This is a genomic window from Blautia sp. DFI.6.71 (genome assembly GCF_020593585.1).
GTDB classification, from domain to species: Bacteria; Bacillota; Clostridia; order Lachnospirales; family Lachnospiraceae; genus Blautia_A; species Blautia_A wexlerae.
On sequence record NZ_JAJDMJ010000025.1, the window covers coordinates 1 to 54,608 of the forward strand.

Consider the following 54,608-nt stretch of genomic DNA (forward strand, 5'->3'; position numbering starts at 1 on the left):
TATCAGCTTACCAAAGCTTACAGAATTTCTTCCGCTCGCTAGGGGAAATCAGCTACGCTGATTTCACAGCTCGCACCCATAATATTCTTATAACATAAAAAAGCCCTGACACACGAGACATACTTTCTTTTCCAGGCTGTCGATCTGAAACCGAAACACTACTTCTGTTTTTCGCAGACAACAGAATTCACCACAGATGAAAAATGTAACTAATTACATATTATAACCATTACATTCCATCTGCCTTGAATCTGCTCCAAATTCCGAAAAACAGCAGCAAATTTTTTGAGAGGAGTAGAGAGCATGAAAATCTACAAAAAAATCATGAACGCACTGGCTGCAGTAGAAAAGATCGTCCTTGTGATCTCCACACTGCTGATCCTGGTGCTGACTGTGGGAAACGTATTTTCCCGTAAAGTCATCCACCGTTCCTGGTCCTTCACAGAAGAACTTGTAGTAGCGGTATTCGTACTCATCACCCTGCTGGCAGCCGCACTGGCCTGCCGCGAAGGAGAACTGGTCAGCCTGACACTGGTCACAGACCGCCTTCCAAAGAAACTGAAGAAACCATCCGTAATTCTGATCACAGTCCTGAGCATCATCTTCAGCGTCATCCTTTTCAAATACGGAATGGACAAGGTAATCACTCAGCTTCAGAATGGAAAAAGAACCTTCGTATTAAACTGGCCTGAATGGATCTTCTGGTCCTTCGTACCCATCGGTGCAGGATGCATGATCCTTCACTTCATTGAATTCTGTCTGGACTTCTGCTGCAAAACCGACAGCGCCAAAAATACCGACAACAGCACAAAAAGTAACATGAACACAATCACAACAGACAAAAAGGAGGGCAAATAAATGATCAGTGCAATCTTATTTATCTCCTTCTTCATATTCCTGATCCTGGGTGTACCCATCGGAATCTGCCTCGGACTTTCCTCCGTATGCGCAATTCTCTACTCCGGTACATCCCTGACGATCGTAGCAACCAACATGTACTCAGGAATCAGCAAATTCCTGCTCCTGGCAATCCCATTCTTCGTACTGTCAGGAAACATCATGGCAAAAGCCGGCATCTCCAAACGACTGATCAAATTCGTTGATACCTGCGTAGGCCACAAAAAAGGCGGTATCGCCATCGTATGTGTTATCGTAGCCTGCTTCTTCGGCGCCATCTCCGGTTCCGGCCCTGCAACTGTTGCAGCTCTTGGCGCCGTACTGATCCCTGCAATGGTAGAACAGGGCGGTTTCTCCGCACCATTCTCCACAGCACTGATGGCAACCTCAAGCTCCATCGCCATTGTCATCCCGCCAAGTATCGCCTTCGTTGTATATGCCTCCATCACAGGCACATCCATCGCAGATATGTTCATGGCAGGTATCGTACCAGGTCTTCTTATGGGCGTGGCACTGGTAATCGTAGTAATGCTGGAAGCAAAGAAACACAACATCAAACCATCCAGAGAAAAAGCCTCAGGCAAAGAACGCTGGGACGCTTTTAAAGATGCTTTCTGGGGATTCCTGATGCCGGTCATCATTCTGGGCGGTATCTACGGCGGTATCTTCACACCAACAGAAGCAGCAGCCGTATCCGTTGTATACGGACTCTTCGTAGGTATGGTCATCTACCGCGAAGTTTCCTTCCGCGATATGTTTGACATTCTGGTAGACTCAGCAAAGACAACCGGCGGTATCATGCTCATCGTAGCAAGTGCCTCTCTGTTCTCCTTTGTATGTACCAAATTCGGTATTGCAGATGCCGCCTCCAATTTACTTGGAAGCATCGCACATAACCAGTTTACCTTCCTGCTGATTGTAAATATCATCTTCCTGATCGCAGGATGCTTCATCGATGCAAACTCCGCTATGTACATCTTCATCCCGATTATGCTTCCTGTATGTAAGGCTCTTGGATACGATATAGTAGCATTCGGTGTTATGGCAACTGTAAACCTTGCAATCGGACAGGTAACTCCTCCTGTAGGCGTAAACCTTTTCGTAGCAATCAGCATCAAGATCAAAAAAGGTCTGGAAGTTACTCTGCAGGAGATCTCAAGGGCAGTTGTGCCAATGATCGCAGCCTGCGTTGCAGTTCTTCTGATCGTTACATACATCCCGATCACCTCCACTTTCCTTCCAAAAGCTCTTGCAAAAGAAGGCTCCTACACAGGTGATCAGTCCTCCGCTTCCTCTGACACAGCTTCCAAGGAGGCAGGAGACGGCAATAACTCCTTTGACACAATCGCAGATTACAGCGACCTTGACTGGCCGGAAATGACCTGGAACTTCGCATGCTCCACTACTGAGACAAGTACATGGGCTGATGGCGGACGTAAGTTCGGTGAACTGATGGAAAAAGCCACAGGTGGCAAAGTCAAAGTCAACATTTACGCTGCTGACCAGCTTACAAACGGCAACCAGTCCGAAGGTATTCAGGCTCTGATGAATGGGGACCCGGTTCAGATCTCCATGCACTCCAACCTGATCTACTCTGCATTTGATCCACGTTTCAACGTTGTTTCTCTTCCGTTCGTCTATGATTCTTATGACGATGCAGATGCGAAATTCGATGGCGAAGCAGGTGCAAAGCTGAAAGAAATCCTCAGTGAGTACGGACTCCACTGCATGGGTATTGCAGAGAACGGTTTCCGCGAAATCACAAACAGCAAACATGAGATTAAATCTGTAGACGATATGAAGAACCTGAAGGTTCGTGTAGCAGGCTCCAACCTTCTGATGGAATGCTACAAGAGATGGGGCGCTGATGCCACAAACATGAACTGGTCTGAAACTTACACAGCACTTCAGCAGAACACAGTAGAAGGTCAGGAGAATCCGCTTCCCGCTATCGACGCTGCAAGTGTTCAGGAGGTTCAGCCTTACTGCTCTATGTGGGATGCAATTTATGACTGCCTGTTCTTCTGTATCAACGAAAACATCTACAACAGTCTCACACCACAACAGCAGGAAGTTGTTGACGAGGCAGGACAGAAAGCAGTTGAATATGAGCGTTACATCAACCGCTCCGGAGATGACGAGATCAAAGAACGCTGGGCAAGCCAGAACGGTGTAACAATCACAGAAAAAGAAGACATGGACATCGACTCCTTCAAAGAAGCAGTTGACGGTATCGATGACTGGTTTGTAAACGAACTGAAGAGCCAGGGCTATGACGATGCCCAGGATCTGGTTGATCTTTTCACAAAGGACTCCTTCAACACAGTGCAAGATTACAGTAATCTGGGCTGGCCGGAAACAACCTGGAACTTCGCATGCTCCACTACTGAGACAAGTACCTGGGCTGACGGCGGACGTAAGTTCGGTGAACTGATGGAAAAAGCTACAGGCGGAAAGGTTAAAGTCAATATTTATGCAGCTGACCAGCTTACAAACGGCAACCAGTCCGAAGGTATTCAGGCTCTGATGAATGGGGACCCGGTTCAGATCTCCATGCACTCCAACCTGATCTACTCTGCATTTGATCCACGTTTCAACGTTGTTTCTCTTCCATTCGTCTATGATTCTTACGACGATGCAGATGCGAAATTCGATGGCGAAGCTGGTGAAAAACTGAAAGAAATCCTTGGCGAATACGGACTCCACTGCATGGGTATCGCAGAAAACGGTTTCCGCGAGATCACAAACAGCAAACATGAAATCAAATCTGTAGATGATATGAAGAACCTGAAGGTCCGTGTAGCAGGTTCCAACCTTCTGATGGAATGCTACAAGAGATGGGGTGCTGATGCCACAAACATGAACTGGTCAGAAACTTACACAGCACTTCAGCAGAACACGGTTGAAGGTGAGGAAAATCCACTTCCTGCTATTGACGCAGCAAGCGTTCAGGAGGTTCAGCCTTACTGTTCCATGTGGGATGCAATTTATGACTGTCTGTTCTTCTGCATCAATCAGGATATCTACGACGGCCTCACACCACAACAGCAGGCAGTTGTTGATGAATGCGGTCAGAAGGCAGTTGAATACGAACGTTACATCAACCGTTCCAGCGACAATGAGATTAAAGAACGCTGGGAATCCAAAAACGGCGTAACCTTCACAGAGAAAGCTGATATGGATATCGATTCCTTCAAGAAAGCTGTAGACGGCGTAGACGACTGGTTCGTAAATGAGCTGAAGAGCCAGGGCTACGAAGACGGCCAGGATCTGGTTGATCTGTTTACCAAATAATCCTTACGGTTACAAAACTCCATAAAAATAAATGAACAGGGTATGAAGTTTCATCAGATTACGATGAACTTCATACCCTGTTTTGTTTTTAATAATATAGAACGTAAAGTACTTGATATCTTCTATTTTTCACGTTATACTGAACAAGTATAATTGAACAGACCCGGATGCGAAGTTTCGACCCCTGCCCTCCAGTTTCACGAAAGGAGGGTGATGCCCGATGAACACAATGGAAGTCCTTACTTTATTGTTAGTAATTTTTACGGCATTGACTTACATAGATCAACATAAAAAGAAATAAGCATCCCACCGCCCAAAGTTGGATGCTTAATTTCTTTACTCATTAATTATACCGAGGGCAACCGGAACACGCTTCCGGTCATCTTCTAAGTAGATTATACAATGGGGCACCTGATTTTTCAAGTGCCCTTTTTGTAAATTTAAATCTCAGATTTTCAGATAGGATTTAATTTTCTCCTCCTGCAGTTCTTCTCCAATCACGATCAGAACCTCCTGTCCTACATGAAGCGGTCGGATTGTAATTTCATTCTTCGTAGCATTTAATTCAATCCACTGCCGTCTATCGCACTCTGCCCATGCAGATAGTCCAGAACCATCTTCGCTGTCACTGTCTACTCTCATAAATCCCTTCATCCGGAACACACGCCCACATTCAGGATCAGACAGAATCTTCTCAGCCGCTTCCCGAAGCTCCTTCTCAGTCATCTTCACATTCATAAAGTACAAAGAAGTAAAGGCATCCTCTGCCTCAAACTCCGGTTTCCTGTAGCTTGCCATCACATATCCACAGGATGCGATTCTGTCAAAGTCCTCTTTCGACATCTCATCCCAGTTCTTGTGGATAATATTAACTGTATCCACATCATCCATTTCACAGCAAAATCTCCTGCTGCAATGAACCTTCTCCAACGCCTGATTCACATGCTCAATCGTACCCTGGATTTCCTCGGGTGATGCGTCCTGGCTCTTGCTCATCACAATGCATCCGGCATCTGCCACCTCAGAAGCCAGAATGAAATCCGCCTCCTCTGACAGATCACGCTCCAGCTTAGAATCCACAATTGCAATCACATTCCCAATCTGATACCAACGGTTTAACGGCTCCTCATGAAGAATATCAAAGAACTCATCCACATCAAAAATCCCAGACGGCTCCACGATCACACGGTCATAACCGCACATACCCATAGCAATCAGTTTCGTCTTAAATCTCCTCCTGTGGCAGTCCTTATCACACCCTCCTGAGATCATCTCCAGCTCACAGTTCTCTCCCATCAGATCCTGAAGCAACATCATATCCACATTCACAGCCCCGTAATCATTCTCCAGAATCCCAATATTATTACCAGCATCCATCAGATACTGCGCATACTTCCTGATAAACGTCGTCTTCCCTGAACCAAGAAAACCAGTGATCAGATCTATCTTTACCATCGTATATCTCTCCCTTGCTGCTGCATAATTTTTCTTTTTTATCCGTAAACCGGAACTTCATCATCTGTGATCCACATACCTGTACGATCATAGCATTATAACGCAGAAAACGCAACGCCCGCAAAGAAAGACCACAATTATTCATGTTCTGAAATAATTGCAGTCTTTCTGATAGTTCCTTATGACAATTCCAGCTTACCAGTATAAAGCTGATAATAAGTTCCTTTTAACTTAATGAGGTCTTCATGGTCGCCTCTTTCAATGATCTTTCCATGATCCAGTACGATGATGGCATCGCTGTTTCTGATGGTTGAAAGTCGATGGGCGATCACAAATACAGTACGGCCTTTCATCAGGTTATCCATACCTTTTTGTACAATACTCTCTGTACGGGTATCAATACTTGAGGTTGCTTCATCCAGGATCAGTACAGGCGGATTGGCTACTGCTGCTCTTGCAATGGAGAGAAGCTGGCGCTGTCCCTGGGACAGTTCCTCACCGTCTCCGCTTAACATGGTATCATATCCTTTTGGAAGCATTTTGATAAACTGGTCTGCATGAGCCAGTCTTGCTGCCTCGTATACTTCCTCATCTGTAGCATCCAGTTTACCGTAGCGGATGTTTTCTTTAATAGTTCCTGTAAACAGGTGAGTATCCTGAAGTACGATTCCCAGAGAACGTCTCAGGTCATCCTTCTTAATCTTGGTAATGTTGATTCCATCGTAACGGATTTTACCTTCCTGAATATCATAGAAACGGTTGATCAGATTTGTGATCGTTGTCTTTCCTGCACCTGTGGAACCTACGAAAGCAAGTTTCTGTCCCGGCTTGGCGAAGAGGCTGATGTCTTTCAGAATAACTTTGTCCGGGTTATATCCGAATGTAACATCTTCGAATCGGACATCTCCTGTCAGTTCTGTATAAGTAACGGAACCATCTGCAGAATGTGGATGTTTCCATGCCCACATGCCTGTTCTCTCTTTGCATTCTGTGATATTGCCGTTGGCATCCTTTCTTGCATTAACAAGTTCTACGTAACCTTCATCCTCTTCCGGCTTCTCGTCAATGAGCCTGAAGATACGTTCTGCACCTGCAAGTGCCATAACAATGGCATTAAACTGCTGTGCCACCTGCATGAATGGCTGGGTAAAGCTCTTGGTGAACTGTAAATAGGAAGCCATAACACCGAGGGTGATGCCGCCCACACCTGTTACAGAGAGAAGTCCCCCAAGTACTGCTGTCAGTACGAACTGCAGGTTACCGATGTTACCGATCACAGGTCCCATCATGTTTCCGTATTTATTGGCGTTTGCAGAACCCTCGAAGAGTGCTTCGTTGAGTTTGTCGAATTCTTCTTTTGATTTATCTTCGTGGTTGAAAACTTTTACCACACGCTGACCATTCATTCGTTCTTCCACGAAACCGGTCACATCTGCCAGAGATACCTGCTGACGGATGAAATATTTGCCACTGTTGGAACCAATCTTACTGGTAACCTTCAGCATAATAAAAATAATCACAACTGCCAGAATTGTAAGCAGCGGACTTAACAATAACATGGAAATAAAGGTAACCACGATCGTAAACAGCGCCATCAGCGCCTGCGGGATCGCCTGGCTGATCATCTGTCGCAGGGTATCTGTATCGTTGGTATAGAGGCTCATGACAGATCCGTTTGTATTCTGGTCGAAATAGCGGATCGGAAGAGTCTGCATATGCTCGAACATATCATCACGGACACTTTTAAGCACACCCTGACCGATATAAACCATCATTCGGGTATAAATAAATGTGGCAATCACACCAAGTGCAAAAATACAGCCAAGGACTGCAAGTGCCTTATAGAGTTCTGCAAAGTTCGGATCTGTCTGTCCGATCAGCGGGATGATAAAGTCATCCAGCAGAAATTTCAGGGACAGGGATACTGCAATACTTGCTGCGGAACTGATAAAGATGCAGATAAATACGATGATAAACTGTATCTTATGGGTTCCTGTCATATATTTCAGAAGTCTTTTGGCAGTTTGGATGGTGTTCTGATCTAATTTTTTCTTCTTATTCATCGTCTCCGCCTCCTTTGACCTGTGATTCATATACTTCTCTGTAAATATCATTTGTCTTCAGCAGTTCTTCTGAAGTACCCACACCTGCGATCTTACCGTCATCCAGTACGATGATCTGATCTGCATCTTCAATAGAAGAAACTCGCTGTGCGATAATAATCTTTGTTGTGTTCGGGATCTCCTCGCGGAAAGCCTTACGTATCAGGGCATCTGTTCTTGTATCTACTGCACTGGTAGAGTCATCCAGGATCAGGATCTTCGGTTTCTTGAGAAGAGCCCTTGCAATACACAGACGCTGCTTCTGACCGCCGGATACGTTGTTACCGCCCTGAACGATCATTGTATCGTAGCCATCCGGGAACTCACTGACGAATCCATCTGCCTGGGCCAGCTTACAGACCCTCCGAACTTCTTCCTCACTGGCATGTTCATCACCCCAGCGAATATTGTCATAGATGCTTCCTGAGAACAGCACATTTTTTTGAAGTACCATGGAAACCTGGTCACGAAGTACTTCCAGATTGTAGTTGCGTACATCCACGCCTCCCACCTGGACATTACCCTTTGTGACATCATAGAGTCTGGGGATCAGCTGCACCAGGGTAGACTTTGCACTTCCGGTTCCGCCGATGATACCTACTGTCTGACCGGATTTAATATGAAGATTTACATCCTTCAGGGAAAGATTTCCTCCCTCTCCTGCATAGCTGAAATCTACATGATTAAAGTCAATGGAACCATCTGCCACATTCTTTACTGCATCAGCTTTATCCTGCATCTCAGGAACTTCATCCAGAACCTCTACAATACGGTCTGTGGATGCTTCTGCTATCATGATCATAACAAACACGAAAGTTACCATGTTCAGGGACATGAGAATCTGAAGTGCGTAGACAATGATACTTGTCAGCTCACCGGTTTCCATGCCACCGAGAACAATACCTCTTCCACCAATTGCAACAATGATAATGATTACAGTATACATGACAAACATCATAACCGGTGAGTTCCATGCAACGATTTTCTCTGCTTTAGTAAACAGATTATAAACATATCTGGAAATTCCATGGAATTTCTCAATCTCATAGTCCTCTCTTACGAAAGCCTTAACTACACGTGAGGCATTTACATTCTCCTGAACGGAATTGTTCAGGTTGTCATATTCATCAAAGACCTTGATGAAATGCGGATGTGCCTTTTTCGCAATAAAGATCAGTGTACCGCCAAGGACAGGAACAACTATCAGGAAAAGCACTGCGATCGGTTTGTTGATCGTCAGTGTCATAATCCATGACAGGATGATCATAAACGGTGCCCTGGCAAGAAGGCGGATACTCATCATGTATGCCTGCTGTACATTTGTGATATCAGTGGTCAGTCGTGTGACCAGACCTGATGTTGAAAAGTGGTCGATATTTTTAAAGGAAAAATCCTGCACCTTATAAAAAATATCGTGTCGTAAATTCTTCGCATATCCTGCTGCTGCAACTGCCGCCATATTTCCGGCCTGTACGCCGAAGAACAGGGAAAGCATTGCCATTGCAACAAGGATGACTCCACGCTGGATGATATAGCTCATATCTCCGTTTGCAATACCTACGTCGATAATCTTCGCCATCTCCAGAGGAATCAGAACTTCCATCAGTACTTCCAGGATTACAAGGACCGGAGCCAGTACAGACTGCTTCTTGTATTCCCGGACTGAACGTAAAAGTTTCTTATTCATCTTCGTCAATGTCCTCCTTATGTCTCGTTATTTCTGTTAAAAATCATTCCTGCTATCGCAGGATTTTTTCCGGTTTTCATACATCTGCCAGAGAACCTGTTTGCACAGTTCCACATCCTCCTTCGGAATTCCCCGGAGCATTTTGGCTTCGCCTTCTTCAATACTCTTTAAGATTGCAGGACGGATCTTCTCTGCTTTCTCTGTGGGAATGATCTGTTTCAGGCGTGCATCCTGTTTCGCACTCTCTCTGTAAATGTAACCGTTCTTCTCCATCAGCTTCAGGATCCCTGTCACTGTAGGTTTCCTGATCTGGAATTCCTCTTCAATATCTTTCTGATAGAGATCTCTGTGCATGGTTTCCAGAAGGATAAATTTCAGCACATGCTTCTGCATGGTCGTCAGATCGTCATTCTCCATCACCTCTGCCGGATTATGCCGTTTCATTGTATGGGATAAAATATGTATCAGCCTGCCTACATGCATCTCATTCAGCTTCTGTTTCATTTCCTCGTCTATCTCGCCGCACCTCCTAAAATCAGTACCCATACTATTGCAAAGCCATATAAATAGTTAGGTTGCTATCCATTAGTTGCCTAACTATTATATGGCTTTGGTTTTTTTATGTCAATACTTATTTTATGTTTCTATTTTTGTTCTATATATGATATAGTATTAACGTTGTCCAACCAATACCCGGCAACGGGAGGAGGTGATATTCTTGTCAGAAATTATTCTTTCTTTTCTTATCTCCTGTGCAGCAGGTATAATCTGCCACTATATCTGCAAATGGCTAGACGGAGATAAATAGGACAACACTAGCCTAGTGGTTGCTTGTCCACTTTGTTAAAACAAGAAGAAAGCCCTGGGAGCTGCCACTCCCAGGGCTTTCATTCTTGTTATTCTTGTCAGATTAATTATTCTTTCTTCTGCCTATTGGCATTATATCATATGCATTTTAGGAAATCAATATTCTCCTTTTAAGCAACTCAAAAATTAAATTTGCAAGGACTCTCAGAATATGTTAGAATGATTTCACTAAATAAAGCATTAAAGGATTTTCAAAAATAAAGAGGTTTCACACAAAGGAGGATTTCTATTATGTATATTACATGTCTTGACGTAGAGGGCGTACTGGTACCTGAGATCTGGATCGCATTTGCTGAAGCAAGCGGAATCCCGGAGCTGAAGAAAACCACACGTGATGAGCCGGACTATGATAAGCTGATGAACTGGAGGCTTGGTATTCTGAAGGAACATGGTCTCGGACTGAAAGAAATTCAGGATGTGATCGCAAAGATCGATCCGCTTCCGGGTGCAAAGGAATTCCTGGATGAACTTCGTTCTTTCTCTCAGGTAATTCTGATCAGCGATACTTTCACACAGTTTGCAGCACCGCTCATGGAGAAGCTTGGCAGACCTACCTTATTCTGCAACACTCTTGAAGTTGCAGACAACGGTGAGATCACAGGCTTTAAGATGAGAGTGGAACAATCCAAGTTAACTACTGTAAAGGCTTTACAGTCTATCGGATTCGATACCATTGCAAGCGGTGATTCCTACAATGACCTGGGTATGATCCAGGCAAGCAAGGCTGGATTCCTGTTCCGCAGTACAGATAAGATCAAAGCAGATTATCCGGAGATCCCGGCATATGAAGAATATGATGAACTGCTGGCTGCTATTAAGAATGCAATGAAATAAATCAGCTTTATATCAAAATATTATTGCTATTTATATTTCACATCTGGAATGGGAAATTTCATTAATATAAATATCCACAAATAATAAAATCTGCAGATAAGATATCCATTATATGATATCTCCTGCAGATTTTTTGTAATTTAACCTCATAAAGCAGTTCCTGTCCAATATTCCAATTACCAAAAAACATATAAAAGAACAGCTGCTTTATTTTTTATTCCGTCACATACGCCTTCACAAGTTCATACGTATTCTTCACTCCATCCATATGAGATCTCTCATAATTATGTGAAGCATAAACCCCAGGTCCGATCAGGCCATGTCTGATGTCATATCCTGCGCGGAGAGTTGCCTCCACATCAGATCCATAATGCGGATAAACATCGATCGCGAAATCCAGACCATGTGCTTTCGCTGTATTGACCAGTGCAGTGATCAGATTATAATTGTACGGACCGCCGGAATCTTTGGCGCAGATGGATACCATACGCTCTGTACATCCAAGATCAGCACCCACACATCCCATATCTACAGAAATCATTTCCGCTGTATCTGCCGGTACATAGCTTCCGCCATGTCCAACTTCTTCATATACTGTGAAAAGCAATGATACCTTACGATGCAGTGTAATCCCTTCGTCTTTCACTGCCTTCGCCAGTCCCAGCAGGATTGCTGCAGAAAGCTTATCATCTAGAAAACGGCTCTTGATATATCCACTCTCTGTGATCACAGTCCGCGGATCCATAGCAATGATATCTCCTACCTGGATTCCCAGTGCATCAATATCCTCTTTGTTTTCTACATTCTCATCCAGCAGGATCTCCATATTCTCTTCTGTCTGTTCCACTTTCTCATCTGCCACGTGCGCAGATGGTTCTGTATTCAGCACAACCCCTGTATAAACCCTGCCGTCTCTCGTATGAACAGTACAGTTCTCACCATCAGCAGTTCTCCACTGATGTCCGCCCAGAGTTGTAGGACGGAGGCGTCCGTTATCTTTTATGGAGCGTACCATTGCACCAAGAGTATCAATATGAGATGCCAGGACCAGCGGATTTCCCTCTCCTCCGATCGTCACGAGCACATTTCCCTTATTGGAAAGCTCCGGCTCATATCCCATTTCTTTCAGTGTTTCCATCAGATACTCTGCCGCCTTTTCCGTATAGCTGGACGGGCTTGGGATTGCAGTTAATTTCTTTAACTGTTCCCCGATAAACTCAAGATTTTTTTCCATATTTTTTTCCTCTCATCATTTCATACTTGATTAAGCGGATAAAATCATCCGCTCCGCTATTTGCTCATAACCGAATAACTGCTTCGCAGTTTGATTTGATTATATCACGGCAGAAAGAAAGCGCCCTCAGTGTTCTTCACTTCCGGCGGCATTCCATCTTACATAATATGCTCCAGCAGTTTATGTTCATATTCATTACATTCTGCGATGTCTCCAGATATCCACTCTCTGTCAGTTCCAGGATAATACTGTCTGTAGAGAGATTATGCTTCTCAAGGATTGTATGAAAATCCTCTACCAGAGCACTCTTCAGAAGCCTACTGTTCCGCCAATCTCATTAACAAGGAGATATTCATCTCCTAGAATACGGTAAACCTGCTCCCCTGTTCTGAGACTTGCACGAATACACTCCGCTACTCCACGGATGATCTGATCTCCGTAAGCAGTTCCCATTCTCTCATTTCTGATCACATTCACATCACTTACTGCTGCGAAATCCTCTATCCATATCTACAATATGTGCATGCCTGTCTTTCTGAGAATTGCTGTTTTTGATATAATCCAGGGCTTCATCCATCGTCATATTCTGGCGTTCTATGTAATTTGCCCAGTTCTCTGCATATCCCTTCTCCATCTTCAGATAGTTTCCGGAAACCTGCTTCATTCCTTCCATAGTGGAACAAAACGCATCTATCTGCATCTGCGTTTTTTCATTCCTGATATGGTCGGAATAAACCAGAGAAGACAGAACCGCCGCCAGGATCAGAAGAATATTAATAATCACCAGGATTATTCTCCCGAACCTTTTCTGACTGTTCTTTATTATATTTTTCATTATCTTTCCTCTCAGGAATCACCTTCCGGATGCTGCATTTCTCTTTATATCATAAGCAGCATCCGAAAGGTTTTCCCACGGATCTCTGCATATATTTACATCTCAAATGCCTTTTTTATACTGTCATAATGCAGAAATTTTCCATCTGCTGCAAATTCTCTGATCTGGTCAGGACTGGCAAACATATATCCGTCTGTCTCTTCAGTCTGTAAATGTAAGTCATTCTCATCAATGTCCATGATAAAACGGTACACATCTACAAAATAGTTGTCTCCTTCACCCGGGTTCTCTCTCTTATACGTAAAAAGATAACCACCTTCTGCGTTTCGGGCATCCAGTCCTGTTTCCTCTTTCACCTCACGCAGAACAGCTTCATAAGATTCCTCTCCTGCCTGTGCAGCGCCGCCGGATACTTCCCACCATCCAGGTGCCCACGCTTTCGTCATGACACGTTTAGTGATTAGAAAAGTACCATCCGGTCTGGCTACTACGCCAAGCACAGTCAGATGATACTCTCCGTCCTTCAGACACCAGTCATTTCTCTTCATGGTACGTCCTGTAGGTTTCTTATTCTCATCATAAATATCCCAAAATTCCATTTCCAGTTATCTCCCTGTAAGATTGCTATTGTAACGTTTATTTATAATCATATCATCTTATAGATTTTTATGCAAACATATACTGTAAAATTTAGTTTTTTATTTTACCTTTTTATCATAAAAAAGTGGCAGCCTGAAAACTTTACCATCTCCTGTTCTAAAACAAAAACAGCCCCTGCGGAGAGTCTTAAACTCTTCCGCACAGAGCTGTTTTTACTTTCAAAATTATGCATTTTTATGCAGGAATGCGAAACTACTTTCTCTGTCCGTTTCCAGACTCATTCCTGTCTCAGATCTTATTCCTGGGTTGTGTATCCGAAGAAGAAGTATCCAAGTGGTGTGTAATACATACCTTTGATATTATCTTTCAGCATGTATGGCTGTGTATAGAAGTACAGAGGAGCCAGTACATTGTCTTCACCGATAAGGATATCTTCTGCTGCATGGAATGCTTTCATACGCTCTGCCTGATCAGAAGTAGCTTTTGCTGCATCGATCTGTGCATCGTAATCCGGGTTAGAATACTGAGCATCGTTGTTTCCGCCGCCTGTATACCACATATCAAGGAATGTACAAGGATCATTGTAGTCACCGATCCATCCGTTACGTGCGATCTGGAAGTCACCATTCTTTCTGTTCTGAAGGAATACGTTCCAGTCCTGGTTGTCCAGGTTAACAGTTACGCCAAGTTCTTTCTGCCACATGTTCTGGAGTGCTTCAGCGATCTTTTTGTGTTTGTCATCTGTGTTGTACAGATATTCAACTGTCGGGAAACCTTCGCCGTCTGGATATCCTGCATCTGCAAGGATCTGACGTGCTTCTTCACAGTTCTTCTCATAATCATCTTCAGAAACGCTGTAATATTCACCGCCTACTGTACGGAAGTCATCTCCGCTTGCTCCGTCTGCATCATAGATACCGGATGGAACATATCCTGTTGCAGGAACTTCACCGGACTGAGTTACGTTATCTACGATGTAGTTACGATCGATTACAAGTGAGAATGCTTTACGGATTGCAGGATCAGAGAATACTTCATTTTCTGTATTGAAGCATACATAGTATGTTCCGATATAGTCAGCGATGTTAAGTTCTCCGGATGCAAGGTAAGTAGCAACTTCGTCTACAGGAAGGTTCTCGATGAAATCAAGTTCTCCGTTGTTGTATCCTTTAAGGATCGCGTTGTTGTCGTCCAGAAGTGCAAATTTAATTGTGTCCGGTCCAAGGTTCTCATAATCATAGTAGTTCTCATTCTTTTCCATAAGAATGTAGGAGTTATGAGACCATTCTTTCATCTTGTAAGGTCCGTTGCTGATATAAGTTGCAGGATCAAATGTCCAGTTCTCGCTTCCCTCTACCATATCTTTACGAACAGGGAAGGTTGCCGGGAATGCCATGATCTCTTCGAAATACGGGCAGTCATAAGTTAAATCGATCTGCAGTGTTGTATCATCTGTAGCTTTGATTCCAAGTGTGTCAGGATCCGCACTTCCGTCAGCTACCTCTGCATATCCTTTTACCATGTCGATCATGTAACAGTAGTCTGCTGCTGTTTCCGGGTTTGCCAGACGTTTCCAGGAATATTCGAAATCTCCTGCTGTTACGGCCTGTCCGTCAGACCATTTGATACCATCACGAAGATGTACAGTATAAGTTACTGTTCCGTCATCGTTTGTCTCTTTATCCCAGGATTCAGCCTGTCCTGGAACTGTAACAGCATTTCCTTCACCGTCGTCTGCCCATTTGACCAGACCTTCGAACATATGGTGGCACATGACAGAACCATCCATTGCTGTATTCAGTGCAGGGTCGATACTCTGTGGTTCAGATGCGATACAGAGATTCAGATTAAATCCGTCTGTTGATTCGCTCTCTGCTGCCATTACAGGTGCTGTAGCTGCCATGCTTGTAACCATAGCTACTGACAGAGCCAGAGACATAATTGTTTTTGCCTTTCTCATTACTTGTCCTCCTTTATTATGGTTTTCGCTGTATGAGAAGTCAGCGATTTGTATTATAAATTCCATTATACAGGAACCCAATACCTATGTTAAGCTTTTTCTTTCGGATTTTTTACTATAATTGCAACAATAATTTTGTTAATTATTTCCTATTTTTATTCTTTCTATTTATTTCAGTATTACCCACCAGTTTACATTATATTTTTTCGTATTCTGTAAGTACTCTGATAAATAGTCAGGCGAATATCCGCTTGACTGTATTATTTATCCAGCAGATGACATGCTGCCCAGTGTCCAGGTTCATGCTCTTTGAACTGTGGCATCTCCTCACGGCACTTCTGTGTCGCATATGGACATCTGGTATGGAAACGGCATCCACTCGGCGGGTTCATCGGGCTTGGCACATCTCCCTCAAGGATGATACGCTTTCTGGTACGGCTCAGCTTAGGATCCGGTACCGGAACTGCAGAAAGAAGCGTCTGTGTATATGGATGGATCGGATGACGGTTCAGCTCATAGCTCTCACCAAGTTCTACCAGAGATCCCAGATACATAACACCGATCCTGTTTGAAATATGACGCACAACAGACAAGTCATGAGCGATAAACAGGTAAGTCAGTCCCATTTCTGCCTGCATATCCTCCAGCATGTTTACAACCTGTGACTGGATAGAAACGTCCAATGCGGAAATCGGCTCATCACATACGATAAATTCCGGTTTAACGGCAAGTGCACGGGCAATGCCGACACGCTGCTGCTGTCCGCCGGAGAACTCATGAGGATAACGGTTTGCATGCTCGGTATTTAATCCTACTCTTGCAAGTAGACCTTTGATCATATCCGCACGGTCTTTTTTATTTGCAGCCAGTTTATGAATGTCGATAGCCTCTCCGATAATCTCTCCGACTGTCATACGAGGATCAAGAGATGCGGATGGATCCTGGAAAATAATCTGCATTTTCTTACGGTAAGGAAGCATGTTTACAGATTTCGCTTTACCAAGTGGTTTGCCGTCTTTGTCCAACGGATTGTCAAAAATTGTCTGACCGTCATAGATAATCTTACCACCGGTCGGCTCATACAATCTGAGAATGGTTCTTCCCAGAGTTGTTTTACCGCATCCGGACTCTCCTACCAGTCCTAATGTCTCACCTTTCTTAATATAGAGGGAAACATCCTGAACTGCCTGAACACCTGGACCGTTTGTTCCCTTGATCGGGAAGTATTTACGTAAATTCTCTATCTCGACAAGTTTCTTTTCTTCATTTGCCATATCAGTTCTCCTCCTTGCCCATCAGTTCCTGAACACACAGCCAGCAGGCTGAACGGTGTTTCTCGCCTACTTCTACATAAGGAGGCATCTTCTTCAGACAGATCTTCATACAATGCTCACAGCGTGGTGCAAAAGGACAGCCTTCCGGCGGATTCAGCATATCGACCGGAGTACCCTCTATCGGGATCAGTCGTTCGTAACTCTCTGCATCTACACGAGGCATAGAACGCAGAAGTCCTTTTGTATACGGATGCGCAGGTTCATAGAAAATATCATCAACAGGGCCCTGTTCAACGATACGGCCTGCATACATAACGGAAACCTTATCGCAGATATCCGCAACAACACCAAGGTTATGAGTGATAAAAATGATTCCCATTTTTGTTTTCTTCTGCAGGTCTTTCATCAGGTCAAGGATCTGTGCCTGGATCGTAACATCCAGAGCTGTAGTCGGCTCATCCGCGATCAGAAGCTGCGGATGACAGATCAGACCCATGGCGATCATAACTCGCTGGCGCATACCACCGGAGAACTCATGAGGATACTGTTTCATACGCTTCTGTACATTGTTGATACCAACCATTTCCATCATTTCCATGGCACGCTTCTCAGCTTCTTCCTTGCTGATCTTTTTATCATGAGCGCGAAGTGCTTCTACTAACTGATTTCCAATGGTGTAAACCGGGTTTAAACAGGTCATCGGGTTCTGGAAGATCATCGCTACTTTACTGCCGCGGAATTCTGTCATCTGATCTTTGGTAAAAGACAGGACATCCTGTCCTTCAAAAGTAATGGAACCTCCGACAACCTTACCAGGAGACTGAAGAAGTCCCATAATAGAGTAGGCTTCCTGGCTCTTACCGGAACCGGACTCTCCTACTACTCCCATAACTTCGCCGTAGTCCAGGTCGTAGGAGATTCCTCCTACAGCCTTAACTTCACCGGCCGGTGTAAAGAAGGAGACTTTTAAGTCCTTAACTTCCAATAATTTATGTTTCTGTTCAGACATGATTCTCCTCCTCTCTTATTTCTTAAGTTTCGGGTCAAGTGCATCGCGCAGACCATCACCGAACAGGTTAAATGCAAGAATCATTACACTGAGGACTACAGACGGAACGATCAGTCTGTAAGTGTATGTATACATACCGCTTAATGCGTCTGTTGCCATAGATCCAAGGCTTGGAAGCGGTGCAGATACACCAACACCAAGATAGGAAAGGAATGACTCCAGGAAGATCGCAGACGGGATCTGCAGGCAGGTTGTTACAACGATCTGTCCGATACAGTTCGGAAGCAGATGACGACGGATGATACGTCCGCCTGAAGCACCGAGTGCTCTGGCTGCTGTTACATATTCCTGCTGTTTCAGCTGAAGTACCTGTCCACGGATGATACGGCTCATAGTTACCCAGTACAGAAGACCGAAGGCAATGAACATGGAGATAAGGTTCGGACCAAGTACATTGGCAAAGGACTTCAGCGGACCGCCGCCCGGGGAGTTGATATATTCTGTCAGGATTGGTTTCAGTGCAGTTGCGATCAGAAGTACGACCAGCATTTCAGGAACTGCATAGATCAGCTCTACGATACGCTGCATCACTGCATCGACCTTACCGCCACAGTAACCGGAGATCGCACCATATAAAGCACCAATGATCAGTACGAGAAGTGCGGCAAATACACCAACTGACATAGAAACTCGTGCACCATACATAACACGGACAAGAATATCACGTCCGTACATATCTGTTCCAAAGACATGTGGGAAAACTTTCTCGCCGGCTGCTTTACGCTCAAGTTCTTTCTTTGAATATCCGAAGATATGTTTCTTAATTCCCAGTTCCTTGCGGACTGTATCTGGGTCTGTGCTCTCTTCAGACTCACTCGCTGTATCATTCTTTGCTGCTGTTTTTGCTTTTGCGCGAAGGATTGCTTCATCTTTTTTTGTAAACTTCTCACCTTTGGCTTCCGCCTCTGCCTTAGCCTGCTCGATCATTGAATCAACATCAACAACCTCACTCTGAGTTCTGGATGCAATCTCTTCATCTACACGCTGCTGGTCTTCCAGTGTGTAATGATATGGAAACAGGTTCTCAGCGCCATCGTTAAATTCATCATATCCATATGGGATCAGAAGTGGTCCGACGAACGCAAACAGAAACAGGAATATAATAACTCCAAGTGCGACCATCGCCACAACATTCTTCTTTAATCTTCTCCAGGCATCTTTCCAGTAAGATACACTCTGGCGGTCCTGGATGAAATCTTCTTTCTCCTGACTGGAAGCCGAAGCAAAATCATCCGGTGTCAAGTCCTGAAGAAGGTTCTCAATATCCGGCTGAAGACTTACCGGACATTTCTTGATCTTCTTATTCTCTGCCATGATCAGTCTCCTCCCTTTGTCAGGCTGATTCTCGGGTCAGCTACCTTATAGAGGAGGTCTACGACCAGATTCATCAGAATAATAAATGTTGCAAGGAAAATAGTAGTTCCCATGATAACCGGATAGTCACGGTTCTGAATAGACTGTACGAAATAACGTCCCAGTCCCGGGATAGAGAATACACTCTCTACTACGAAACCACCGCATAAAGTAAAAGCAACCTGCGGTCCCAGGTAAGTAATAACCGGGATCAGGGCATTTCTTAATGCATGTTTGAAGATGATCTTCTTATTCTTAAGACCTTTTGCCCTGGCTGTCTTGATATATTCCTGGCTTAAGGAATCCAGCATAGCAGAACGGGTCTGACGTGCAGTATAGCACATCGGGTAAAATCCCAATGCAAAGCACGGAAGTATGTAGGCTCTGATCCCCTGTGACGCATCAAAAATGGACGGGAACAGATTCAGTGCTCCGTCACCTGTGAGTGTTACAAGAAGAACAGATGCAACTACGAAACTCGGCATGGAGATACCCAGAGTGCAGATAACTCTGAGGATACTGTCTGTGAGCTTACCTCTCTTAAATGCTGCGAGACATCCAAGTGGTACACCTACGATGATCGCCCATAACAGAGCGAGGGCACCTACTTTGGCAGATACCGGGAACATCTCAACGATGATATCCAGAACTGCGCGGTTTTTCTGCATCTTCAGGGACACGCCAAAGTCACCATGCAGAATATTTTTAAGATACATGAAAAGCTGAACATGAACAGGCTTATCCAGGCCATATTTTGCATTCAGCGCTGCCAGGGTTGCGGCAGATGGCGTTTTCTCGCTGAGCCACGGGCTTCCAGGCACAGCGTTCATCAGAAGAAATGTAAGGCATGCTACCAGAAAGATCGTAAGCAATGCCATTGCAAATCTCTTTAAGAAGTATTTAGCGTTAGCCATATGTTTTTCCTTTCTTCCTTATATATTGCTTTTCGCTTTGTGGAGATATTTTCGTTACTGTTCTCAGCAACATTGGAACAGTAACTGTTTTTCTGCTATTATTCGTATGTATTCTAGCTGTGCAGATATAAAGGAAATTATACCATACTTTCTCATACCATTTCAAGCTAATACTACTGGAAAATGCTTACGCTTTAATTTGTTAAATATTTATAAAAAATCTAAATTTTTCAGAAATAACATTCCGGTAAACTGGAAAATATATTTAAAATCCCTGCATCCTTGCATTGAAATTAAAACATTTATTCAGTATAATCAATATTAGCAACTGCAGCCATACAGCTACAGTCATTTAAAGGAGGAATATTATTATGGCAACATGGAAAAATCTGGACACTCTTGCTTCCTACAGTAAGCTTGCCGGTCTGAAGGGTCATGTAAATATCGCAGAGGCCATGACAGGCGAAAATGGTGCTGAACGTGTAAAGAAGTACAGCGCACCAATGGCAGCCGGCCTGGCTTATAACTATGCCGCAAAACAGGTTGACGAAACAGTCCTGAACGCACTTGCAGATCTGGCAGACGAAGCCCAGCTTATCGACAAATTTCAGGAATTATACAACGGCGCTGTGATCAATACAGGAGAGAAACGTATGGTTCTTCATCACCTTGCACGAACTCAGCTCGGTGACGCTGTAGTTGTAGACGGTGTTGACAAACGTGAATTCTACGTAGCACAGCAGAAGAAAGCCGCTGACTTCGCAAATAAAGTTCACACAGGTGAGATCACTAATGAAAACGGCGAGAAGTTCACAACAGTCGTACAGATTGGTATCGGCGGAAGTGACTTAGGTCCTCGTGCATTATATATCGCTCTTGAGAACTGGGCAAAAGCAAACAACACATTTAAAATGGAAGCAAAATTCATCAGCAACGTAGATCCTGATGATGCAGCTGCTGTCCTTGCTTCAGTAGACCTTGCTCATTCTCTGTTCATCGTTGTATCCAAATCCGGTACAACTCTTGAAACTCTGACAAACGAAGCATTCGTCAAGAACGCTCTGGTAAAAGCAGGATTAAATCCATCCAAACATATGCTTGCCGTAACAAGCGAGACATCACCTCTGGCAAAGAGCGAAGATTATCTTACAGCAATCTTTATGGATGACTATATCGGCGGACGTTACTCTTCCGTTTCCGGTGTAGGCGGTGCGATCCTTTCTCTTGCTTTCGGTCCTGAAGTATTTGCACAGATCCTCGATGGAGCTGCTGCCGAGGACAAGCTTGCTACAAATAAAAATATCCTTGAAAACCCGGATATGCTGGATGCACTGATCGGTGTTTATGAGAGAAACGTACAGGGATATCCTGCTACAGCAGTTCTCCCATACTCTCAGGCATTAAGCCGCTTCCCTGCACACTTACAGCAGTGTGATATGGAATCCAATGGTAAATCCGTAAACCGTTTCGGTGAACCTGTAGACTATGTAACAGGACCTGTTATCTTCGGTGAACCAGGTACAAACGGACAGCATTCCTTCTATCAGTTATTACATCAGGGAACTGACATCGTTCCGCTTCAGTTCATCGGCTTTAAGAAGAGCCAGCTTGGTGTAGACGTAGATATCGAGAACAGCACAAGCCAGCAGAAACTCTGTGCAAACGTTGCTGCTCAGATCGTAGCATTTGCATGCGGTAAAAAGGATGAGAACCTGAACAAGAACTTCAAGGGCGGACGTCCTTCCAGCATCATCACAGGTGAAGAACTTACACCTGCATCTCTGGGTGCATTACTTGCTCACTTCGAGAACAAGATCATGTTCCAGGGATTCGTATGGAACTTAAACAGCTTCGACCAGGAAGGTGTTCAGCTTGGTAAAGTCCTTGCAAAACGTGTTCTTGCACATGACACTGACGGAGCACTGAAAGTATACAGTGACCTGTTAAACATCTGATTTCATCAGAAAGCAAAAAATACACAAGCCAAGATCCAACCGCAAAAAGCGGTTTCAAACTATAGCACTCCTCTTCAATAATACATTCAGGAGGAGTGCTACAAGAAAGAATCCTGCCCGAAGGGCTTTGTTATGTTATAGGAACATTACGGAGTAATTTCCTATAACATAACAAAATCATCATACAGAACTCCGATAAATATTATCAGGAAGTTCCTTATGATGATTTTTCTGTTTTCTTTTCTAATTCTCTTCTGACTTCTTAACAAAATCTGCTTTCGGCAATGGTCTGGAATAATAGAATCCTTGAATATTGTCACATTCCATCTCCTTCAGAAGTTCAACCTGATCTGCAGTCTCCACACCTTCTGCAACCACCTTCATGCCAAGTCCATGTGCCAGGATGATTACCTGCTGCACGACCATTCTTCCCTTCTGCTGGTGAATACAGTCAACCAGACTCTTATCAATCTTCAGTGTATTAAACGGTAATTCACTCAATGTGATCAGTGAAGAATATCCTGAACCAAAATCATCCATGTGCAGTGCAAATCCTGCATTTACCAGTTTCTCTGTAAAATCTCTGATCATAACATTATTCAGAGTAGCTGTTTCCGTCAGTTCAACAGGCACACAGGAAAACGGGATCCCATTCTCCTCTACAATCTTCATATAACGTTCAACAATATCGGAATGATGGATGCTTGTACGCGACAGATTTACAGAAATCGGAATCAGCTCCTGCCCCTTCTTCATCAGTTCACGCTGAAATTCGCAGACATACCGGAATATGTATTCATCCAGCTTCACGATCAGTCCGTCCTTTTCATATAGCGGGATGAAATCTCCGGGCATTACCATGGAACCATCCGGGTTGATCCATCGCACCAGTGATTCCGCTCCTGTGATCCTCTCTGTTTTTACATCATATTTCGGCTGGAAATATGCCACAAATTCTTTATTTTTAATCGCAGATTCAAATCTGTTCTCCAACAAACGGTCCTGCATCTGCTTCTGTTTCATTTTCTCTGTATAATAAGCAATGTTACACTCATAGTTATCGCGGATACTTCTGATCGCCATAAATCCTCTGTCACAGATTACAGAAACAGGTAAAGATTTATCAATATCCTGATAAACTCCATATTTGACCATAAGATTGGGAACAGGTGCATGCTCTGCGATTTCTTCTTCTATCTTTGTCACTGTTTCCAAAGACAGATCACAGTCATCACACGTCATACATACGAACTGATCACTCCCATATCTGGATACCAGACCTGTCTTCAGCATCTTTGTATAAGCTCCTGCCAGATAGCAGAGGATTTCATCTCCTACTTTCTCCCCGTAACTGCTGTTGATCAATTTGAAATCCCTGATGTCAGCAATTACAAGATGAAATCTCTCCCCCGGTCTGGTTTTCAGAAAAGATTTTGCATGATAGAAAAACGCCTGTCTGGTATAAACTCCGGTGAGCTCATCATGTTCTACTGCAGTCAGTGCCATTACGGACTCCCTCAGCTTGATCACACTGTTGATCCTGCCCATTACAAGTTTAAAGTTATAGGGCTTCGGAATAAAATCAACTGCACCAAGATCCAGGCATTGAAGTTCTACATCTTTTGAATTACTTCCGGTCATAACGATAACCGGTATGGTTGACAGAAATTTATCTGTGTTTCTGCGTCTGAGGAATTCAAATCCATCACACACAGGCATACAGATATCCAACAGCACTACTGATAATTCTCTGTAATGCTCGGAAAGAAGTTCCAGTCCTTCTTCCCCGTTTTCTGCGAGAAAAACATCAAATTTCTCTTCCAGAAAAGAAGAGAGGATATCTCTGTTTAATTCATTATCTTCTACGACCAGGACTTTTCTTTTGGACGGTAATTCCCCCGGTTCCAACAGTTTTGCATTGTCAGAATCTTTTCTCATACTTTTTTTATACCCCTCACACACAATTTCCAAAGCAAAGCATCTCCGGATATCCGCACCGGAGATGCTCAAATTATTATAGTAACCGATCTGTTATCTGCAACCGTCCAGCCATTGTGGGAATATACTATACTTAAACGTTACAGGCATACATAATGTCTACATATCTTAACTCTTTGAGTTTACATTATTTTGCATAATCTTTCAAGCCTTATTCTGCAGTTGACATGATTTTGCCACGACTTTATTATGGAAATTTCATGCTATGATGGGCTGGATTAAGATGCATTATTTACGAGGATTGCTCTATACTTTTACAATGTACGGAAGTTTTATATGCTGATAGTATAAACAGAGGCAGAAATGTTTCCACAAATAATCCTGCTTCAAACATTTCTGCCTCTGTTATCCTGTCTGTAAATCTTTAAAAATAATATTCTTCTGAATAAATCCTCAGATCCTCTTTTGTCCATTCCCCACCTTCAATATGAAAGCTGTTCAATACCGGATAGTCCGCCATCAGTGACAGGATCAGATAACTTGCCTTTGAATCAAAAGCAAGACGGATATCCTCCACTGACGGACGGGATGGAGAAGACGGATGGGAATGCCAGTTTCCCAGCGGTTTCAATCCATTGGCACGCATATCCCTGATCGCATTTATCTGGTCTCTGGGATCCAGGGTAAAGTGATCTTCTGTATGATCTTTATTCTCCAGAAAATATACCTTTCGGATTTCCCTTCCCTCCCCGGTTTCCACTCCGGCCAAAAGCCCGCAGGCTTCCTCCGGAAGATGCTCTTTTGCATAATTAACGATCTCATCATAGAGATGATCTCTCATTCTTATTATAGCCATACTTTTCTCCTGTTTTGCATCAGGTTTTTCTTGTATTTACTGCTCATCTCTTGTGGCAAATCGGCCTGCTGTTTCCTCACAGACCTCCTGCTCGTAGTCGATCGGTTCCAGGATTGTCGGATGATCTCCGCATACTGCACAGTCATGAGTATCCTTCGGCAGTTTAACCTTATGGAATTCCATTGTCAGCGCATCAAAAGTCAGAAGATATCCTGTCAGAAGATCACCTACACCGATCAGATACTTGATTGCTTCCATTGCCTGTAAGGAACCGATGACACCCCCCATTGCTCCGATGACACCTGCCTGCTTACAGGTAGGAACTGCATCCTTGGGCGGCGGATTCTTGAATACGCAGCGGTAACATGGACCTTCCCCGGGTACATAGGTCATCAGCTGACCTTTAAAACGAATGATACCTGCATGGGAAAATGGTTTTTTCTCCAGTACACATGCATCATTGATCAGAAATTTTGCCGGGAAATTATCAGTTCCGTCAATAATAAAATCATATTCTCGAATCAGTTCGCGGATGTTGGATGCGTCTACGAACATCCGGTAAGTTTTTACTTCCACATCCGGATTCATGGCATTCATGGTTTCCTTTGCTGATTTTACCTTTGCTTTTCCGATATCTGCTGTGCTGTGGATGATCTGTCTCTGCAGATTGGAAAGATCTACCTCGTCCGCATCCACAATACCGATTGTTCCCACACCTGCTGCTGCCAGATACATTGCCGCAGGTGCACCAAGACCGCCTGCACCGATGATCAGTACTTTTCCTTTCAGGAGCTTCTTCTGTCCCTTTGCCCCCACTTCTTTTAAGATGATGTGACGGGAATAACGCTCGATCTGTTCATCTGTCATTGCCATTTAGCATCCACCTCCCATGAAATACAGAAATTCTACATTGTCTCCCTCTTTTAATACGGTAGACTCTTTATCCTCTGATGCAACAAATTCTTCATTAATAGAAACGGTTACATATTCCGGCATCTCTACATTTTCCTGTGCGATCAGTTCCGGAAGTGTCAGTCCGTCTTTTACTTCTTTTTTCTCTCCTGCTACTGTGATAAACATATTTTTCTCCTTTATGCCTGCTCTCTTTTTAGAGTAATCCTTCAATCCAGCTGTTTAACTCTGCCTGTTTCAATGCTCCTGTTTTCCGGTCTTTCGCCTGTCCGTCTTTAAAAAGGATCAACGTCGGATTTGCCTGCACTTCATACTGCTCTGCCAGCTCCACATCAAAATTCGTATTTACTTTATATACTTTAATCTTATCCTCATAATCGTCTTCCGCATTTCCGAGAACCGGTGCCAGCTTTTTACACGCCACGCAGGAATCTGAATAAAAATCCACCAGAACCGGAAGTTTTTCCTTCAGGACTTTCTCTTCAAAATCCGTCTTGCTTACCCGTACTGCCATCAGTCTTCCACCTTTCTTACATACATGGTGTAAGTACCATCTTCATTATCGGTTAATTTCAGTACTTTATGCCCTTCTTCTTTCATGCTGCGCGGAACATTCTGCACTGGTTCGCCATCGTTCATGCGGACAGCCAGAATCTCTCCATCCTCCAGTTCTTCGATTGCTACTTTTGCCTTCACGAATGTCAGGGGGCATACTTTATCGGTAATATCAACCTCATCGGTTACTTCAAAATCTAATTCAGCCATTATGTTCTCCTTTCACTGTCCTTCATACGCATCTTTCAGCTGACTGCGGAAATCTTCTTCTCCCACACGCTGCAATGTTTTGCGGAAACGTTCACTTGGATTTGCATTTTTTTCAAAGAAATTAATTGCCGCATCTGTCACACGAAACAGTGTTTCTTTATCCGGGATCAGAGGAAGCAGTTCTTCTCCTTTATAGATATTATTTCCGAAGGTTCCTCCAAAAGATACGATATATCCCGGAGTTCCTTTCCATGCATCCACCGGACAGCTCTTTACACAGCGGCCACAATGATTACATTTCTGCGCATCCAGTTCTATTTTGCCGTCCACCATCTTCAGTGCATCCTGTCTGCAGGCTTTCACACACACACCACAGGAAATACAGTCGTCTTCCTTATATTCGATGTTCATGCCGCCTTTGATTCCAACATCGTTTTCTTCTGCTTTCAGGCAGTTATTCTGGCATCCTGTAACACCAAATTTGAATTTATGCGGGAGTTCCCGTCCGAAATATCTCTCATCAAGCTCTTTTGCCAGTGTGTAGGTGTCGATACATCCGCTTGGACAGACCTCTGAACCCTGACAGGCTGTAACTGTACGTACACGTGGTCCGCACACACCGGTTCCCACACCGCCTTTTGACAGTGCTTCTTTTACCTCTGCCAGTTCTTCCACTTTAATAAAGGGAATCTCAATGCCCTGACGGGAAGTCATATGTACATATCCGCGGCCGTATTTTTCTGCTACTTCTGCTACTGTCTTAATATTCTCTGCAGTCAGGTTTCCACCGACCACTGCCAGTCTCAGGGAACCGTAACCTTTCTGTTTCTGTCTCATATATCCGCCTTTTTTTAAGGCTGCATAATCTACTTTCTGTGCCATTTTTATCTCTCCTTTGTGTTTTTAGAGCGTTTTTTCAAATATTTTTTCCAGATCTGCGGCTGTCCGGTATCCTTACAGCCGGTTGAATTATCGTAATACTCTCTCAGTTTCTTCTATTTCAAATATTCTGCCACTGCGGTTGCTGCATTGGCACCATCCGAAACCGCAGTTACCACCTGACGCAGTTTCTTTGTTCTTGCATCTCCTGCCACATACAGCCCTTCCAGAGCGGTTTCTCCTGTCTCCCCTGCTCTGACATAACCTGAATCATCCAGTACTGCAAATTTTTTCAGAAGATCTGTCTGTGGTACTGCTCCGTAAGCAACAAATACACCGTTCACATCTATCACAGCTGCATCTTCCAGAACTACTCCGGTTACTTTCTGCTCTCCGATGATCTCTTTTACCTGATGCTCCAGTACGAAGATAACGTTTTCCTTCTCTCTCAGTTTCGCCACTGTAATAGCGGCTCCTCGGAATTCCTTTCTCCTGTGGATCACATATACTTTCTCTGCCACATCCGCCAGGTAAACAGCATCATCAAGTGCTGTATCTCCACCACCAAGAACTGCGACTGATTTACCTCTGTAAAATGATCCGTCACAGATTGCACAGTAAGAGACACCCTTTCCTGCATATTCCTGTTCTCCCGGAATATTCGCTCTTCGCGGTGTGGCTCCCGCCGCATAGATTACGGTTTTCGCTTCCACCTGCGAACCATCTGCAAATACAAGTTCAAAATCTGATGAAGCTTCTTTCTTTATCTCTGTTACTTCCTGTTCCATGAAGGATACCCCAAGCTTCACTGCATGTTCCCGGAAGTTCTCACCCAGATCATAACCGCTGATGCCCGGAAATCCCGGATAGTTATCTACCTGTCCGCTTTCTGCGATCTGTCCGGTTCCTTCATATTCTTTTTCTATCACTACGGCTGACAGATTAGCCCTCTTTGCATAGATTGCCGCACTCAAACCCGCCGGACCGCTTCCAATGATACCTACATCATATTTCATATCGTCAGTTCCTTTACACCTATTATTCCTATCGAATTAGTATGTTTTATAATAAACATAATAACACCGATAATTTCCTCTGTCAATAAATAAGATTATAAAAATTTTTTAGGATTCGTTATGGACTCAGGTTATAGCAGTTACTTAATATTCGCTGTACTAGATCCAACTGTAATCTCCGCCGGTCAGAGCAAGGCTCAGAAGTGTGTCCATCTTCTCTACCTCTTCTTCACCCTCAATCTTCTGAATCAGTTCTGCTGTATCCAGCACATCCTCCAGTGACTCGTCCGGACCGATCTCATAGTCGATTTCAGCCTCACAGTCCGGGCATGGAATCCTCTTCATCGTCTGCATAGACAGAAAACGGTTGCCGCATTTTTTACATTCATAATATCCGCACTCTTTCGTGCCGTCTGGTACATAATACATCTTTTAATTTTCTCCTTTTTTTGTTTATATGATTAGTTTTTATATGATTGGTCTTCTGATGACAAAGAGCTGCCGGTTTTGATGATTCCCGGACAGCCCTTTATTCAACCTTCTGTACATCTAATTTCCTGCTTTTTCTTTTCTGAGCAGCTCTGTATATTCTGCTTCCCTCATAGGTCTGGCACAGAAATATCCCTGAGCCTTGTTACAGCCGAACCCCTGAAGCATTACCTTCTGCTGTTCAGTCTCCACACCTTCCGCAATGATGGAAAGCTTCATATGATTTCCCATAGTAATGATCATGTGCAGGATTTCTTCTGCTCTTCCATAAGGATCTGCTGCACTTAAGAAACGCATATCCAGTTTGATCTCATCAACAGGAGCTTCTTTCAGCATATTCAGGGAAGAATATCCACTTCCAAAATCCTCCATCAGAATACGGAATCCTCCCTGGCCTCTGTTTTCTGCGCATTGCAGATCAGGTCTACCTTTCCGGATTTCAGATCTGCCAGCTGATTTTCCCATGATTCATTGATATATTCATATCTCCAGCCGGTATACTGAGATATTTTATTCAGATATTCCACTCCATATCCCTTGTATACTCCACTGCTGCTTTTATTAATAAAGTCTGCGTCCTCACGATACGCCACCCGTATTATCTTTGTCCCGCCGTACGACTGTGCCTGAACCGGAACGATCACTCCCAGAAGCAAGGTAAACAGCAGAACGAACAACATTACATTTCTCTTCTTACCACTCATCTATCGTACCTCTCTCTTGAGTGATTATAACATAATATTCTCCAAAAAGATATCTTTATAATGCTCGCTCAAACATTTCCCCTTACAGAATCCAGGTGTTACTTTTTAATCCCATTTCCACCACAGACAATCGAATACAAACTAAAAACAAAATTTCCCTGATTGCTTCCGGCGGTAGCTCATATTTCTCTTTTCGCACCAATCCATCAATCGTTGCTCCGAGTCGAATATTTCTCAATACTAAATCTACAGCTTCTTTGATTTGTGTGTAGATTGGTCCTGTAAATTCTCTCTTATCAAGAAATACTGCACGATCTGTTCCTTTAAAATACAATCTGTCTTTCTGTAAAATAACACAAAAAGGATGTGCTGCGGTAACTTCTCCATTGCCTTGACACATCCTTTCGTATTATTATTTTTTTGCTATTCTTCTTAATGACAGCTATGGCTTCCACATCCATGCTCACCACATGTATGTCCTTCCCCGTGGCTGTGCTCGTGATGAGAACACTTCACATCCGGATTATAATCCAGTGTTTTATTAATAAAAGCTTCCACCGCTTTATCTGCATCTCCGGAAACTCCTCCAAACAGCTTAATGCCTGCTGCCGCTAATGCTGTCTGCGCGCCGCCTCCGATTCCGCCACAGATCAAAACATCTGCGTTCAATGCATTAAGAACTCCCGCCAATGCACCATGTCCGCTTCCATTGGTATCTACTACCTCTGAATGTACCACTTTCCCTTCTTCTACATCATAAATCTTAAATGTCTCTGTGTGTCCAAAGTGCTGGAAAATCTGTCCATTTTCATATGTTACTGCTATTCTCATGATACCTTCTCCTTTTTCTGCTGCATATTTTTTGTAAATTTCCTGTTTGTAACAGCCTCCAAAGCTACAGTTGCTGCTCTGACCGTCACAAATTCTGAAATCTCCACCCTCGATTCTAAGTGGATGTCCATCAATGAGTGCATCTGCTATTTTCTTCCTGGCGGTCTCATAAATTCGTTGAACCGTTGTTCTTGCGATCTGCATAGATACTGCACACTGCTCCTGACTGTAACCTTTTTTGTCCAAAAGACGAATTGTCTCATACTCATCTACTGTCAAAACAATGGGTACTTTTTTCTCAGCATTATCTGCCGGAAGGAATTCTAAAACATTCGGAAAATGGCAGACTTTTCTGCATTTTACTGGTCTCGGCATAAACTGCTCCTTTCTTGCTTTTCTTATATAATAGTCCTATAAAGGGCATATGTCAATTATGTAATTGACGCATCTAAAAAAAGCAAGTATACTATGTTCGTAAAGGAGATAACTGTTATGAACTTCGAAAATTATTTTCCACTATGGAATGACTTAAATACAGCACAGAAAAAAATAATTTCAGACAATTTAATCACACGGGATGTAAAAAAAGGAACGATCATTCACAACGGAAACCTGGACTGTACTGGATTATTACTGGTTAAATCCGGGCAGCTTCGAACCTACATACTTTCAGATGAGGGACGGGAGATTACACTTTACCGTCTGTTCGATATGGATATGTGTCTTTTATCCGCCTCATGTATCATACGCTCCATTCAATTTGAAGTAACCATTGAAGCAGAAAAAGATACTGATCTTTGGATCATCCCTGCTGAGATCTATAAGGACATCATGAAGGAATCTGCTCCCGTCGCAAACTATACCAATGAGTTAATGGCTACCCGTTTTTCTGATGTCATGTGGCTGATTGAACAAATCATGTGGAAGAGTTTAGATAAGCGTATTGCTTCATTTCTTTTAGAAGAGACCTCTATCGAAGGAACAAATGAATTGAAAATCACTCATGAGACGATTGCTAATCATCTTGGTTCCCACAGGGAAGTTATCACTCGAATGCTTCGATACTTTCAAGGCGAAGGACTCGTCAAACTCTCCCGCGGCAAAATCACAATCCTGGATTCGAAAAGACTGGAAACACTACAAAGATCATAAAACTGTTTTTCTGTAACATCAAAAGAATCCTCCATTTATCAGAATTATAAAAGTCATTCTAATAAATGGGGGATCTTTTTATGCTACGAGAAAATTATAAAAATATTGTGATTATTTTTTAATAATCCATACCACATGCATATGCCATTTCTATCAGCGCACGGTCATTAACCACTGTATCATAGAAGCGGAATCCACCGGAAAAGTTGTATGTTTCATAACCATTTCCTTCCAGAATACGGCTGGCAATGTAACTGCGCAGACCACTTTGGCATATCAGATACACAGGCTTTCCTTTCTCAATTTCACTAATTCGTTCCCTTAGTTCATCTACAGGAATATTGTTGAATCCCTTCATATGACCCCTGTTAAATTCACCTACAGTCCTCACATCCAGCAACACCACATTTTTATCTTTAGAAATCTTATCCATATCTTCCAAATGCCATTGTTTTAAGGTCCCTTTTGCTATATTGTCTATCATGAAGCCGGCCATATTTACAGGATCCTTTGCAGAGGAATAAGGCGGTGCATATGCGAGATCCAGATCTTTCAACTGGGTTGCCTTCAGCCCTGCATGGATCGCTGTTGCCAGCACATCAATACGTTTATCAACTCCTTCATATCCAATAATCTGAGCACCAAGCAAACGATAAGTCTCTTTTTCAAAAACTACCTTCATGGTCATCACTTTTCCACCAGGATAGTAACCGGCATGACTCATAGGAGAAAGAATTACTGTATCTACCTCTAATCCTGACTTTTTGGCATTGGTTTCATTGATACCTGTAGTGGCTGCTGTCATATCAAACACTTTTATAACGGAGCTTCCCTGACTGCCCAGGTAACGACTATCACCACCACAAATATTATCAGCAATGATCCTTCCCTGCTTATTGGCTGGACCAGCCAAAGAAATCAGCGCATCATCACCCGTAACATAATGTTTTACCTGAACTGCATCACCTGCTGCATAAATATCCGATACAGAAGTTTCCATCCTGTCATTCACTACGATACTTCCCTTGATGCCAAGCTCCAGACCGGCTTCTTTTGCTAATACTGTGTCTGGTGTAACGCCGATTGCCAGCACCACCATATCAGCCTGAAGGGACGGATTATCTTTTAATAGAATCTCTACTCCATTGTCCTTTTCTCTAAATCCTTCTACCGTATAACCCAGTACCAATTTTATCCCGTGCTTTCTCATTTCATTATGGATCATGGATGCCATATCCGGATCAAAAGGATTCATCAGCTGCTTAGGCCGTTGAACAATTGTAACATCCATGCCAAGCTCTCTCAAATTTTCTGCCAGTTCCAGACCAATAAAGCCACCACCTGCCAATATAGCCGATTTTGGATGGTTCTTATTTATATATTCCTTTATACGAAAAGTGTCTTCTACTGTACGAAGTGTAAAAAGTTTATCAATACTAACTCCAGGAAGTCTCGGCTGTGTTGGCTTTGCACCTGGAGAAAGGATCAGCTTATCATAGTTTTCTTCAAATATCTCACCATTCTCCAAATTTTTCACTGAAACAGTTTTACGATCCAGATGTATGGAGATAACTTCATGATGAATTTTCATATTAATGCGAAAGCGTTTAAAAAAGCTCTCTGGTGTCTGTAATGTAAGTTCTTCCGGGTCTGTGATCACGTCTCCAATATAATATGGAAGCCCACAATTCGCATAGGATATGTATCCGGATCTTTCAAACACAATAATTTCTGCGTGTTCATCCAGTCTGCGTATTCTTGCTGCGGCTGTAGCTCCTCCGGCTACACCGCCTACGATTATTACCTTCATCTTATTTTTCCACCTTTCCTCATTAAAGCATTTCTAAAATCGCTTTCTTAGGTCTCGCCCCTGAAACCTGTTGTACAATCTTCCCATTCTTCATAACCACCAAAGTTGGGATACTCATAATACTAAATTTACTTGCCAGTTCAGGCTGCTCATCCACATTGATCTTTCCAACTTTGATATCAGGGCGTTCACCTGCAATCTCCTCTATGACAGGAACCACCATACGACAGGGAGCACACCAAGGCGCCCCAAAATCCAAAAGAACGGTTTTCTCGGAATCCATTATTTCATTCTGAAAATTATTTTTATTGATATTAATAGCAGACATTTTACAGTCCTCCTTGTTTTTTCTTTTGTGGCTTTATTATAACCTGAAATTCATTTGTTTTCTGTGATATCATCACATTATTATCGTGATTAATTTTTTATCAAAAAAACCTCCGCAAACATTACGTCTGCGAAGGTCTATTTCTCTCAGCATTTGACTAATCTTGGATTAATTTACTTCTCACTCCTGTAGATCTTTATCTATAATCTCCCAGTAACCATTCTTTGGAGAACCATGTCCTATGAGAATACCATATTCTTTTAACTTCTTAATATTGTTCTCAATATTTCGACTGACAATCCCAATTTTTTCAGCTAACTTAACCGCTGATAATTGATGATCTTCTGAAAGCAACTTTATAATCTTTTGCTGTGTATCGCTAAGGTCTGTTCTCCACTCTACCTCCTTTCTTTTTCATTTGTCACCGGAAATGAATTACGGAACAGCTCTATCCGAAACATATTATCAAATCTATTACTTACAAAACTCAAATGCCACATAATACACATAATCATTTTTTGAAAGAAAATCTGTTTGGCTATTTATAAAATCGTCTAAAGTCGGAACACTCATTTCATCATTATCATAAACAAAGGCAATAAGTGGCTGCTGCTTATCGTATCTAATGTCTACGACATTTTTTATTTCAGTTGCTGTTCTGCCATAGTATTCTCTATTTTCTACATTTTCTAAAATAGGAATTTCTGTTGACAACCTACTACCACCTCCAGAAATAATTAACTTAATTACATAATTATCGAAATCAGGCACCATTACGATTTCACCACTTTTTGGCGAACCAATATCTTCAAATCCCATTTCAACTTTGTCCTGATCACTCAATTTTCCTGATTCGTATCGATAAATATGTAATCTGAGTTTTTTATATTCATCCGTTGTGATAAACTTATAGACAAATGCTCCATCCGGTCCAGCAAGCAGTTCTGCTGTCTGCATTTCTATGCTATCCTTTGCAACAGGAGAAATATAATTCTGTGGTTTTTTCAGACGGTATATGGTAAATCCGATTACTGATACCGCACAGATAGATATGACTAATAATATACATTTCATAACCTTTAGACATTTCTGTTTATCTATATTATCTCTGATCACTTCAATAATATTTGTTTCTGACTTCTGAATCATATTCTCTTGAGCTATATCTTCTCCAGCCAAAAACTCATTGAGGCTAATACCAAGAATTGAACAAAGTTCTTTATAAACAGATACATCCGGCAGGCAAACTCCCGTCTCCCTTAATTAAAGATATTGTTGGGTAAAAAAGAAAGGTCAGTCGATTTTGCCGATGAAGCGGTAGTAGATTTCTACTTCCTGCTCACGGCTTCCGTCCTCGCCCTTGACAGCTTCGTGGACGGTTATTTTTTCAATTAGAGTGTTCAGAAGTTCGGCGGTCAGCTCCACAGGGTTGACATACTGTTTCATCAGGGCAATCCACTTTTCAGCGTCCGCTGCGGTCTGTACGGCGGCTTCCATCGTTTCGTGAAGCTGCCTTATTTTTGTTTCAAGCTCCCTTTGCTCGTTCTGGTACTTCTCGGACAGCATATTGAAGTTATACTCGGTTATGCGTCCGGCAGACCAGTCCTCATACATTTTAGCAAACAGCCCGTCAACCTCGGCTTTACGCTTTTCCGCCTTTTTCAGCTCCGCAGCCTGCTTTTTCTTCGCAGAGTTTCTTTCCCTGTCGCTGGCATTGAGCAGGCGTTTCAGCAGATTGTCCTCGTCTTTCTGTGCCAGCATAGACCAGTATTGCAGTCTTGCAAGCACATAGGCATACAGTACATCATAGCGGATATAGTGCATGGAACACTGGCGTAATCCCTGCCCGTGCTTGCTGCAATGGTAGTACCCGTATGGGTTCTTATTCTGCTTGTTTTCCCCATAGGCTAAAGACCATCCGCAGTCTGCACATTTTATCAATCCTGCGAAAATCTGTGTCGTACCGTTTCTGCGTTTCCTGCGTCTGCTTGCAATCAGCTCCTGAACTTTTTGGAACACTTCTTCAGAAATGATGGCTTCGTGGGTATTTTCCACACGATACCATTCTTCCTGCGGCTTCCGCACCTTTTTCTTGTTCTTGAATGAAATGTTGCTCTGCTTGTTGTGAATGCTGTGACCGATGTAGGTTTCCTCTTTCAAAATGCTCTTGACCTGTGCTATCGTCCACGCATAGGCTTTTTCTGCGGGCGCACCGGCGTAGATATTGGCGAAAGTCCCGTATCTTTCATAGTTCAGCCAGCCGGGGGTAGGTACTTTTTCCTCCACCAGAATCCGTGTAATGCTGGCGGCTCCACGCCCGTGTACAGCAAGGTCAAAAATCTTCTCTACAATCCAGCGTGTTTCCGGGTCGATCAGAAGATGACCTTTTTTGTCCGGGTCTTTTACATAGCCCAGCGGTGCATAGGCTCCATAGTGTGCGCCATTGGCAAATCTTGTGTGCATGGCAGCCTTGACCTTTTTGCTGGTCTGTCGGGCGTGCATTTCATTCAGGATGTTTAAGAACGGTGCAAGCTCGCTTTCTCCGTTGATGGTGTCCACATTGTCATTGATGGCAATGTAGCGTACTCCCTTGCTGGGGAAATAGATTTCCGTGTACTGACCGGTCAGGATATAGTTTCTTCCCAGACGGGATAAGTCCTTTGTGACAACGCAGTTGATTTTCCCGTCTTCGATGTCATCAATCATCCTTTGGAAACTTGGACGCTCGAAATTTGTCCCACTCCATCCGTCGTCAATGTACTCGTCTACAACGGTCAGCCCATGCTCTGCGGCATACTGTCTAAGCATCATGCGCTGGGTCTGGATACTGCCGCTTTCCCCCTGTAATTCATCGTCACGGCTCAATCTCAAATATAGTGCAGTGTTATAAATCGTTGTATTGTATGGTTGTTTCACGGTTAAAAATCCTCCTTCTAAAAGAAACAACCCACGCTTATACAATACTCGCTGGTACAAGTATATCATAAGCGTGGGCTGATTGACAGTCGTTATTCCGTATTTTTTCAGGAAGCGGCGGCAGCGTGCTGGATCACATCTTCCAGCAGGCTGTCAAGCGGCTTCCCATCCTGTGCGAAATGCTCCGATACCTTGATACGGACTTTCCCCATGACAAAATACTGGGTGCCGTCTTTTTCGGTAAGCAGGGTGCCGCTGTTTTTGTTATTGCTCTCGTTTTTGCTTTTTGCCATAGGCAGTTACCTCCATAAATGAAATATGCCCGACAAGGGAATGTCAGACAGGTGTACAGCCGCAGACTGTCTCCGTGTCAACCAAACCGTGTCAACCGGCAGAAAAGACTTTGAAAACAATCCATAGGCGCTCTATTATTACTTTTTACTTTTTCTTTGATTTCTTGGTTGACATGGTTGACAAAGGAGAGAAATGCCCCAAATATCAGGCTTTTCCCCGTCAACCGGCTGTCAACCAAAGCGTCAACCAAACTGTCAACCGGTGGCTTTTCAGAATGGAAGTTCCATTTGCCGGGCTTCTTCTTCCGTGATTTCCTGAAAACCGTCCCCCTCCGGCGGAGCTTGGTTGACACGCTCCCAGCCTTTTTGAGAACCGTATTTCTTATACCGCTTCGGGCTTTTGTAGGCTACCCAGCCCTGTATGATGCCGCCCGCAATGCCGGTATTCATAATCTCGCAGATTGCCCGTGTCTCCCAGTCTGCCGGGGAATTTAAGTTCCCCAGCGCTTCCTCATAAAGCTGCTTGGAACATACCCTGTCGCCGGTGTAGTCCTCCAAATAGGCGTAGATCATGCCGGCCTGTGTGTCTTCCTGCATAAAGTCCTGCTGGTGGGCGTTCAGGTATCGGTTCATTTCCATGCTGAATGACAGCTTATACTTCCCACTGCGATAAACCGTCATGGCTTCCGCCCACATCTGTTCGATATACGCCCTCGCCGCCGCTTCATCGTCCAGTATGTGAACCTCCGCCCGTTCCGGGTACACCGTCACGGGGAGAAAGCGCCGGTTGCCGGTGCGGTCACGGGGCAAAAAGTCCTGCCGGTTGGTCGTCCCTCCAAATACACATTGCCGCAGCCGGTCTGCCGGATGTGTCTCATACGGCACTTTGTAGGTTTCTTTCTGGCGGCTTAAGAATGACTTGATTTCCTCAATACTCTTGGCGTTGGCTGTGGCAATCATCTCCGACATCTCGATAATCCAATGCCCTTGCAGCTTGCGGTACACATTTTCATCGTCCAGCTTTTTCAAATCGTCTGAAAACCATTCGTCCCTGCCTGCCAGCAGCCGGAAAAAGGTAGATTTCCCGGCTCCCTGACCACCAACCAGACAGAGCATGACCTCAAACTTGCTCCCCGGTCTGAATACCCGCCGGATGGCTCCCATCAGGAACAGTTTCAAGGCTTCATAGGTGTATTCGTCCGTATCGGCTCCCAGAAAGTGATGCAGGGCGTAACGGATGCGCTCTGTGCCGTCCCATTGCAGGCTGTTCAGGTAATCCCTGACTGGATGGTAGCGGTTTTCATTGGCAACAATCTTGATGGCGCTCTGCACCTTTTTCTCGCTGGTAAGCCCGTAATTTTCTTCCAGATACAAAAGCAGGTAGTTCATGTCCATGTCGGTCAGCGTGGTACTGGTGCGCTCCCAGCCCAGCGGCTTCACAATGTCAATCTGCTCCGTCAAAAGGTTCAGGCGCAGCGCCCCACGAAACAGCGGGTCACGCTGGAACACCGTCAGGCAGTTTCGGATGCTGTTCTTCACGCCGCCTTTCTGCGTCCCCTCTAATGTCTCCCGGATTTCTGCTGGTGTCTGCGCCGGTTCCATTGTGTCCATCGTCTTTTTGACCGCTTCCTGCGTTTCCAGCGGCAATCTCTGAAATTCGCTGTTCAAGCCGCAGCACCTCCTTTCCCTGTGCGGCGATCAACGCCGCTTTTTCTTCTATTTCTCCGTATAACAAAATATCCAAAAGGTATTCTGTGTAGCTTATCCTCTGCAACGCTTCCACAAAAAGAGGATGCCAGATGGCATCCTGCGGCTGTGGGGCGTATGCTGTTTTCCAATGCTCCAACAGGCGCAGATAATCGCATAGCACCCGGAAACAATACCGTTCCGTTTCCTGAAATCTCTGCTCCGCTGATTTTTGTCGGGGCTGTGACCTGTTGTGACGCTTCCTATCTGGCGGCGCATTGCCGGATTTCTCATAGGAAACGCCGAAGTCCTCCGCAAGCCTGACCGCAGCTTCCCGTTTCCCCAATCCATGCAGCAAAGCGGAAAAGTCGATCACATCCCCGGAAGCCCCGCAGCCGAAGCAGTAAAAGCGGCTGTCCACTTTCATGCTGGGCGTGCGGTCATTGTGGAATGGACAGCAGACCATGCCGTTTCTCCCCACCCGGATTCCATAGAATGAAGCAGCCTGCCGGGTGGTAACAGACTGTTTCACCGCTTCAAATACATTCAAATGCTCCCTCCATAAAAATGCCGGCAGCGGTAAAGCTGCCGATTATATCATAATTCCATCTCGTGTTTCTTTCTCTGTACTTCCTGTGACTGCTCCCTCCGGCGCAGTGCGGTATCTACGGCGTTCTGCACCTGCCGCAGCCGTATGACTTCCTCCCGGAGCGGCTTGTGCTGCGGAGACAGTTCGGCATACTCTGTTTTTAACTGTGCGTATTCCTGTTTCCATGCTTTCAGGGCAATGGGTTTTCCGTCCAGTTTTTCTTTCAGAATACGGCGGGCGGCATAAAACAGCCGTAACTCCGCATCGTGGGATGTTTCAAATTTCTCCCTCTGTTTCTTAAACTTGATATTGTTCAATTCCGTATGAATAGGTTTTAGCCGCTGGTAATTCTCGCCCTCCCGTATCAATTCCTGCAATTCCTTTATCCGGGCAGATTTCTTTTTCATGGAGCCGCTTAATGCTTCAAATTCTTCACTGACAGAGGAAAGACGCTCCTGCAAATCCTCTAATGTGAGCAGCTTGTTTTCCGTCAGATAATTGACGGCTTCGGCAAACTGCTTTAAGTTTCCGGTTCTGGCTTTATTGCTCCATGCCCCTGCGTTGCGCTGGTTGTAATAAGCGATCAGCAGGTCGGCAAGGCTCGGTGTCTGGGGTTTGGAAAGTTCTTCTTTTACCTCTGCCATCCAGACAAACAGGGCTTTGATCTTCTTCCTCACATCCTGTATAAGCCGGTTGGTGGCTTTAATCCAGCGGTTCAGTTCCCCTTTCTCGGTGCGGATGCCCTTTGCTTCCATCTGCCGGACATTAGCTCCCTCGTGGACAGTAGGTATCAGGTCAAGCCCCTGCCGCACATAGGAACGGTGGTCGATACGCACATCCAGCCCTTTTTCCTCAAATTTTGTATTAACGGCAGCCGCCCACTGCTCCCGCCAGTGTTCCAGCGTTTCCGGCTCATGCCAGTCTGTTGTATGGACAGCGTTAAACATATAATCGCCGTTTTTATCCCGGATTCGGTTTCCATCTTCATCAAGAAGATATTCCCGCCGCTGTTTTTGTCCCCATGTGCCATCCGGGTTCAAAGGGCGCATGGTTGTCATCACATGGAAATGCGGGTTAGGGATGCCGCCGTCCTCTTTCTCCGGGTTGTGAAAAGCAAGATCGGCAATCATGCCTTTTGCCACAAACTGCTCCTGCACGAACTTCCTTGCCAGCTCCATGTTTTCTTCCAGCGTCAATTCATTCTGCATGGCAATATCAAAGGAATAGGCAAGCTGTGCTTTTGGATGTTTCTCGCAGCTCTCCACAGCATTCCAGAGGGTCGCCCGGTCAAGATATATTTCCGGCGCATGGGGCGGCAGCATGATTTCCGAAGCAATCACGCCGCCCTTTTTGGTGTAATCGCTGACTTCTCCATAGTAGCTGCTGTAAAGACGCTCCCCGGATCGGTAGGCTGCGCTTGCAATGGCGCTCTGACCGGCGCTACGCTTTATCTGTGCGATTGAAAAATGATAAAGTGCTATCCTTAGTCACCGCCTTTCTCCTGCCCGGAAATACGGGCGTGGTTCTCAGTGGCAGACCGGATGAAATGCTCCGCCTGCGGCAGATTCAAAATGTTTTCCATGAGGGAATAAAATTCCGCTTCGGATAGCTCCTTTGTCTGTGGCGCAATGCTCTCAACGGCTGCCCCACGGGTAATTAGCCGGTGCGTCCTCTGTTTCCGGGAACCGCTTTCCAGATACGCCTGCCGGTTTTTCAAACGCTGCATTTTCCGTTTTTCCCGTTCCAGCAGGACAGTGGTTTTTTCATATTCCTGCTTCAACTGTTCCAAAGATTTTTCCATGTTCTCACATCCTTTGCTGATAAGATAAAGAAAGACCATCCGCAGACAGTCCGTGTGTCAGTGCTTCTATAAAACCCGATGAAAAGGGAAAACCGCAAAGCGGATTTCTCTTTGCGGCGGGTACACAGGGGATAGCCGCTTTAGCGGCGCAAGGGGGTGTAGCCACCTTGTCGGAGCAAAGCGAACGCAGACCTCGGATTGCTGATTTTATCAGCGGCAGAGGTAAGCTCCGCAGGACGCACGATACATGGTCTTTAGACTATGTATAGAAGTGCGCCCTTAGTTCCTAAGGGATTTTGCCGTTTCCGGCAGTTTTGTCCTTTTTCTTGGAACGCTTGGAAAGATACTTCGGGCAGTCAACCACAACCGCCCGGAAGCTCTGTTTACATTCGTGCTGGCATTTCCGGCACAGTTCGTTGTAAGTGATACGGCTGCGGTCATTTAAGAAGAAAGACCATTCCAGCCGCCGCTTGTTGCTCATTCTTGCCATAACCGGCTCCTTTCTCCATTTCTACCTGATGTACACAGATAGGCTGTTTTGGTGTAGCGTTTCGGTATCATTTTTAAGTTTTTTTCCCTCTGTATGCTCCTTTGGAAAGTGCGGCAGTATTGCAGTCAGGGAATGATACCTCACGCTTATTTGTCGCTTCTCGGTACGGTTTCGGAGCCTTTTGCCATCCATTCAAAGAAAGCAATTTTGCTGACCTTGATAAGCCTACCCCTGCGGAACGCCGGAAAGCCGGGTGTGTGTACTAGCTCATAGGCGCTCGCTCTTGAAATTCCCATAATCCGCTGAATGTCCGCTACATCCAGAACCAGCGGTAAATCCTCATAGCTGTTCAATCTCTTTTTATCGTTCATTCTGTTCCTCCCATAAATCAAATAGGTTAAAATGCTTCCTGTTGCCGTTCTCCCCAAAATCCGTTTTCCTGCCCCATTCCTGCGGTGTTTCCCTGCATTGGTGCGCCGAATGCGTCACTTCTCCTGCCGGTCATATCCCTTTTGGACGGTCATTCACTTGTCAAGGTACTGTGCGGTACGAAATTACCAACCGCAATCATCATAGCGTACTATCCTTGACAAAACAATGATTCTGCGATACCATGAGTGTAACGGATATAACTGAATTATATAATTACCATAAACAAAGGCAGGGGATAGGGATGGAGAATCAGTTTATACGGCATGAGCCATGTTTTGAGAGGATTTTGTTTGTCCTGACGCTGGACAGGAAGAAAATGAAAGAGCGGATTTTGATTGGGGAAGAACAGCAGATCCGCTTCCGTCTGAACGGGAGCCAAAACGCAGAGGTGCTTTGTGATATGACACGCCCACTGGGAACTTTTTTGATAAACTTTGAGCGTGACACGGACAGAGACTGGAACTTATACGGGCTTTCTCCGCTGCGGCAAGCTCTCCACTCCAACCGATGGAAACAGCCGGAGCTGGAGCAGGCGGCAAGCGAATTTCTTTGGGAGAAATATCTTAGCAACGACCCTCTGAAAATGTATGTGGCGTTCCGTATCTGGAACAGCTATCTGCTTGCCAGAGAACCCCGTGACCGTAACGCTGCCTGTGACCGCTTCATGGATAAAATGAGCAGACTGACCGGGGTATTCCAAAACGAAACCATGAGCTTTGACAGGGAGACAGGAAAACCGAAACAATTTCAAGCTGGCAGCCTTTATTTCAAAGGCGCACCGTCAGAAGATACCCGGCTTGACCTCTGGTTCCCGGACAACCGGCGCACAGAAGAATGTGTGTCTGCCTATGCGTCCCTCTACCCGTTGATTACCTATTATCTGAACAGGCTGAATGACTGGGGGCTTTGTTTCCGGCAGTGCAAGGTCTGCGGGAAATATTTTCTGGCAAAGAGCCAGCGATATGAGCTGTGCAGTGACAAATGCCGAAAAGCACAGGCGCTTCAAAACAAGCGGGAATTTGACGAGAGGGCAAGAGAAAATAACTATGACCTGCTTTATAAAAATGAATGCCAGAACTGGCGCAACAAAATAAACCGGGTAAAAAATACCGCAGGCTTTCCGGCTGACCGTCTGGAAAAAATACAGGCTGCCTTTGCTGACTTTAAGAAAGAAGCCTTACAGAGAAAAAAAGCTGTAAAAACAGGAACGGCCAGCCCGAAAGAATTTGCGGACTGGCTGTATCAGCAGAGTAATGTAATTGTTGAGCTGACCGAGATATGAAAAACTTTCTATCGTCAATTTCGCATTATTGCAATAACAGATTGCTTCTTCCATGAATGGTAATATTATCATCAAACTTTTGGAAGAACTATAAATGTCCGAGGTGCCTTTGATTTCGACAGAAAAACAGGCTGAATTGTTACAAAGCTCGGACATTTCAAAAATTTCTTTGAGAAATGGCGAAAAAGGCGGGGCAGCACACGCCGCCCCGCCGATCTCAAAAGGTTATTCCATTGCCCGCATTTGTTCAATCAGAGATTGTTTTTTCTGTCTGCGGATTGTCCAAACAGACAAGATCAGCTCCATTCCGAACAATACCAGAATGAACAGCGCCATTTCCAAAACCGGGAATTGATAAGGCACTACATTTCCGGCAAAAGCACCTACACTCATTTTTCTGCAAGCAAAGATGGAAGCCGGAAGCCCAACGATCAGCGTTGCCAATGTTGCAAAGAGCGCATAGCACAGCCCCTCACAGATGTTCATTTTACATAGCTGTTTTTGTGTTAGGCCGATAGAACGCAGAATACTGTTTTCCTGCTTTCGGGCTATCTGGTTAGAGAGTGTCGTATTGATAAGGTTGATAACGCCAAAGAGAAATACCAACAATGAAAGTATCTCCATACTGCCAAACGCAAAAGAATTTGTCATTTCTTCATATTCAATCACTGTATTGATTTCATCTAAGGCAATATTACTATGGCTGGCAACAATATTTTTCAATTCAGCTCCCACATAGTCCGTTTTTTTAGGGTCATTTACAATGCTCCATGAATAGTCAAAATAGGTGATTTCCGGGTGCAGTTCGTGGAACAACGCTTCTGGTGCAAAAAGAGTTGCCCCATCTAAGTGCATCCTGCCATGTCCTGAATATACCTTTGCAGGAGCGTATAACCCCGATATGGTAACAGAAATGGATGGCTGTTCTTCACCCAAAGAAATCTCAACCGTTGAACCAACACCCATATCCTCATTCTGCTTTAGCACATTATAGTCAATTACAATACTACGGGAATCTGTTGGCATGGTTCCCTCTGTCAGAGCCGCTTCAACTGCCGCATAATTCTGGTCGGTCAGCATATCGCACATACCACCAACTTGATGAATCTCTGTTTTATAAGTTGCATGGAGAGATTGCCTGCTTGGAATTATATCTGTAACGCCATCAATAGATAAGATTTCCTGCTTTAATTCCTCATTCAATGGATTTCCCGCTGCCATAACCTTTTCTTCTGTCATTTCAGAATCCAAATAAATTTTATAGTCGCCGTCTGGGAAAAACTGTCTTGCAAGCGCCTCTGGTGAGCGCAGCAAAACAATGGAGGATACCACAAGCAGGATAATTCCGCCCAAACTCAATGAGGCTACAATAGCAACGGTCTTTTTTCGGTCACGCCTAAAATTTGCAATTCCCATTGAAACAGGATTGAGCTTGATATTCTTTTTCCGGCTGCGGATGTCCTTTTGCGCCGGGGTAAAACGGACGGCTTCAATGGGGGAAATCCCTGCTGCAATTTTCACCGGCTTACGGATGGAAACAGATACCATGATCCAACTGCTTATAAGCGTTAAAATAACCGTTGCCACATAGGAAACAGCGTTAAAACCCTTGGAAAACAGGAGGGAACCGCCGCATACGCCCAGCACTGTGCCAATCAGAATCCCGATACTGCCGAGTTTGCGTCCCTCGTTCTTTACAATCCGCTTGATTTGCTTTGGTGTCGCACCAATCGTCCGAAGCTGCCCGTAGCTTTGGATTTTGTCATTGATGGAAATACGGAAAATACTTTGAATTACGATATAGCCGCCGATCAGAACAAGGGCAATCACGCCAGCCATCAGTGCAAAATCAAAGGATTTAGAAGCATAGGCAAAATACTTGCTGTTCATTTTGGGCATAGGAAGCTGATATTCCTCCGCAATCTCCCTGCAATAAGAGGTCATCAGTTCTTCGCCCAACTGGTCGCTGTTTTTGAAATGGACATAGGCGCGATAGCCAGTCGGGTCAAACCCTTTCCATTCTGTCAGGGCAGCGTTGGAAAGAATGATAGCGCAGGTATTCGCTTCTTTTTCATTTACGCTGTCCATAATGCCGGTAACGACATAATCACCATGAAAACTCTCGGTATCTAAGGTCACAGTGTCCCCGATCTTGGCATTGTTTCCATAGGTGGAAAGAAAGTATTCGCTTACAACAACTTCATTTGCTTTTTCAGGAACCCGGCCCTCTAACAACTCCATCTGCGCCTTGGCAATCTCCATCATTTGCGCGTCGCAATACACATAGGACGCATGATAGCCCTGTTCTGAAAGCTCATCACCCAGCATATAGTAGCCGCCTACGCGCTCAAACTCCGGCAGTCCTTTCAGGGTTTCAATGTCGTTTTCCTCTACGCCCAGCCAGACCGCCTCATAAGTATCGACAACCTGATTGCGCTGCATTTGTGTCAGGGAGGTAGACACAATTCCCGTAAAGCAGATCAGAAATGCCGCCAGCGCAACGGCAATCACCACCATCAGATTCCGGCGCTTCTCGCTTTGCAAACTTTTCTTTGCCAGCTTCTTTGTAATGGCGCTGGTATCATTTTCAAAAGGCCATACCATAAGTCCGCTACCTCCTTATTCCACAATCTTGCCGTCCTCAATGCGGACAATCCGATCTGCAAGGCGGGCAATATCGTTGTTGTGGGTAATCATCACAACAGTTTGCCGGAACTCCGCACTGGTGCGCTTGATAAGCCCCAGCACCTCGGCGCTGGTCTTGCTGTCAAGGTTGCCGGTCGGCTCGTCGGCCAGCACAATAGCCGGTTTGGTAATCAGGGCGCGGGCAATCGCCACACGCTGCTGCTGTCCGCCGGAAAGATTGTTCGGCATATTTTTCAGTTTATCTTCCAGCCCCAGCAGGTGAACGATTTCATCCAAAAACTTCTGATCCACCGTGTCCCCGTCCAGTTCCACCGGCAGGACGATGTTCTCATACACATTCAGGATAGGAACAAGGTTATAGTTCTGGAAGATAAAGCCGATGTTGCGGCGGCGGAAGATGGTGAGCTGTTCATCGTTCATTTTCGACAGTTCTTTGTCCCGGACAATCACATTGCCGGAAGTAGGGGTGTCCAGCCCGCCCATCATGTGAAGCAGGGTGGACTTGCCGCTGCCGGAGGTTCCCACAACGGCCACAAACTCACCGTCATTTACAGAGAAGTTCACGCCGTCAAGGGCGCGGGTGATATTCGGCTTTGTGCCGTAATACTTTTTCAGGTCGATAGTCTGTAAAATTCTCATAAAATTCAATCCTTTCTTTGTTTGTTGTAAATGCGGAACGCTGCTGCGCCGGTGGCCGCCAACTGTACCAGAATCAGCACAGCGAACAGTCCGAAGCTCTCATAGTAGAACAGTTCATCCCAAAACGGGAGAACATCACAGAGGGCAGTCAAGGCAACCGTCCAGCGGATGTGCTGGGCCAGCCTTTGCCAGAACGCCAGCACAAGGGCAACGGGCGGGACGATCAGCAGCGCCAGATTCAAAATCATGGTCGGGGTCAGTTCCATTGCAACGCCTCCTCACTTTTGTTGATAAGGTCATTGTAAAACCCAAATGTCCGCGAAATGTTACAGCGGCCAAAAAATTTCATCGAAAATCGGGGTGAAATGTTACAACGCTCGGACATTTCAAAATTATTATTCAACTACCCTTAATCGAGCTACAATACTTGTTTTTCTAAAATAGCGAAACGAAACATGAGGAACTATAATCGCCACAACGCAAATAACAATTCCCTCTAATATCAACGGGAAAATCGTAGGCTGTATTGTAAACAGCCATAAGTCAGGTTGATTAAAGAAAGTAGGAAGAATTGTATTTGCAACAATAAGAGAGAGAGGTAAACCCATTACACAAATCAGAAATGCGTAAAACAATCCCTCCAATACGGTCAATTTGTTAATTTGTTTTTTCGTCATTCCGATGCTCTCTAATGTAGCAAATTCCCGTTGCCGGTTTATAATGCCCGTTATAATGATGTTGGAAAAATTCACAAGCCCGATACTTCCTAATAGAAACCCAATAAGGCCACCTATGATAAAAATAGTTTGTTTTAATCCATTCATAGTTTGTGCCAATGTTTCAGACGATGCGTATTCAACGGTAGGTAAAGAATTGATGTACTCGGTCGCTGGCAAAAAGTGTTCTTTTTCCACATCAAACACATAACTCATTATGGCTGGATTGTTATACAATTCCACAAACATCTCATTACTCATATAGAAAATAGGACAATCGCCGCCAACATCAGTGTAGCCAACATTCTTACCAGGAGATTCTACCAATGAAAAATCAACCACTGCACGCGCAATTACCGAAACCGTTTTATAAGGCAATCCATCTTTGTAAATGGTAACTTCCTGATTGAGCGGACAAAGAAATTCAGGAGATTCATTTGGGTTGATCGCTGAAATTTCTATAACATAGTTTCCACTTTCCAAATATGAGGTTAGTTGCTGTATATCTGTTTCTCCCTCAATGAAATTCAATTTAGGAAGTATTGATTTTTCTACCCCGTAAATATTGCAAAGAGGTCGATAATCAACACCGAGTTTTACTGGATAAGTTCTGCCATCAACCATACCACTTCGTATAAGGTGATTATCTTCTGTGTATTCGTCTAATACTTCCGTGACCAAACTACCATAATCATAAGTAACACTGAGATCATCCAAAGTGTTTTTATAAATTCGACTTCCGTTCAGCACAGGAATATTATTTTCAATATCAGATATGATTTCATTACTAACAGAATCATCTTTAAATCGAAAACCTTGCACATTAGAAAATGTGTTTGGGCTTGCCACAACAAAATCAAATGAGGTAACAGAAGATACATATTTTTTAACATCAACACTATTTCCGATTGCGATTGCACTGTTTAGGAGAATAATGCAGAGTATCATGGATAAGACGATAAATATGGTACGCTTTGAATTTCTTCTTAAATTTCTCCATGCCATTTCTGTTATTCTATTCTTAAACGAAAGACGATTCTTGTTGGCACTATGATAATTGTCTTTTTCATAGTATCTGGTTGCCTCAATGGGCGAAATCGTAGCTGCAATTTTGAATGGTTTCTTTATGCTCACCCAAACAGTAATCGCACTAAATATCCCGGCAACGACAAAAATAATAGGATTAAAACTCAAGTTCACAGAAAGATTGTGATACTCGCCTTTCATAAAATTAAGAATCCACGGAAGCATAAGTATTCCTACTATATATCCTAAAATCAACCCAATAGATATACCAATTATAGACAGCCAAAATGCTTGCTTATAAACAATTCGCTTGATTTGCTTCTCCGTTGTTCCGATTGTTCTTAATAAGCCATATTTCTTTATTTCTTGAACAACAGAAATCTCAAAAATATTGCGAATGAGCAAATAGCCCGTTATTACAAAAATCATAATAAAAAACAGGGCTGCTATTATGGCAATCCAATTTACAGATGTACCAGTGGACGGGCTGGTTCCCCTAATTTGCAAAATAGTTGTCTGTATAGACTGGATCGCTCCAACACATAAAGTCGTTACAGAAGTAAAAAGCATTGATGTTAAAACGATTGCTATTACAGCAACAATATTTCGTAATTTGTTGGCTTTGAAGCTTCTTTGCGCCAGCTTCTTTGTAATGGCGCTGGTGTCATTTTCAAAAGGCCATGTCATGGTTGTATCACCTCCATATTTGATAAGGGTATTGTAAAACCTAAATGTCCGCGAAATGTTACAGCGGCCAAAAAATTTCATTGAAAATCGAGGTGAAATGTTACAACGCTCGGACATTTCAAAAAAATTTACGGCGGGCAGCCGGAAATGGCCGTCCGCCGCGTTCTATTTTGTCGGCAGCATAATGGAAAATTCTGAACCCTTGCCCGGCTCCGAAACCACTTTGATATAGCCGCCCTGCCGCGTTACGATCTCTCGGGCCAGATACAGGCCAATGCCCACGCCCTGCTGTTCGTGTACTTCTTCCTCACGATAGAAGCGCCGGAAGATGGCAGCCTGATTGCTTTCGGAAATGCCCTTGCCGGTGTCGGTCACTTTGATCTCCACATACATTTCCCACAGCACCACCGACACAGCGATTTTCCCGCCTGCAGGGGTGTACTTCACTGCATTGTCCAGCAGGTTAAAGAGGGCTTCGGATGTCCACTTGCTGTCATGGAAAACGGTCAAATCCTCCGGGCAGTCCACGGACACAGCGATTTCCTTTTTCTCCGCTGCATACACAATCCCACTCATGGCCTGCGCTACGGTATCAAAGAGGCAACCCGGTTTCTTATCCAACTGGATCACGCCCGTTTCCAGCCGTGAGGTTTTCACAAGGGCCTGAAAGAGAAAGTCCAGCTTATCCGTCTGGCTGCGGATTCCCCGGATAAAGTCGGTGCGCTCCGACTCGGTCATGGGCTTTTCCAGCAGGGTGTCCGTCGCCATTTTCAGATTGCTTACCGGCGTTTTCACCTGATGGGAAATATCCGATACAAGGGTCTGTAACTCCTGCCGTTCCTCGTCCACCCGGCGGCGGTTCTCCTGCATGATCTGGTAAAGCCTTGCCAGCCGGTGTCCGATTCTGGCAAGCTGGGTTTCGCTGTCCTCTGGCCGCTGGGGCGCTTCATTCCCGGCGATCATGTGGTCTAAGGTCTGGCACAGGTCAGCGGTAAACTGCGACAGCCGCTTTCCAAACGCCTGCGTCAGTACAAAAATCCCCACAAGGGCGCACAGCAGCAGCGCCCCGCCTGTCAGCAGCACCGCCGTCTGTTTTGTCACAAGAAACAGGGCTATGGTGATCCCGGACATGGAGAGGACAAGCCCCATTGCCACCCGGCTAAACAGCCGCTTTACCGAGAGATTTTGAAACTTCATTTTGCCTCACCTCCCGTCCATTGATAGCCCATGCCGTAAACGGTCTTGATGTAGGGCGCGCCGCCGTCGGATTCGATCTTGCTGCGAATCCGGCTGATGGAGGTTGTCAGGGTGTGTTCGTCTACAAACCTCTCGTCTATATCCCACAGCCTTTCCAAAAGCTGCCCGCGGGTCAGCACTTGCCGGGGATTTTTGCGGAACAGGTTCAGCATTTTGTACTCCATCGGGGATAGGGTCAGGGGCTTGCCGTTTAGGGAAGCGGTCTGCTCCGAGAAGTCCAGAAACAGCCGCCCGTCGTCGTAAATGTCCTTAGCCGGTTTGTGGTGTTCCAGCATGGCGAACATGGCTTTGATTTTCCGCTGCAAGGCCCCGATCACAAAGGGCTTTGTGATGTAGTCCACCGCGCCCACCTCATAGCCCCGTATCTGGTCGCTCTCCTGATCGTTGGCGGTCAGGAATATTACGATGGTGTCCGGGTGCTGGGGCTTTATCAGCTTGCACAGCTCAAAACCGTTGCCGTCCGGCAGGTTGATGTCCAACAGCACCAGATCAAATTCCCGCTGACGGATAGCTTCGGCTGCGGTTCTGGCATTTAGGGCAGAAGTCACGCCGTAACCGTCTGCGGTCAGGTTATAGTCTAACATCTTATTCAAAAAACTGTCGTCCTCGACAATTAAAATCTGCTTCATATCCTCACTTCCTTTGCTTTTTGCAGATAGTATAACAGGCAAATGTCCGAGAATTGTTACAAGGACAAATATATTTATCATTTTACAGCTTTTTTATGTGTACTGCAATTTTATAAAAGAAAGGACAGCAGTATCATCAAATTGCTGTCCTTGCGGTTTATTATAGCTGGTAGTGTATAAGCGTGGGTTCATCATATTTGGTGTGGTATCTTTAACTATGGGAAACTCCTCGCTCCCATTTAGAAACAGACTTATCACTCATACCTAATTTTTCTGCCAGTTGCTTTTGTGTCATCCCCAATGACTTTCGCTTACCTGCAATATATTTTCCAATTTTGATAAGATCCATCCATCTACCTCCTTTTTTTATTAATCGTACTCTATTTTAGATGAAAAGCATACCCCTCGAAGGTAGAATATGACTTTTAAGTCTGTCTAGTTTGCCAGATAGAATACAAAGCTTATATGTCCTGTCCCTTCGCACACCCACTTTGCATTTTTTTAGCAAACTCACTTGTAAAAACTTCCTTTTCCGGCGCTTCCGGGATACTGCACTATTTTTCTTCCCTTTTCTTTCAGGACTGAAAAAGCCCTGCGTCAGGACGTTCCCTGATGCAAGGCTTCTAATTTTTTTCTCTATGTTTCTGTGTCTTTTTTTGATGTTTTCTCTGGTGCTCCGTATGAATCGGATTTTCTGATTCTTACAAAGGGGATTATCAAAAAAGTGCCAAAGAGGAGTGCTAAAAAATGAAGAAATAAACTCCAAAATAACTCCATTTTACTCTTTATTATTTTGTTGTTCTTCTCTTGCGTAAAGAATGTCCAACGCCTGGAATATTACATTACTCATAGTCTGATAATGTCTCTCTGCATAAAATACTAGCTTTTCTTTTTGCTCTGGTGACATCCTGATTCTCAGACTAGAATCTTTGCCGTCTAATGATGGTTTTCTAGGCATCTTTCTCTCCTTACATTTCATAGTTTAATATGAATTGATACAAGTGTTAATCTCGTTTTGTTAATATCACCCATTTCCCTTTTTGGCTACTTCCCTGCTTCTTCAGATAATTCTTTTCCTTCAATTTGGTTATATAATACTTCACACTAGCAAGATTCCAATCTAACGCATAATCGAAGTGGTAGAAAAGTTATCTCTTATATCGGTTGTAACTTTTTTATGAACTTTATTGACAAGAAAACTTGGTATGTGTATAATTAAAATATGCAAAGAAAACTTGGCATGGAGGTGTTTTTATGAAAAAGGACGAAATCTTAAATGCAAGCAGAAAAGAACATCGCAATAAGGACTTGGCTGAAATGGAAGTGGTATATCAAGCCGGAAGTCACGCAAGCAGAGTTGGTGTTTTAGTGTGTTGTTTGCTTTCGCTGTTATCTTCTGTGCTTGCTCATACTATGATTTACAGTCCGTGGGTTATATACTTCAGCATTATTGCAACACAATGGTTAGTTCGTTTTATCAAAATGAAGCGAAAGAGCGATTTGGTCTTGACTGTTCTGTTTTTTGTGCTTTCCATTTTGGCATTTGTTGGATTTGTTAGCCATCTTTTAGAGGTGAGAATATGAAAGAACAATTACAACTGAAAAATCACTTAAAGGAAGTTCGCACAGAAGCAAATCTTTCTCAAGCTCAGCTTGCAGAAATGGTAGGGGTATCAAGAAATACCATTAGTTCTATTGAAACAGGACAGTTTAATCCAACTGCAAAATTGGCTCTAATTCTTTGTATTGCATTGGACAAAAAATTTGAGGAACTATTCTATTTTTAGGAGGTCATTATGGAAAATATTATAATGTTGATTTTGGGAGTGTTCATATCTGTTGTGGGAATTGTAAATATCAAAGGCAATATCAGCACAATTCACTCTTATAACAGGCGAAAAGTAAAGGAAGAAGATATACCAAAGTATGGAAAAACAGTCGGCACAGGAACGCTGATTATAGGAATATCTCTTGTATTAGGTTTTATTGTTTCGTTTTGGAGTGAAATAATTATAGATTATATCATTCTTCCAGCAGTTATTGTCGGATTAGGCTTTATATTGTATGGACAGTTCAAATACAATAAAGGAATTTTTTGAGAATCAGGGAGGTATAAAGATGGAATTGAACACAATATCAGGTCTGGCGATAGCGGGAGTTATCTGCTCCGTTGTCCTCTCGATGGGGGTACCGATTGCTTTGTTCATTGCAGGAAGGGTGAAGCTTAAGGCAAGGATTTCCTCGTTCTTTATCGGAGCAGGAACCTATCTGCTGTTTGCCATGCTGTTGGAACAGCAGCTGCATGTTCTTGTCATTCAGTTCTGCGGACTGAACGCACAGAGCAGGCCATGGCTTTACTATGTGTACGCGGCTTTGGCTGCAGCGGTTTTTGAAGAGACCGGAAGACTGATTGCCATGAAGTTCTGGATGAAGAAATGGCTGGATTTTCCAAATGCACTGATGTATGGAATCGGGCATGGCGGTGTGGAGGCCATTCTGATCGGAGGACTCTCCGGAATCAGCAATCTTGTGTCCATGCTGATGATCAACAGCGGAGCCATGCAGAATACGCTGGCGGCACTTCCTGCTGAGTCTGCAAACCAGACCGTGTCACAGCTGTCGGCCCTATGGACAACACCGGCACCACTCTTTTTTGTAAGCGGAATCGAAAGAATCAGTGCCATCATTCTGCATATCGGGTTGTCACTGCTGATCTACCGGGCGGTAAAGGCAGGCAAATGCAGGACAGCGGCTTTTACAGCGGTTCTTGCATATGGGATTCATTTTATCGTGGACTTCTTTGCCGTGGCAGGTCCGGCGCTTCTTCCCATCTATGTGATTGAAATTGGTGTCTTTGTGATGGCAGCCGGAACTCTTGTTATGGCGCTGAAGATGGGAAGGATGGAAGAACTGTGAATTCCAGTTTTCTGCTATCATAAAACAGAATATATCTGACAGAACGCACCGTAGAAATACGGTGTTTTTTGTGCCCTTTTTGATGATTGGATATTCAATTAACTTTATTTATTACCCCCTCCAATATCTAAAAAAAAGCTACTTCTGCAAGTCAACCTCACAGAAGTAGCTTTTTATTTATCCATTATTTTCATTTCTTTTCAAAACCATTTCATAAAAATCCAGAAACTCTTTTGTTATATAATATCCCTTACTTTCAACATCCAATGAGTCAAATGTATTATCATTTTCATCTACATCTCCAGACTCTGTTTCAAATTCTTCCTCAATGAATCCCGTTTGTTTAATATGTAAGAACACGTAATCAACTTCTCCTGGAGATACCTTTATTTGCTTTGAATATTCATTGCAAAACGATTCGTATTTGTTGCTATATGTTCTACCATTTATGTGTTTCGTTGATTTACCTCTTTTAGATGAATCTTCACAATATTTTTTGTATTCAACTAAATATTGTATTTCTCTATACGACATAGTAGTGAATTAAAAACTTTATCCTCACACGACTGAAGTCGCGTGCTTCCAGACGCTTT

At 44.1% G+C, this 54,608-nt stretch carries 55 protein-coding genes and 2 pseudogenes; 10 read left to right on the forward strand and 47 right to left on the reverse strand.

The features are described from left to right. Window positions 1–303: 303 nt before the first annotated feature. Both LJE12_RS11440 and LJE12_RS11445 read left to right on the forward strand, forming a co-directional pair. Entirely contained in the window at window positions 304–858 is a 555-nt protein-coding gene (locus LJE12_RS11440; protein ID WP_025580891.1) for a TRAP transporter small permease, read from the forward strand. Continuing rightward, window positions 859–4,191: a TRAP transporter large permease subunit gene (locus LJE12_RS11445; protein WP_227226975.1), complete on the forward strand. Its 3,333-nt coding sequence runs from the start codon at window positions 859–861 to the stop codon at window positions 4,189–4,191. Window positions 4,192–4,638: 447 nt separating this feature from the next. On the opposite strand, the gene LJE12_RS11450 is transcribed toward LJE12_RS11445, so the two are convergent. The 4 genes from LJE12_RS11450 to LJE12_RS11465 form a co-directional block, all read right to left on the reverse strand. After that, entirely contained in the window at window positions 4,639–5,646 is a 1,008-nt protein-coding gene (locus tag LJE12_RS11450; protein WP_196027693.1) for a GTP-binding protein, read from the reverse strand. Window positions 5,647–5,825: 179 nt separating this feature from the next. After that, entirely contained in the window at window positions 5,826–7,709 is a 1,884-nt protein-coding gene (locus LJE12_RS11455) for an ABC transporter ATP-binding protein (protein WP_227226974.1), read from the reverse strand. Then, a complete protein-coding gene (locus LJE12_RS11460) occupies window positions 7,702–9,435 on the reverse strand; it encodes an ABC transporter ATP-binding protein (RefSeq protein ID WP_173720956.1) in 1,734 nt (577 codons plus the stop codon). Before LJE12_RS11460 ends, LJE12_RS11455 begins: the two co-directional genes overlap by 8 nt. 36 nt (window positions 9,436–9,471) lie before the next feature. Continuing rightward, window positions 9,472–9,939, reverse strand: a complete 468-nt coding sequence (locus tag LJE12_RS11465) for a MarR family winged helix-turn-helix transcriptional regulator (RefSeq protein WP_081018880.1) — start codon at window positions 9,937–9,939, stop codon at window positions 9,472–9,474. Window positions 9,940–10,533: 594 nt separating this feature from the next. Between LJE12_RS11465 and thrH the strand changes: the two genes are divergently transcribed. Next, window positions 10,534–11,136 carry a bifunctional phosphoserine phosphatase/homoserine phosphotransferase ThrH gene (gene thrH, locus LJE12_RS11470; RefSeq protein ID WP_025579681.1) on the forward strand — a complete coding sequence of 201 codons (603 nt, stop codon included), beginning with the start codon at window positions 10,534–10,536 and terminating at the stop codon, window positions 11,134–11,136. 214 nt (window positions 11,137–11,350) lie between these two features. On the opposite strand, the gene LJE12_RS11475 is transcribed toward thrH, so the two are convergent. The 9 genes from LJE12_RS11475 to LJE12_RS11515 all read right to left on the reverse strand — a co-directional run bounded on the left by LJE12_RS11475 (window position 11,351) and on the right by LJE12_RS11515 (window position 20,375). Next, the gene (locus tag LJE12_RS11475; protein ID WP_025579680.1) at window positions 11,351–12,370 is read right to left on the reverse strand and encodes a M42 family metallopeptidase; all 1,020 of its coding nucleotides are present in this window, start codon (window positions 12,368–12,370) and stop codon (window positions 11,351–11,353) included. Window positions 12,371–12,679: 309 nt separating this feature from the next. Further along, window positions 12,680–12,847: a diguanylate cyclase domain-containing protein gene (locus tag LJE12_RS11480; RefSeq protein ID WP_118521755.1), complete on the reverse strand. Its 168-nt coding sequence runs from the start codon at window positions 12,845–12,847 to the stop codon at window positions 12,680–12,682. A 1-nt stretch (window position 12,848) separates the two neighbouring features. Further along, window positions 12,849–13,154, reverse strand: coding sequence for a hypothetical protein (locus LJE12_RS11485; RefSeq protein WP_144136849.1), 306 nt, complete (start codon window positions 13,152–13,154; stop codon window positions 12,849–12,851). A gap of 146 nt (window positions 13,155–13,300) precedes the next feature. Continuing rightward, complete coding sequence (locus LJE12_RS11490; RefSeq protein ID WP_025579677.1) at window positions 13,301–13,804, reverse strand: NUDIX hydrolase; 504 nt, start codon at window positions 13,802–13,804, stop codon at window positions 13,301–13,303. Window positions 13,805–14,100: 296 nt separating this feature from the next. Then, window positions 14,101–15,765 carry a peptide ABC transporter substrate-binding protein gene (locus LJE12_RS11495; protein WP_025579676.1) on the reverse strand — a complete coding sequence of 555 codons (1,665 nt, stop codon included), beginning with the start codon at window positions 15,763–15,765 and terminating at the stop codon, window positions 14,101–14,103. A gap of 260 nt (window positions 15,766–16,025) precedes the next feature. Next, a complete protein-coding gene (locus LJE12_RS11500; protein WP_025579675.1) occupies window positions 16,026–17,039 on the reverse strand; it encodes an ABC transporter ATP-binding protein in 1,014 nt (337 codons plus the stop codon). 1 nt (window position 17,040) lies between these two features. Further along, window positions 17,041–18,048 carry an ABC transporter ATP-binding protein gene (locus LJE12_RS11505; protein WP_025579674.1) on the reverse strand — a complete coding sequence of 336 codons (1,008 nt, stop codon included), beginning with the start codon at window positions 18,046–18,048 and terminating at the stop codon, window positions 17,041–17,043. Window positions 18,049–18,063: 15 nt separating this feature from the next. After that, window positions 18,064–19,422 carry an ABC transporter permease gene (locus LJE12_RS11510; protein ID WP_025579673.1) on the reverse strand — a complete coding sequence of 453 codons (1,359 nt, stop codon included), beginning with the start codon at window positions 19,420–19,422 and terminating at the stop codon, window positions 18,064–18,066. Between the two features lie 2 nt (window positions 19,423–19,424). Continuing rightward, the gene (locus tag LJE12_RS11515) at window positions 19,425–20,375 is read right to left on the reverse strand and encodes an ABC transporter permease (RefSeq protein WP_025579672.1); all 951 of its coding nucleotides are present in this window, start codon (window positions 20,373–20,375) and stop codon (window positions 19,425–19,427) included. A 371-nt stretch (window positions 20,376–20,746) separates the two neighbouring features. Here LJE12_RS11515 and LJE12_RS11520 point away from each other — a divergent pair, with 371 nt between their 5' ends. Beyond that, entirely contained in the window at window positions 20,747–22,330 is a 1,584-nt protein-coding gene (locus LJE12_RS11520) for a glucose-6-phosphate isomerase (RefSeq protein WP_025579671.1), read from the forward strand. Window positions 22,331–22,573: 243 nt separating this feature from the next. On the opposite strand, the gene LJE12_RS11525 is transcribed toward LJE12_RS11520, so the two are convergent. The 13 genes from LJE12_RS11525 to LJE12_RS11585 form a co-directional block, all read right to left on the reverse strand. After that, on the reverse strand, window positions 22,574–24,268 hold the full coding sequence (locus tag LJE12_RS11525) for a two-component system response regulator (protein ID WP_227226973.1): 1,695 nt from the start codon (window positions 24,266–24,268) through the stop codon (window positions 22,574–22,576). A gap of 424 nt (window positions 24,269–24,692) precedes the next feature. Continuing rightward, window positions 24,693–25,124 carry a M67 family metallopeptidase gene (locus tag LJE12_RS11530; protein WP_173701229.1) on the reverse strand — a complete coding sequence of 144 codons (432 nt, stop codon included), beginning with the start codon at window positions 25,122–25,124 and terminating at the stop codon, window positions 24,693–24,695. A gap of 36 nt (window positions 25,125–25,160) precedes the next feature. After that, on the reverse strand, window positions 25,161–25,997 hold the full coding sequence (locus tag LJE12_RS11535) for a HesA/MoeB/ThiF family protein (RefSeq protein WP_008705270.1): 837 nt from the start codon (window positions 25,995–25,997) through the stop codon (window positions 25,161–25,163). Further along, the gene (thiS, locus tag LJE12_RS11540) at window positions 25,998–26,204 is read right to left on the reverse strand and encodes a sulfur carrier protein ThiS (protein WP_008705271.1); all 207 of its coding nucleotides are present in this window, start codon (window positions 26,202–26,204) and stop codon (window positions 25,998–26,000) included. Window positions 26,205–26,232: 28 nt separating this feature from the next. Then, window positions 26,233–26,550, reverse strand: a complete 318-nt coding sequence (trxA, locus tag LJE12_RS11545; RefSeq protein WP_008705272.1) for a thioredoxin — start codon at window positions 26,548–26,550, stop codon at window positions 26,233–26,235. Next, on the reverse strand, window positions 26,550–26,801 hold the full coding sequence (locus LJE12_RS11550; RefSeq protein WP_008705273.1) for a sulfurtransferase TusA family protein: 252 nt from the start codon (window positions 26,799–26,801) through the stop codon (window positions 26,550–26,552). The genes trxA (LJE12_RS11545) and LJE12_RS11550 overlap by 1 nt, the downstream gene beginning before the upstream one ends. Window positions 26,802–26,813: 12 nt before the next feature. Further along, window positions 26,814–27,683 (reverse strand): 4Fe-4S binding protein, encoded by an 870-nt coding sequence (locus LJE12_RS11555; RefSeq protein WP_118339198.1) that lies wholly within the window; start codon window positions 27,681–27,683, stop codon window positions 26,814–26,816. Window positions 27,684–27,796: 113 nt separating this feature from the next. Beyond that, a complete protein-coding gene (locus tag LJE12_RS11560; protein WP_118339201.1) occupies window positions 27,797–28,696 on the reverse strand; it encodes an NAD(P)/FAD-dependent oxidoreductase in 900 nt (299 codons plus the stop codon). 159 nt (window positions 28,697–28,855) lie between these two features. Then, on the reverse strand, window positions 28,856–29,125 hold the full coding sequence (locus LJE12_RS11565) for a hypothetical protein (RefSeq protein ID WP_008705279.1): 270 nt from the start codon (window positions 29,123–29,125) through the stop codon (window positions 28,856–28,858). A gap of 120 nt (window positions 29,126–29,245) precedes the next feature. Continuing rightward, window positions 29,246–29,557: an EAL domain-containing protein gene (locus LJE12_RS11570; protein ID WP_227226972.1), complete on the reverse strand. Its 312-nt coding sequence runs from the start codon at window positions 29,555–29,557 to the stop codon at window positions 29,246–29,248. Next, a complete protein-coding gene (locus LJE12_RS11575) occupies window positions 29,557–29,889 on the reverse strand; it encodes a transporter substrate-binding domain-containing protein (protein ID WP_055054153.1) in 333 nt (110 codons plus the stop codon). The genes LJE12_RS11570 and LJE12_RS11575 overlap by 1 nt, the downstream gene beginning before the upstream one ends. An 82-nt stretch (window positions 29,890–29,971) precedes the next feature. Beyond that, window positions 29,972–30,223, reverse strand: a complete 252-nt coding sequence (locus LJE12_RS11580; protein ID WP_330366488.1) for a hypothetical protein — start codon at window positions 30,221–30,223, stop codon at window positions 29,972–29,974. 98 nt (window positions 30,224–30,321) lie between these two features. Beyond that, window positions 30,322–31,095, reverse strand: coding sequence for a NifB/NifX family molybdenum-iron cluster-binding protein (locus tag LJE12_RS11585; RefSeq protein ID WP_025579658.1), 774 nt, complete (start codon window positions 31,093–31,095; stop codon window positions 30,322–30,324). A 93-nt stretch (window positions 31,096–31,188) separates the two neighbouring features. Here LJE12_RS11585 and LJE12_RS11590 point away from each other — a divergent pair, with 93 nt between their 5' ends. Further along, entirely contained in the window at window positions 31,189–31,872 is a 684-nt protein-coding gene (locus tag LJE12_RS11590) for a Crp/Fnr family transcriptional regulator (protein ID WP_055057808.1), read from the forward strand. Between the two features lie 118 nt (window positions 31,873–31,990). Here LJE12_RS11590 and LJE12_RS11595 read toward each other — a convergent pair whose 3' ends face one another. The 12 genes and pseudogenes from LJE12_RS11595 to LJE12_RS11650 all read right to left on the reverse strand — a co-directional run bounded on the left by LJE12_RS11595 (window position 31,991) and on the right by LJE12_RS11650 (window position 42,156). Then, the gene (locus LJE12_RS11595) at window positions 31,991–33,682 is read right to left on the reverse strand and encodes an FAD-dependent oxidoreductase (RefSeq protein ID WP_227226971.1); all 1,692 of its coding nucleotides are present in this window, start codon (window positions 33,680–33,682) and stop codon (window positions 31,991–31,993) included. Between the two features lie 22 nt (window positions 33,683–33,704). Next, window positions 33,705–34,010, reverse strand: a complete 306-nt coding sequence (gene trxA, locus LJE12_RS11600; protein ID WP_118339206.1) for a thioredoxin — start codon at window positions 34,008–34,010, stop codon at window positions 33,705–33,707. A gap of 180 nt (window positions 34,011–34,190) precedes the next feature. Beyond that, window positions 34,191–34,382 (reverse strand): annotated as a pseudogene (locus LJE12_RS20675) (HTH domain-containing protein); the annotation flags it as partial. Window positions 34,383–34,484: 102 nt separating this feature from the next. Beyond that, the gene (locus LJE12_RS11610; protein WP_025580600.1) at window positions 34,485–35,189 is read right to left on the reverse strand and encodes a hypothetical protein; all 705 of its coding nucleotides are present in this window, start codon (window positions 35,187–35,189) and stop codon (window positions 34,485–34,487) included. Window positions 35,190–35,303: 114 nt separating this feature from the next. Then, on the reverse strand, window positions 35,304–36,926 hold the full coding sequence (locus LJE12_RS11615; protein WP_118608672.1) for a recombinase family protein: 1,623 nt from the start codon (window positions 36,924–36,926) through the stop codon (window positions 35,304–35,306). A gap of 107 nt (window positions 36,927–37,033) precedes the next feature. Continuing rightward, complete coding sequence (locus LJE12_RS11620) at window positions 37,034–37,219, reverse strand: hypothetical protein (protein WP_004849804.1); 186 nt, start codon at window positions 37,217–37,219, stop codon at window positions 37,034–37,036. A gap of 270 nt (window positions 37,220–37,489) precedes the next feature. Beyond that, the gene (locus LJE12_RS11625) at window positions 37,490–38,830 is read right to left on the reverse strand and encodes a virulence-associated E family protein (RefSeq protein WP_009321442.1); all 1,341 of its coding nucleotides are present in this window, start codon (window positions 38,828–38,830) and stop codon (window positions 37,490–37,492) included. Next, the gene (locus tag LJE12_RS11630) at window positions 38,715–39,455 is read right to left on the reverse strand and encodes a CHC2 zinc finger domain-containing protein (protein ID WP_024730557.1); all 741 of its coding nucleotides are present in this window, start codon (window positions 39,453–39,455) and stop codon (window positions 38,715–38,717) included. The genes LJE12_RS11625 and LJE12_RS11630 overlap by 116 nt, the downstream gene beginning before the upstream one ends. A gap of 47 nt (window positions 39,456–39,502) precedes the next feature. Beyond that, on the reverse strand, window positions 39,503–40,975 hold the full coding sequence (gene mobQ, locus LJE12_RS11635) for a MobQ family relaxase (RefSeq protein WP_227226976.1): 1,473 nt from the start codon (window positions 40,973–40,975) through the stop codon (window positions 39,503–39,505). 2 nt (window positions 40,976–40,977) lie between these two features. Continuing rightward, window positions 40,978–41,295 carry a DUF3847 domain-containing protein gene (locus LJE12_RS11640; RefSeq protein WP_009260053.1) on the reverse strand — a complete coding sequence of 106 codons (318 nt, stop codon included), beginning with the start codon at window positions 41,293–41,295 and terminating at the stop codon, window positions 40,978–40,980. A 286-nt stretch (window positions 41,296–41,581) separates the two neighbouring features. Continuing rightward, window positions 41,582–41,785, reverse strand: coding sequence for a hypothetical protein (locus LJE12_RS11645; protein WP_004614949.1), 204 nt, complete (start codon window positions 41,783–41,785; stop codon window positions 41,582–41,584). A gap of 146 nt (window positions 41,786–41,931) precedes the next feature. Then, window positions 41,932–42,156, reverse strand: coding sequence for a helix-turn-helix domain-containing protein (locus tag LJE12_RS11650; protein WP_008368839.1), 225 nt, complete (start codon window positions 42,154–42,156; stop codon window positions 41,932–41,934). A gap of 302 nt (window positions 42,157–42,458) precedes the next feature. On the opposite strand from LJE12_RS11650, the gene LJE12_RS11655 reads away from it, so the two are divergent. Next, entirely contained in the window at window positions 42,459–43,499 is a 1,041-nt protein-coding gene (locus LJE12_RS11655; protein WP_118608674.1) for a DUF6076 domain-containing protein, read from the forward strand. A 225-nt stretch (window positions 43,500–43,724) separates the two neighbouring features. On the opposite strand, the gene LJE12_RS11660 is transcribed toward LJE12_RS11655, so the two are convergent. The 8 genes and pseudogenes from LJE12_RS11660 to LJE12_RS11695 all read right to left on the reverse strand — a co-directional run bounded on the left by LJE12_RS11660 (window position 43,725) and on the right by LJE12_RS11695 (window position 52,057). After that, window positions 43,725–46,103, reverse strand: a complete 2,379-nt coding sequence (locus tag LJE12_RS11660; protein ID WP_227226970.1) for an ABC transporter permease — start codon at window positions 46,101–46,103, stop codon at window positions 43,725–43,727. A gap of 15 nt (window positions 46,104–46,118) precedes the next feature. Further along, window positions 46,119–46,784 (reverse strand): ABC transporter ATP-binding protein, encoded by a 666-nt coding sequence (locus LJE12_RS11665; RefSeq protein WP_173788028.1) that lies wholly within the window; start codon window positions 46,782–46,784, stop codon window positions 46,119–46,121. A 5-nt stretch (window positions 46,785–46,789) separates the two neighbouring features. Next, window positions 46,790–47,050, reverse strand: a complete 261-nt coding sequence (locus LJE12_RS11670) for a hypothetical protein (protein WP_227132548.1) — start codon at window positions 47,048–47,050, stop codon at window positions 46,790–46,792. Window positions 47,051–47,179: 129 nt separating this feature from the next. Next, window positions 47,180–49,213, reverse strand: a complete 2,034-nt coding sequence (locus tag LJE12_RS11675; protein WP_227132545.1) for an ABC transporter permease — start codon at window positions 49,211–49,213, stop codon at window positions 47,180–47,182. A gap of 165 nt (window positions 49,214–49,378) precedes the next feature. Next, window positions 49,379–50,410, reverse strand: a complete 1,032-nt coding sequence (locus LJE12_RS11680) for a sensor histidine kinase (protein WP_227132542.1) — start codon at window positions 50,408–50,410, stop codon at window positions 49,379–49,381. Further along, entirely contained in the window at window positions 50,407–51,099 is a 693-nt protein-coding gene (locus LJE12_RS11685; protein ID WP_118608676.1) for a response regulator transcription factor, read from the reverse strand. The genes LJE12_RS11680 and LJE12_RS11685 overlap by 4 nt, the downstream gene beginning before the upstream one ends. 223 nt (window positions 51,100–51,322) lie before the next feature. Then, window positions 51,323–51,448 (reverse strand): annotated as a pseudogene (locus tag LJE12_RS11690) (helix-turn-helix domain-containing protein); the annotation flags it as partial. Window positions 51,449–51,877: 429 nt separating this feature from the next. Continuing rightward, entirely contained in the window at window positions 51,878–52,057 is a 180-nt protein-coding gene (locus LJE12_RS11695) for a hypothetical protein (RefSeq protein ID WP_055054148.1), read from the reverse strand. Between the two features lie 296 nt (window positions 52,058–52,353). Here LJE12_RS11695 and LJE12_RS11700 point away from each other — a divergent pair, with 296 nt between their 5' ends. From LJE12_RS11700 to LJE12_RS11715, 4 genes are read left to right on the forward strand one after another with little or no spacing between them, the layout of a single operon-like run. Then, window positions 52,354–52,683 carry a DUF6442 family protein gene (locus LJE12_RS11700; RefSeq protein WP_008705292.1) on the forward strand — a complete coding sequence of 110 codons (330 nt, stop codon included), beginning with the start codon at window positions 52,354–52,356 and terminating at the stop codon, window positions 52,681–52,683. Beyond that, on the forward strand, window positions 52,680–52,886 hold the full coding sequence (locus LJE12_RS11705) for a helix-turn-helix transcriptional regulator (protein ID WP_003865061.1): 207 nt from the start codon (window positions 52,680–52,682) through the stop codon (window positions 52,884–52,886). The genes LJE12_RS11700 and LJE12_RS11705 overlap by 4 nt, the downstream gene beginning before the upstream one ends. Before the next feature lie 9 nt (window positions 52,887–52,895). After that, the gene (locus LJE12_RS11710) at window positions 52,896–53,198 is read left to right on the forward strand and encodes a hypothetical protein (protein WP_008121271.1); all 303 of its coding nucleotides are present in this window, start codon (window positions 52,896–52,898) and stop codon (window positions 53,196–53,198) included. Between the two features lie 19 nt (window positions 53,199–53,217). After that, window positions 53,218–54,015 carry a YhfC family intramembrane metalloprotease gene (locus tag LJE12_RS11715; protein ID WP_226854287.1) on the forward strand — a complete coding sequence of 266 codons (798 nt, stop codon included), beginning with the start codon at window positions 53,218–53,220 and terminating at the stop codon, window positions 54,013–54,015. A 177-nt stretch (window positions 54,016–54,192) separates the two neighbouring features. Here LJE12_RS11715 and LJE12_RS11720 read toward each other — a convergent pair whose 3' ends face one another. Next, window positions 54,193–54,549 (reverse strand): hypothetical protein, encoded by a 357-nt coding sequence (locus LJE12_RS11720; protein ID WP_147420600.1) that lies wholly within the window; start codon window positions 54,547–54,549, stop codon window positions 54,193–54,195. Window positions 54,550–54,608 lie beyond the last annotated feature (59 nt).

Bases quoted from the DNA above. Each gene is read 5' to 3' on its own strand.
- LJE12_RS11710 (WP_008121271.1), top strand. From the start codon at position 52,896: ATGGAAAATATTATAATGTTGATTTTGGGAGTGTTCATATCTGTTGTG.
- LJE12_RS11560 (WP_118339201.1), bottom strand. From the start codon at position 28,696: ATGAAATATGATGTAGGTATCATTGGAAGCGGTCCGGCGGGTTTGAGT.
- LJE12_RS11625 (WP_009321442.1), bottom strand. From the start codon at position 38,830: ATGGACACAATGGAACCGGCGCAGACACCAGCAGAAATCCGGGAGACA.
- LJE12_RS11455 (WP_227226974.1), bottom strand. From the start codon at position 7,709: ATGAATAAGAAGAAAAAATTAGATCAGAACACCATCCAAACTGCCAAA.
- LJE12_RS11525 (WP_227226973.1), bottom strand. From the start codon at position 24,268: ATGAGAAAAGATTCTGACAATGCAAAACTGTTGGAACCGGGGGAATTA.
- LJE12_RS11490 (WP_025579677.1), bottom strand. From the start codon at position 13,804: ATGGAATTTTGGGATATTTATGATGAGAATAAGAAACCTACAGGACGT.
- LJE12_RS11500 (WP_025579675.1), bottom strand. From the start codon at position 17,039: ATGGCAAATGAAGAAAAGAAACTTGTCGAGATAGAGAATTTACGTAAA.
- LJE12_RS11460 (WP_173720956.1), bottom strand. From the start codon at position 9,435: ATGAATAAGAAACTTTTACGTTCAGTCCGGGAATACAAGAAGCAGTCT.
- LJE12_RS11655 (WP_118608674.1), top strand. From the start codon at position 42,459: ATGGAGAATCAGTTTATACGGCATGAGCCATGTTTTGAGAGGATTTTG.
- LJE12_RS11585 (WP_025579658.1), bottom strand. From the start codon at position 31,095: ATGCCGAGACCAGTAAAATGCAGAAAAGTCTGCCATTTTCCGAATGTT.
- LJE12_RS11720 (WP_147420600.1), bottom strand. From the start codon at position 54,549: ATGTCGTATAGAGAAATACAATATTTAGTTGAATACAAAAAATATTGT.
- LJE12_RS11660 (WP_227226970.1), bottom strand. From the start codon at position 46,103: ATGGTATGGCCTTTTGAAAATGATACCAGCGCCATTACAAAGAAGCTG.
- LJE12_RS11530 (WP_173701229.1), bottom strand. From the start codon at position 25,124: ATGGCTATAATAAGAATGAGAGATCATCTCTATGATGAGATCGTTAAT.
- LJE12_RS11675 (WP_227132545.1), bottom strand. From the start codon at position 49,213: ATGACATGGCCTTTTGAAAATGACACCAGCGCCATTACAAAGAAGCTG.
- LJE12_RS11465 (WP_081018880.1), bottom strand. From the start codon at position 9,939: ATGAAACAGAAGCTGAATGAGATGCATGTAGGCAGGCTGATACATATT.
- LJE12_RS11695 (WP_055054148.1), bottom strand. From the start codon at position 52,057: ATGCCTAGAAAACCATCATTAGACGGCAAAGATTCTAGTCTGAGAATC.
- LJE12_RS11650 (WP_008368839.1), bottom strand. From the start codon at position 42,156: ATGAACGATAAAAAGAGATTGAACAGCTATGAGGATTTACCGCTGGTT.
- LJE12_RS11475 (WP_025579680.1), bottom strand. From the start codon at position 12,370: ATGGAAAAAAATCTTGAGTTTATCGGGGAACAGTTAAAGAAATTAACT.
- LJE12_RS11555 (WP_118339198.1), bottom strand. From the start codon at position 27,683: ATGGCACAGAAAGTAGATTATGCAGCCTTAAAAAAAGGCGGATATATG.
- LJE12_RS11620 (WP_004849804.1), bottom strand. From the start codon at position 37,219: ATGGCAAAAAGCAAAAACGAGAGCAATAACAAAAACAGCGGCACCCTG.
- LJE12_RS11575 (WP_055054153.1), bottom strand. From the start codon at position 29,889: ATGAGTGGTAAGAAGAGAAATGTAATGTTGTTCGTTCTGCTGTTTACC.
- LJE12_RS11715 (WP_226854287.1), top strand. From the start codon at position 53,218: ATGGAATTGAACACAATATCAGGTCTGGCGATAGCGGGAGTTATCTGC.
- LJE12_RS11665 (WP_173788028.1), bottom strand. From the start codon at position 46,784: ATGAGAATTTTACAGACTATCGACCTGAAAAAGTATTACGGCACAAAG.
- LJE12_RS11595 (WP_227226971.1), bottom strand. From the start codon at position 33,682: ATGAAGGTAATAATCGTAGGCGGTGTAGCCGGAGGAGCTACAGCCGCA.
- trxA (WP_008705272.1), bottom strand. From the start codon at position 26,550: ATGGCAGTACGGGTAAGCAAGACGGATTTTGAAGAGAAAGTCCTGAAG.
- LJE12_RS11705 (WP_003865061.1), top strand. From the start codon at position 52,680: ATGAAAGAACAATTACAACTGAAAAATCACTTAAAGGAAGTTCGCACA.
- LJE12_RS11645 (WP_004614949.1), bottom strand. From the start codon at position 41,785: ATGGCAAGAATGAGCAACAAGCGGCGGCTGGAATGGTCTTTCTTCTTA.
- LJE12_RS11445 (WP_227226975.1), top strand. From the start codon at position 859: ATGATCAGTGCAATCTTATTTATCTCCTTCTTCATATTCCTGATCCTG.
- trxA (WP_118339206.1), bottom strand. From the start codon at position 34,010: ATGTCTGCTATTAATATCAATAAAAATAATTTTCAGAATGAAATAATG.
- LJE12_RS11450 (WP_196027693.1), bottom strand. From the start codon at position 5,646: ATGGTAAAGATAGATCTGATCACTGGTTTTCTTGGTTCAGGGAAGACG.
- thrH (WP_025579681.1), top strand. From the start codon at position 10,534: ATGTATATTACATGTCTTGACGTAGAGGGCGTACTGGTACCTGAGATC.
- LJE12_RS11520 (WP_025579671.1), top strand. From the start codon at position 20,747: ATGGCAACATGGAAAAATCTGGACACTCTTGCTTCCTACAGTAAGCTT.
- LJE12_RS11495 (WP_025579676.1), bottom strand. From the start codon at position 15,765: ATGAGAAAGGCAAAAACAATTATGTCTCTGGCTCTGTCAGTAGCTATG.
- LJE12_RS11590 (WP_055057808.1), top strand. From the start codon at position 31,189: ATGTTCGTAAAGGAGATAACTGTTATGAACTTCGAAAATTATTTTCCA.
- LJE12_RS11670 (WP_227132548.1), bottom strand. From the start codon at position 47,050: ATGGAACTGACCCCGACCATGATTTTGAATCTGGCGCTGCTGATCGTC.
- LJE12_RS11680 (WP_227132542.1), bottom strand. From the start codon at position 50,410: ATGAAGTTTCAAAATCTCTCGGTAAAGCGGCTGTTTAGCCGGGTGGCA.
- LJE12_RS11700 (WP_008705292.1), top strand. From the start codon at position 52,354: ATGAAAAAGGACGAAATCTTAAATGCAAGCAGAAAAGAACATCGCAAT.
- LJE12_RS11440 (WP_025580891.1), top strand. From the start codon at position 304: ATGAAAATCTACAAAAAAATCATGAACGCACTGGCTGCAGTAGAAAAG.
- LJE12_RS11515 (WP_025579672.1), bottom strand. From the start codon at position 20,375: ATGGCTAACGCTAAATACTTCTTAAAGAGATTTGCAATGGCATTGCTT.
- thiS (WP_008705271.1), bottom strand. From the start codon at position 26,204: ATGTTTATCACAGTAGCAGGAGAGAAAAAAGAAGTAAAAGACGGACTG.
- LJE12_RS11685 (WP_118608676.1), bottom strand. From the start codon at position 51,099: ATGAAGCAGATTTTAATTGTCGAGGACGACAGTTTTTTGAATAAGATG.
- LJE12_RS11550 (WP_008705273.1), bottom strand. From the start codon at position 26,801: ATGGCTGAATTAGATTTTGAAGTAACCGATGAGGTTGATATTACCGAT.
- LJE12_RS11510 (WP_025579673.1), bottom strand. From the start codon at position 19,422: ATGGCAGAGAATAAGAAGATCAAGAAATGTCCGGTAAGTCTTCAGCCG.
- LJE12_RS11505 (WP_025579674.1), bottom strand. From the start codon at position 18,048: ATGTCTGAACAGAAACATAAATTATTGGAAGTTAAGGACTTAAAAGTC.
- LJE12_RS11565 (WP_008705279.1), bottom strand. From the start codon at position 29,125: ATGTATTATGTACCAGACGGCACGAAAGAGTGCGGATATTATGAATGT.
- LJE12_RS11535 (WP_008705270.1), bottom strand. From the start codon at position 25,997: ATGGCAATGACAGATGAACAGATCGAGCGTTATTCCCGTCACATCATC.
- LJE12_RS11570 (WP_227226972.1), bottom strand. From the start codon at position 29,557: ATGGAGGATTTTGGAAGTGGATATTCTTCCCTGAATATGCTGAAAGAA.
- LJE12_RS11640 (WP_009260053.1), bottom strand. From the start codon at position 41,295: ATGGAAAAATCTTTGGAACAGTTGAAGCAGGAATATGAAAAAACCACT.